General features: G+C 60.3%; 43 protein-coding genes (1 of these 43 running past the window's edge). 27 read left to right on the top strand and 16 right to left on the bottom strand.

All coding sequences use genetic code 11. From position 1 onward, the window contains the following. Positions 1 to 107: 107 nt before the first annotated feature. The 6 genes from prsT (at position 108) to VIZ63_RS21755 (ending at position 8,869) form a co-directional block, all read left to right on the top strand. Positions 108 to 2,897: an XrtA/PEP-CTERM system TPR-repeat protein PrsT gene (gene prsT / locus VIZ63_RS21730; protein ID WP_331611903.1), complete on the top strand. Its 2,790-nt coding sequence runs from the start codon at positions 108 to 110 to the stop codon at positions 2,895 to 2,897. A gap of 166 nt (positions 2,898 to 3,063) precedes the next feature. After that, positions 3,064 to 3,684, top strand: a complete 621-nt coding sequence (locus tag VIZ63_RS21735) for an XrtA/PEP-CTERM system exopolysaccharide export protein (RefSeq protein WP_331611904.1) — start codon at positions 3,064 to 3,066, stop codon at positions 3,682 to 3,684. 9 nt (positions 3,685 to 3,693) lie between these two features. Beyond that, entirely contained in the window at positions 3,694 to 5,298 is a 1,605-nt protein-coding gene (locus tag VIZ63_RS21740) for an XrtA system polysaccharide chain length determinant (protein WP_331611905.1), read from the top strand. Between the two features lie 8 nt (positions 5,299 to 5,306). Then, positions 5,307 to 6,248, top strand: a complete 942-nt coding sequence (locus VIZ63_RS21745) for an XrtA-associated tyrosine autokinase (protein WP_331611906.1) — start codon at positions 5,307 to 5,309, stop codon at positions 6,246 to 6,248. Between the two features lie 44 nt (positions 6,249 to 6,292). Then, positions 6,293 to 7,633: an outer membrane beta-barrel protein gene (locus VIZ63_RS21750; protein ID WP_331611908.1), complete on the top strand. Its 1,341-nt coding sequence runs from the start codon at positions 6,293 to 6,295 to the stop codon at positions 7,631 to 7,633. A gap of 69 nt (positions 7,634 to 7,702) precedes the next feature. Then, positions 7,703 to 8,869 carry a glycosyltransferase family 2 protein gene (locus VIZ63_RS21755; RefSeq protein ID WP_331611909.1) on the top strand — a complete coding sequence of 389 codons (1,167 nt, stop codon included), beginning with the start codon at positions 7,703 to 7,705 and terminating at the stop codon, positions 8,867 to 8,869. A 15-nt stretch (positions 8,870 to 8,884) separates the two neighbouring features. Here VIZ63_RS21755 and VIZ63_RS21760 read toward each other — a convergent pair whose 3' ends face one another. Both VIZ63_RS21760 and VIZ63_RS21765 read right to left on the bottom strand, forming a co-directional pair. Beyond that, positions 8,885 to 10,756 carry a glycosyltransferase gene (locus VIZ63_RS21760; protein ID WP_331611910.1) on the bottom strand — a complete coding sequence of 624 codons (1,872 nt, stop codon included), beginning with the start codon at positions 10,754 to 10,756 and terminating at the stop codon, positions 8,885 to 8,887. A gap of 108 nt (positions 10,757 to 10,864) precedes the next feature. After that, positions 10,865 to 12,310: an O-antigen ligase family protein gene (locus VIZ63_RS21765; protein WP_331611911.1), complete on the bottom strand. Its 1,446-nt coding sequence runs from the start codon at positions 12,308 to 12,310 to the stop codon at positions 10,865 to 10,867. Positions 12,311 to 12,834: 524 nt separating this feature from the next. Between VIZ63_RS21765 and VIZ63_RS21770 the strand changes: the two genes are divergently transcribed. Next, entirely contained in the window at positions 12,835 to 14,040 is a 1,206-nt protein-coding gene (locus VIZ63_RS21770; protein WP_331611912.1) for a glycosyltransferase, read from the top strand. Here VIZ63_RS21770 and VIZ63_RS21775 read toward each other — a convergent pair. After that, positions 13,990 to 15,150, bottom strand: coding sequence for a glycosyltransferase (locus VIZ63_RS21775; protein WP_331611913.1), 1,161 nt, complete (start codon positions 15,148 to 15,150; stop codon positions 13,990 to 13,992). The two genes, VIZ63_RS21770 and VIZ63_RS21775, sit on opposite strands and share 51 nt — an antisense overlap. Before the next feature lie 245 nt (positions 15,151 to 15,395). On the opposite strand from VIZ63_RS21775, the gene VIZ63_RS21780 reads away from it, so the two are divergent. Next, entirely contained in the window at positions 15,396 to 16,043 is a 648-nt protein-coding gene (locus VIZ63_RS21780; protein WP_331611914.1) for a PEP-CTERM sorting domain-containing protein, read from the top strand. A 131-nt stretch (positions 16,044 to 16,174) separates the two neighbouring features. Here VIZ63_RS21780 and VIZ63_RS21785 read toward each other — a convergent pair whose 3' ends face one another. Then, on the bottom strand, positions 16,175 to 17,113 hold the full coding sequence (locus tag VIZ63_RS21785) for a hypothetical protein (RefSeq protein ID WP_414703827.1): 939 nt from the start codon (positions 17,111 to 17,113) through the stop codon (positions 16,175 to 16,177). On the opposite strand from VIZ63_RS21785, the gene VIZ63_RS21790 reads away from it, so the two are divergent. The 3 genes from VIZ63_RS21790 (at position 17,025) to VIZ63_RS21800 (ending at position 20,953) form a co-directional block, all read left to right on the top strand. Beyond that, positions 17,025 to 17,258, top strand: a complete 234-nt coding sequence (locus tag VIZ63_RS21790; RefSeq protein WP_331611916.1) for a hypothetical protein — start codon at positions 17,025 to 17,027, stop codon at positions 17,256 to 17,258. The two genes, VIZ63_RS21785 and VIZ63_RS21790, sit on opposite strands and share 89 nt — an antisense overlap. 588 nt (positions 17,259 to 17,846) lie before the next feature. Next, positions 17,847 to 19,175, top strand: coding sequence for a hypothetical protein (locus VIZ63_RS21795; protein WP_331611917.1), 1,329 nt, complete (start codon positions 17,847 to 17,849; stop codon positions 19,173 to 19,175). Then, the gene (locus VIZ63_RS21800; RefSeq protein WP_331611918.1) at positions 19,172 to 20,953 is read left to right on the top strand and encodes a GNAT family N-acetyltransferase; all 1,782 of its coding nucleotides are present in this window, start codon (positions 19,172 to 19,174) and stop codon (positions 20,951 to 20,953) included. Before VIZ63_RS21795 ends, VIZ63_RS21800 begins: the two co-directional genes overlap by 4 nt. On the opposite strand, the gene VIZ63_RS21805 is transcribed toward VIZ63_RS21800, so the two are convergent. Both VIZ63_RS21805 and asnB read right to left on the bottom strand, forming a co-directional pair. After that, a complete protein-coding gene (locus VIZ63_RS21805; protein ID WP_331611920.1) occupies positions 20,943 to 21,893 on the bottom strand; it encodes a glycosyltransferase family 2 protein in 951 nt (316 codons plus the stop codon). The two genes, VIZ63_RS21800 and VIZ63_RS21805, sit on opposite strands and share 11 nt — an antisense overlap. Positions 21,894 to 21,905: 12 nt before the next feature. After that, complete coding sequence (asnB, locus tag VIZ63_RS21810) at positions 21,906 to 23,825, bottom strand: asparagine synthase (glutamine-hydrolyzing) (RefSeq protein ID WP_331611921.1); 1,920 nt, start codon at positions 23,823 to 23,825, stop codon at positions 21,906 to 21,908. A 393-nt stretch (positions 23,826 to 24,218) separates the two neighbouring features. Between asnB and VIZ63_RS21815 the strand changes: the two genes are divergently transcribed. From VIZ63_RS21815 to VIZ63_RS21825, 3 genes are all read left to right on the top strand, one after another. Further along, positions 24,219 to 25,148, top strand: coding sequence for a hypothetical protein (locus tag VIZ63_RS21815; RefSeq protein ID WP_331611922.1), 930 nt, complete (start codon positions 24,219 to 24,221; stop codon positions 25,146 to 25,148). A gap of 247 nt (positions 25,149 to 25,395) precedes the next feature. After that, a complete protein-coding gene (locus VIZ63_RS21820) occupies positions 25,396 to 26,388 on the top strand; it encodes a glycosyltransferase family 2 protein (RefSeq protein ID WP_331611923.1) in 993 nt (330 codons plus the stop codon). Between the two features lie 26 nt (positions 26,389 to 26,414). Beyond that, positions 26,415 to 27,326, top strand: a complete 912-nt coding sequence (locus tag VIZ63_RS21825) for a glycosyltransferase family 2 protein (RefSeq protein WP_331611924.1) — start codon at positions 26,415 to 26,417, stop codon at positions 27,324 to 27,326. 52 nt (positions 27,327 to 27,378) lie between these two features. Here VIZ63_RS21825 and VIZ63_RS21830 read toward each other — a convergent pair whose 3' ends face one another. The 5 genes from VIZ63_RS21830 to VIZ63_RS21850 form a co-directional block, all read right to left on the bottom strand. After that, positions 27,379 to 28,911 (bottom strand): lipopolysaccharide biosynthesis protein, encoded by a 1,533-nt coding sequence (locus tag VIZ63_RS21830; protein WP_331611925.1) that lies wholly within the window; start codon positions 28,909 to 28,911, stop codon positions 27,379 to 27,381. A gap of 10 nt (positions 28,912 to 28,921) precedes the next feature. Further along, entirely contained in the window at positions 28,922 to 29,899 is a 978-nt protein-coding gene (locus VIZ63_RS21835; RefSeq protein WP_331611926.1) for a glycosyltransferase family 2 protein, read from the bottom strand. Positions 29,900 to 29,922: 23 nt separating this feature from the next. After that, positions 29,923 to 31,308, bottom strand: coding sequence for a polysaccharide pyruvyl transferase family protein (locus VIZ63_RS21840; RefSeq protein ID WP_331611927.1), 1,386 nt, complete (start codon positions 31,306 to 31,308; stop codon positions 29,923 to 29,925). A gap of 4 nt (positions 31,309 to 31,312) precedes the next feature. Continuing rightward, on the bottom strand, positions 31,313 to 32,488 hold the full coding sequence (locus VIZ63_RS21845; protein WP_414703828.1) for a methyltransferase domain-containing protein: 1,176 nt from the start codon (positions 32,486 to 32,488) through the stop codon (positions 31,313 to 31,315). A gap of 357 nt (positions 32,489 to 32,845) precedes the next feature. Further along, positions 32,846 to 33,904, bottom strand: coding sequence for a hypothetical protein (locus tag VIZ63_RS21850; protein ID WP_331611929.1), 1,059 nt, complete (start codon positions 33,902 to 33,904; stop codon positions 32,846 to 32,848). Positions 33,905 to 34,820: 916 nt separating this feature from the next. On the opposite strand from VIZ63_RS21850, the gene VIZ63_RS21855 reads away from it, so the two are divergent. The 8 genes from VIZ63_RS21855 to VIZ63_RS21890 all read left to right on the top strand — a co-directional run bounded on the left by VIZ63_RS21855 (position 34,821) and on the right by VIZ63_RS21890 (position 43,306). Further along, positions 34,821 to 36,215 (top strand): DUF4038 domain-containing protein, encoded by a 1,395-nt coding sequence (locus VIZ63_RS21855; protein WP_331611930.1) that lies wholly within the window; start codon positions 34,821 to 34,823, stop codon positions 36,213 to 36,215. A gap of 135 nt (positions 36,216 to 36,350) precedes the next feature. Further along, complete coding sequence (locus VIZ63_RS21860; RefSeq protein ID WP_331611931.1) at positions 36,351 to 37,382, top strand: SDR family oxidoreductase; 1,032 nt, start codon at positions 36,351 to 36,353, stop codon at positions 37,380 to 37,382. A gap of 1 nt (position 37,383) precedes the next feature. After that, positions 37,384 to 37,968: a dTDP-4-dehydrorhamnose 3,5-epimerase gene (gene rfbC, locus VIZ63_RS21865; RefSeq protein WP_331611932.1), complete on the top strand. Its 585-nt coding sequence runs from the start codon at positions 37,384 to 37,386 to the stop codon at positions 37,966 to 37,968. After that, entirely contained in the window at positions 37,965 to 39,341 is a 1,377-nt protein-coding gene (locus VIZ63_RS21870; protein ID WP_331611933.1) for a DUF4910 domain-containing protein, read from the top strand. Before rfbC ends, VIZ63_RS21870 begins: the two co-directional genes overlap by 4 nt. Continuing rightward, positions 39,338 to 40,132, top strand: coding sequence for a sugar phosphate nucleotidyltransferase (locus tag VIZ63_RS21875; RefSeq protein ID WP_331611934.1), 795 nt, complete (start codon positions 39,338 to 39,340; stop codon positions 40,130 to 40,132). Before VIZ63_RS21870 ends, VIZ63_RS21875 begins: the two co-directional genes overlap by 4 nt. A 15-nt stretch (positions 40,133 to 40,147) precedes the next feature. After that, entirely contained in the window at positions 40,148 to 40,810 is a 663-nt protein-coding gene (locus VIZ63_RS21880) for a PIG-L deacetylase family protein (RefSeq protein WP_331611935.1), read from the top strand. Beyond that, positions 40,779 to 42,143: a glutamate-1-semialdehyde 2,1-aminomutase gene (locus tag VIZ63_RS21885; RefSeq protein WP_331611936.1), complete on the top strand. Its 1,365-nt coding sequence runs from the start codon at positions 40,779 to 40,781 to the stop codon at positions 42,141 to 42,143. The genes VIZ63_RS21880 and VIZ63_RS21885 overlap by 32 nt, the downstream gene beginning before the upstream one ends. A gap of 314 nt (positions 42,144 to 42,457) precedes the next feature. Then, on the top strand, positions 42,458 to 43,306 hold the full coding sequence (locus VIZ63_RS21890) for an XrtA system polysaccharide deacetylase (RefSeq protein WP_331611937.1): 849 nt from the start codon (positions 42,458 to 42,460) through the stop codon (positions 43,304 to 43,306). A 73-nt stretch (positions 43,307 to 43,379) separates the two neighbouring features. Here the strand turns inward: VIZ63_RS21890 and VIZ63_RS21895 are convergent, their stop codons facing one another. The 4 genes from VIZ63_RS21895 to galE form a co-directional block, all read right to left on the bottom strand. Further along, a complete protein-coding gene (locus VIZ63_RS21895) occupies positions 43,380 to 44,717 on the bottom strand; it encodes a sigma 54-interacting transcriptional regulator (RefSeq protein WP_331611938.1) in 1,338 nt (445 codons plus the stop codon). Then, positions 44,686 to 45,378, bottom strand: coding sequence for a hypothetical protein (locus VIZ63_RS21900; protein WP_331611939.1), 693 nt, complete (start codon positions 45,376 to 45,378; stop codon positions 44,686 to 44,688). The genes VIZ63_RS21895 and VIZ63_RS21900 overlap by 32 nt, the downstream gene beginning before the upstream one ends. A gap of 44 nt (positions 45,379 to 45,422) precedes the next feature. Continuing rightward, positions 45,423 to 46,877 (bottom strand): ATP-binding protein, encoded by a 1,455-nt coding sequence (locus tag VIZ63_RS21905; protein WP_331611940.1) that lies wholly within the window; start codon positions 46,875 to 46,877, stop codon positions 45,423 to 45,425. A gap of 141 nt (positions 46,878 to 47,018) precedes the next feature. Then, complete coding sequence (galE, locus tag VIZ63_RS21910; RefSeq protein WP_331611941.1) at positions 47,019 to 48,020, bottom strand: UDP-glucose 4-epimerase GalE; 1,002 nt, start codon at positions 48,018 to 48,020, stop codon at positions 47,019 to 47,021. 143 nt (positions 48,021 to 48,163) lie between these two features. On the opposite strand from galE, the gene VIZ63_RS21915 reads away from it, so the two are divergent. Beyond that, positions 48,164 to 49,150 carry a serine/threonine protein kinase gene (locus VIZ63_RS21915; protein ID WP_331611942.1) on the top strand — a complete coding sequence of 329 codons (987 nt, stop codon included), beginning with the start codon at positions 48,164 to 48,166 and terminating at the stop codon, positions 49,148 to 49,150. Positions 49,151 to 49,348: 198 nt separating this feature from the next. Here the strand turns inward: VIZ63_RS21915 and VIZ63_RS21920 are convergent, their stop codons facing one another. Beyond that, the gene (locus VIZ63_RS21920) at positions 49,349 to 49,606 is read right to left on the bottom strand and encodes a hypothetical protein (RefSeq protein ID WP_331611943.1); all 258 of its coding nucleotides are present in this window, start codon (positions 49,604 to 49,606) and stop codon (positions 49,349 to 49,351) included. Positions 49,607 to 49,637: 31 nt separating this feature from the next. On the opposite strand from VIZ63_RS21920, the gene VIZ63_RS21925 reads away from it, so the two are divergent. From VIZ63_RS21925 to VIZ63_RS21940, 4 genes are all read left to right on the top strand, one after another. Next, positions 49,638 to 51,416 (top strand): hypothetical protein, encoded by a 1,779-nt coding sequence (locus VIZ63_RS21925; RefSeq protein WP_331611945.1) that lies wholly within the window; start codon positions 49,638 to 49,640, stop codon positions 51,414 to 51,416. 2 nt (positions 51,417 to 51,418) lie between these two features. Beyond that, complete coding sequence (locus tag VIZ63_RS21930) at positions 51,419 to 52,051, top strand: hypothetical protein (protein WP_331611946.1); 633 nt, start codon at positions 51,419 to 51,421, stop codon at positions 52,049 to 52,051. 166 nt (positions 52,052 to 52,217) lie between these two features. After that, positions 52,218 to 54,050 carry a translational GTPase TypA gene (typA, locus tag VIZ63_RS21935; RefSeq protein ID WP_331611947.1) on the top strand — a complete coding sequence of 611 codons (1,833 nt, stop codon included), beginning with the start codon at positions 52,218 to 52,220 and terminating at the stop codon, positions 54,048 to 54,050. Positions 54,051 to 54,399: 349 nt separating this feature from the next. Next, positions 54,400 to 57,671, top strand: partial view of an EAL domain-containing protein gene (locus tag VIZ63_RS21940; RefSeq protein WP_331611948.1) — the 5' portion only. The gene runs 289 nt beyond the window's last position; 3,272 of the gene's 3,561 nt are visible here — the first part of the coding sequence; the start codon lies at positions 54,400 to 54,402; the stop codon falls past the right edge of the window.

The raw sequence follows: 57,671 nt of genomic DNA on the forward strand, positions 1-57,671 counted from the left end.
GTGCGATGCGCCTCCGACTGTGCCTCGGAGTCGGTGGATGCAACTGATTTGCTGGATGAGATCGACGCGACGATTGCAGCGTCCTACAACGAAGTGAGAGTCCATCCATGAATTCAGCATGCAAGCGTTTCTGCTGGGGAGTGCTGGCTCTGCTGAGTCTGGCCGCGGTTTCCGGGTGCGACAGGTTCCTGAGCGCCGATGCACGCGTCGAAAGAGCGAGCACCAAGATCACCGCCCATGACTATCGCGGCGCGATGATCGACCTCAAAAACGCCCTTCAGGATGAGCCTCAGCACGCCACCGCCCGCCTCAAGCTCGCCGAAGTCGAATTGCAGCTTGGCGATGCGGTGAGCGCGGACAAGGACCTGCGGCGGGCGATCGAGCTCGGCGTGTCTTCGGAGGCGACAGGCGAACTGGTGGCCAGGACGCAGCTCGCTTTGGGCAATGCGCGGGATTTACTGGTTCAGATCGATTCGGGAGAACTCGTGCTGCCTGAGTCGGCGCGGGCGCTGTATCGCGGCCAGTCACTGGCGCTGTTGCAGCAGTTCGAGGCTGCGCAGCAATCGTTTGAGCTCGTGCCGCCGGACGATACGCACTGGACGGTCGCGCGGATCGGTATCGCCGAGGCGCTGACCGGGCAGGGTAAAAGCGATGCGGCACTGGCGTTGCTCGACGATGTACTCACCGCACGGCCGGACACTCCGCTCGCATGGTTGACGCGGGGTGCGATCCGCGCGAAACGCGGCGAATTCGAGTCTGCAGAAAAGGACCTGCAGCACGCGCGGCAGATCGACGCCCAACGTTTTACGGCAGTTCAGTCGATGAGCCTGCTGGCTGGCATTGCCGAAGTGCAACTGTCGCGCGGAGCACCCGATGCTGCGAAGCAAACGCATGGGGAGCTTGTAAAGCTCGCCCCGGACTCATTGATCACGCGGACTTTGGCTGCGCGCATTGCGCTGGCCACTCAGGATTACACGACCGCGATCGCTGAGTTGCAGCGTGCGCTGGCCGCCGCGCCGAACTACGTGCCCAACCGACTCTTGCTGGGTGCTGCTTTCCTCGCGCAGGGCAACCTGCGTCAGGCGGAGCAACAGCTTGCGCAGGCGCTGCAGCGCGCCCCCGAAAACGTCGAAGCGCGCAAGCTGCTGGCGCAGACGCGGTTGCGGCTCGGACGACCGGACGAGGCGATGCAGGTGTTGTTGCCGGCCCAGGAAGCAGGCACGGAGGATGCTCAACTCGATGCGCTCATGGGTCTGGCGCATCTGCAGCAGGGACAGGAAGCCAGCGGCATTGCGTACCTGGAGCGCGCGGTTGCCGCACAGCCCGGCAATACGAATCTCAAGCTCGATCTGGCCGTGGCCTATCTGCGTGCTGGCGAAGCGGACAAGGCGCTGGCGCTGACGTCGGCGATTGATCGCTCGACGGCCGATGCGCGTCAGATCGGAGTACTGATTGCAGCGCTGGCGGCAGCCAGGGATATACAGCATGCGCGCGGCGAAGTTGATCGGCTTGTTGCTGCGCGTCCGCGTGATCCCCAGGTACTGAATCTCGCCGCGACATTCTTTGCCCGCCAGGGTGAATTCGATCTTGCCCGTGCGAGTTCGCAGAGGGCGATCGATGCGGCGCCGCGCGACGCCTCATTGCTGCTCGTGCGGGCTCGTATTGAAAGTGCTGCAGGCCAGAGCGACGCTGCACAGGCATGGCTGGAGAAGGCCATAGATCTCGACCCCAGGAACGGGCCGGCACATCTCGCGCTTGCAGAAATTGCCGTGCGGCAAGGAGACATCGCGGCCGCGATCGCGGCACTGGAGGATCTGCGCAAAAGCGATCCGACCTCCGTGGACGCGCGCCTGCGCCTGGCGGGTTTGTACCTGGGACAACGCGACGCAAAGGCCGCGCAACCGCTGGTGGATGAACTCGCTGCTCTGGGCAAGGATCGGCCAGAAGTACTGAATGCCCTCGGCCTGCTCTACCTGGATGCCGGCCGATACGGTGAAGCCCTGTCGCAGTTCCAGGCTGCTGCGACAGAGGATGCGGTCGTTCCCGGGTATTGGCTCAATGTGGCGCGCGCACAGATTTCGCTCGGCAACAATGCCACCGCCCGGGAGGCGCTCGAACGAGCACTGACCGCGCAACCGGGTTGGCTTCCGGCCATGGGCGCGCTCGCTATGCTGGATGTGAAGGATGGTCGGGGCGCAGTGGCCCTCGACCGGGTGGAGCGACTCAAGTCGGAGCGTCCCCAGGATGCGACGGTGTTGACGCTGGAAGGGGAGATCCATATGGCACTGCGGGACTACCCGAAGGCGGCCGCGGCCTACGACCGGGCCCATGGCGTCAAGCCAAGTAGCACGCTTGCCATCAAGATACACAAGGCGCGGCAGCTGGGTCGCTTGCCCAATCCGCAGCAGCCGCTCGAGAGCTGGATTGCTGCGAATCCCGCCGACAACACGGCACGACTGGTGCTCGCCGAAGGTTGGCAGCAGGCCGGCGATCGGCGCCGTGCGATCGCCCAGTACGAAGCGATCGATCGCAATGGCGGCGCCAACGCGATCGTCCTCAACAACCTGGCCTGGCTCTATCACGAGTTGAACGATGGGCGCGCCGAGCAGATTGGCAAGCGCGCGCACGAAGCTGCACCCGACGTTCCCGCCGTCGCGGACACTTACGGTTGGATTCTCGTGCAGGCCGGCAAGGCGGATCAGGCGCTGGCGATGCTCAAGAGCGCCGCCGATGCCGGCGATGACCCGTCCATTGATTACCACTATGCGGTGGCACTGATCCGGTCTGGATCGCAGTCGGAAGGACGACAGCGGCTGAACGATCTCCTGAACCGTTCGTCCAATTTCGCGGAGGCGAGCGACGCCCGCAAAATCCTGCAGGCGTTGCCGGCAGGATAATGATCGGCCAAGCGGGCGTCTGGATGCTGCGAACAGTGGTTAATGCGAACCGATTCACATGCTTGGCGCCCGGTGTTCGACGGTATCTGATAGGCTTTCGGCACCTTTGGCGCACCTGCAGTGCGGCTGTTCAACGCACACCAACCCGCAAGTCGGCAATCATCTGATGAAGCGCATTCCGTTCCTGTTGGCGAGCCTTCTGGCGTGTATGGCATCGGTCGCGGCCGACGTCCCGCCGCCGCCTGTTGCCGAAAGTCCGGCCGTTGTCGCGGCTGACGGCGTATCGGCGGATTACATCATTGGCCCCGGCGACACCGTGCAGGTCTTCGTCTGGCGCAACCCCGAATTGACGACCACCATTCCGGTCCGCCCGGACGGCAAGATCTCCACGCCGCTGGTCGAGGACATGACCGCAGTGGGCAAGACGCCCTCGCAGCTTGCGCGGGACATCGAAAAAGTTCTCGCGCAGTACGTCCGCTCGCCGCAGGTCAACGTCATCATCACACAGGCCGTCAGCACCTTCAGCCAGGTGCGGGTCATCGGTCAGGTCACGAGTCCGCAGGCGCTCGCGTATCGCGAGGGTATGACGGTTCTCGACGCTATCCTGGCGGTCGGTGGTCTCGGTCCCTTTGCTTCTGGTAATCGCGCGAAGGTCGTTCGTACAGAGAACGGCAAGCCGCGAGAGATCAAGGTCAAGCTGGACAATGTCGTCAACAAGGGCGACCTCGCGACCAACGTCGCGCTGAAACCCGGTGACGTGCTCGTTGTTCCACAAACCGCCTTCTGAGCGCGTCTTATGAGTCAGGTCGTCGATCAAGTCGTAGATGAGTTGCGGGGTGCGTGGCGCTTTCGTTGGCTCGCCATGGCGGCGGCCTGGCTGGTCTGTCTGGGCGGGTGGGTATTCGTGTTCGCAATGCCCGACCTGTATGAGGCGACGGCCAGGGTTTACGTTGACACCCGCTCTGTGTTGGGACCGCTGTTGGACAAGATCACTGTCAGGCAGGATGTCGATTCGCAACTGACCCTCGTGCGCCAGGCATTGCTTGGACGCCCGCAGCTAGAAAGGGTGGCGCGAGAGACAGATCTTGATCTGCGAGCCGAAACCCCTGAGGCGCGCGCGACGTTGATTGAGCAGCTCCGCAGCCGCATCACGATTCAGGGTGGTTCCAGCAACAGCCGCGAAGGCAGCGGCGGTCTGTACGTCATTTCCTATCAGGACCAGAATCGCGAGAAGAGCATCGCGGTGGTCGACAAGCTGCTGAACAGTTTTGTCGAAGAGACTTTGGGTGGTAATCGCCAGGGGTCCGAGACGGCGCAGCGCTTCCTGATGAAGCAGATCGAAGAATACGAAACACGCCTGTCCGAAGCGGAGAGCCGCCTCGCGGACTTCAAGAAGAGGAACGTCGGATTGATGCCCGGTGAACAGACCGGCGACTATTTCTCGCGCCTGCAGAATGAGATCGACGCGGCGAAGAAGGCCGAGTCGTCGCTGGGTGTGGCCCTCAGTCGGCGTGAAGAATTGCAGCGGCAGTTGCGTGGCGAAATACCTTTCCTTGCGACGGGATCGTCATCTTCCGGCGGTTCCAAGGGTGCTGCTGGCGGCAGCAATGACACGTCCACCCGGATCCAGGAAACCCAGGCCCGACTGGACGAATTGCTGCTGCGATTCACTGACAAACATCCGGATGTGGCCGCTACGCGCGAGACGCTCGAGCAACTCAAGGAGCGTCGAAATGCCGAGGTCGAGGCGTTGCGACGGGGTGATCCGTCCGCAATGGCGACCGCAGGCGCAGCATCGAATCCGGTCTATCAGAGCATCCAACTGGCGCTCAATCAGGTGGAAGTCGAGATCGCTGCATTGCGCGGTGAGCTCGGCGAACACAATCGCAAAGTGGGTCAGCTGCGCGGGATGGTCGACACCGTACCGCAGGTCGAGGCCGAGTTCGCGCGCCTCAACCGCGACTATGAAGTCACCCGCGAAGGGTATCGCGAACTCGTCGATCGCCTGCAGAAGGCACGCTTGTCCGAGCGTGCGGATGAAACTGGCGTCGTCAAATTCGAAGTCGTCGATCCGCCGTCGGCCGCATTTAATCCCGTCGCTCCCAACCGGGTGAAACTGCTGGCCGTCGTGCTCGTTGCGGGGCTCGGTCTCGGCGGCGGTCTTGCCTATCTGATGCACCAGTTGCGTCCGGTATTCAACAATGTCCGCTCGCTGGCGGATATCACGGGATTGCCGGTGCTGGGAGCCGTGAGCATGACGTTCGTAGACAGGAAGCGGGCGGAAAGTCGGCTGCGCAGGCTCGCGTTCGGCGGCGCGGGAACGGCGCTCGTCCTCGTGTTCCTTGGTATGGTGCTGTTCCATAGCACCGGGGCGCGGCTCATGCAGCGGATCATGGGCTGAGGAATGACATGAGCCTCGTCGAACTCGCTATCAAGAAAATGCAGGCCGCTGCTCGTGCGGGCGCCCATGCGTCCGCGCTTATCGTCGACCCAGGCCCTAAATCGCAGCTGCCGAATGAAACATGGCGACTGGGGCCTGGTGTAGTAGGTGAGATGGTCCCCACCGGCGTGAGGGGATCTCTCGGCACGGCAGAGCAGCAGCACCGTACTGACAAGATGCTACTGGTCGACCGCCGCGCGCTGCGAGCGGCAGGGCTCATACCGCCGGAGAATCAGGAGCGCGCGCTGGCTGACCAATACCGCCATATCAAGCGCCCGCTGATTGCTGCGGCAACCGGCCGGGGCGGGCAGATGCTGGAGCGTGGTCAGCTGATCATGATGGCAAGCGCCATGCCCGGCGAAGGCAAAACGTTTACATCGATGAATCTTGCCCTGAGCATGGCGATGGAGAAAGACATCTCGGTGCTGCTCGTGGATGCTGACGTTCCCAAGCCCCATATCAGCCGCACATTCGGCGTGGACGCAGAGCCTGGACTTCTGGACGTGCTGCGCGACCCCAGTATCGGCGTAGAGTCCGTCGTCATTCCCACGGACGTACCCAACCTCAGCATCCTGCCCGCGGGCATCCGCTCGGAGACGGCCACTGAGTTGTTGGCCAGCCACCGGATGGAGGAGACGGTCAATCATCTTGCTGCCAGTGATCCGAGGCGCGTGGTGTTGATCGATTCTCCGCCGCTGCTGCTGACCAGCGAGGCCCGGGCGCTGGCGCATTGGGTTGGTCAGATCGTCCTCGTCATTCGTGCGGGATTCACTCCCCAGCAGGCAGTGATGGATGCGATTGCCTTTCTCGGCGATAACAAGTCGATTGGACTCGTCCTCAACCAGAGCAACACCGCAACGCCCGGCTACTATTACGGCTACGGCGACGCGAATATCGCACCGAGCGGATGACGCCGTCCTGGCCGCGGCTAACAGATCAGACCATGGAGAACACGATGTCGTGCGAACTTCGCAATCTGCGCCTGCGCGCTGCAATTGCGTCAACCATGGCGCTTGCAGGCGCCGTGGCAGCTGCGCAGGCCGCACCAGCCGCCACCCAATCCCCTGCCAGAAATGGTGAACTCAGCATCGCTGTGACTGGCGGAGCCAGCTGGTCGGATAACGTAGGGCGTACGCCGAGCGATGAGGAAAGCGGCACGATCGGCCGGGCTGGAGTAGAGCTCGGTTATCAACACCAAAGCCGTCGCATCGACACGAGCGTCGACTTGAATGCCGGGTACGATTACTACTTCGACGATATCTTCGACAACGACGTGGTGGGCGGCGTCGATGCGACGCTGAATCTGGGTATCGTGCCGGAGAGATTTCTCTGGTTCTTCCAGGAGAACTTCGGTCAGATCACCTCCGATCCATTCGCAGCCAGCACACCGGACAATCGTGAGAACGTCAACTATTTCACGACCGGCCCGGATCTCCTTTTCAATTTCGGCAGTGCCACCACCGCTCGGTTGTCCGGCCGGTACTCGGACGCCCAATACGAGGTGGCAGACACCGATGGCCAGCAGTACGGCGGCGCGTTATCGCTCGCGCGCAGACTCTCTGGAACGGCGACTCTGTCACTCAATGTCGAGGGCACACGCTTCGAGTTCGATGATCAGGCACTGAACACGGACTATGACCGTTACCTGGGCTACCTGCGGTACGAGGTGCAGGGAGCGCGGACCGGCCTCGCGGTAGACGCCGGCTATACCACCCTCGACATCGATGGCGAAACGTCCGGCGGATTGCTGGGGCGCGTGACATTGTCCCGGCGTATATCGCCTGCCTCGACGCTCGACTTCAGCATCGGCCAGCAGTTTTCCGATGCCGGCGATCTGTTTCGGGATGGTCAGAATACCGGCGGCGTGAGCCTCGACAGCGCGAGTATCGTGGGAACCGGCGATCCGTTCGAAAGCCGGACCGCATCCATCGGCTACAATTTCAACCGCAACCGAACCGGGTTCGGATTCGACGCGTCGTACGGCAAGGAGACTTATGAGACGTCGTCAGAGTTCGATCGCACGCTTACGACCTATGGCGCTTACTACACCCGCCAGCTGTCGCGAGCCGTGGATATACGCATATTCGCGCAACTCGAGCATGAGAAGTTCGAGACAACGGACTTCGATGACGACGAGTTGCACGCCGGCGCTTACCTGAACTGGGCGCTGGGTCGCACCCTGGCATTGCGTCTGCAGTACGAACGTTTCGACCGCGACAGTTTCGATGCGGGGACTGATTACACCGAGAACCAGGCGTCGCTATTCCTCATCTGGTCACCGCTGAATCGTTCATGACGCCGGGACCCTTACGCAATGCGATGACCGTCGCCGTGGAGGACTACTTCCACGTCGCGGCGCTTTCCGGTGAATAGACAGACCATGCTCGAATGGATCTTCTGGATTCTGTTGCTGTTGGGCGTCTATCCCTACGTCCTCTATCCAATCGTCGTGAAGCTGCTGGGCGGTGTCCTGCAGCGCCGCATCGCTGCGTCGGATGACCATCTTCCGCGGGTAACGGTCATTACGGCTGCCTTCAACGAGGCAGCGCACATCGAAGCAACGGTCCAGAACAAACTGCAGCAGGATTATCCAGCCGAGCTGCTGGACGTCATCGTGGTCTCGGACGAATCCGTGGACAGTACCGACGAGATCGTCGCAGGCATCGCCGCTGAAAGCCCCAGAGTGCGCCTGTTGCGTCAGGTGCCGCGGCAGGGCAAGACATCCGGCCTGAACCTGGCGATGCCCGAAGCACGCGGTGACATCGTCGTGTTTGCCGACGCCAATTCGATCTACCGCCCCGACACGATCCGCCGGCTGGTGCGTAACTTTGCTGATCCGCAAGTCGGCTACGTCACCGGCAAGATGGTCTATGTGAACCCGGATGGTTCGCTGGTCGGCGACGGCTGCAGTGCCTTCATGCGGTACGAGAACGCATTGCGCGCTGCCGAGACCCGGGTTGGAAGCGTCATTGGCGTCGATGGTGGAGTGGATGCCGTGCGTCGCACGCTGTACCGCCCCATGCGTGCCGACCAGCTGCCGGACTTTGTGCTGCCGCTGACGGTCGTGGAGCAGGGGCATCGCGTCGTGTTCGAGCCCGAAGCGAATCTCACCGAAGACACACTGACGACCGAAGGATCCGAGTACCGCATGCGTGTGCGCGTCGCGCTGCGCGCACTCTGGGCACTGTGGGACAAGCGCGGCCTGCTCAATCCGTTCCGCTATGGTCTGTTCGCCTGGCAGCTGTGGTCGCACAAAGTGTTGCGCTATCTGAGCTTCCTGCCCCTCGCCGCAGCGATGGCGATCAACTGGACGCTGCTCGATGCAGGCCCCGTGTATGTGGCCGCCATCGCAGGCCAGATCGTCTTCGCAATCTTCGTTGCCGCGGCACTCATCGGACCACGAGTCATCGGCCAGTCGTCGCTGGGTCGCTATTGTTTCTACTTCGCCCTGCTCAACTGGGCCTCTGCAGTAGCATTCACGCGCTTTCTGCGCGGCCAGAAGCAGGTGCTATGGCAGCCACGGGTGGGATGAATACTCGCGGTGTGATTACGGTCTGAGAATGCCGAAGCCATCTATAAGGCTGCGAAAAGCCTGCGGCGAGCAAGCGGCGGAAAAGCGACCCAGTTCAAAGCGGGTTGCTCGCGGCGTACCGGGCGGCTGCGATAGCACGGCTTGCTCGTAACCGACCTGGTGCACAGCGGCGACTACATCCGCGGATGCATCCCGTCGTGTCCCATGGGGATACGCGAAACTGCGGATCGGCATACCAAGCTTCGACTCGAGCAGCCGTTTGCTCTTCAGAAGCTCCGTCCTGAGTTCGTCAGGCGGTATCAAGGATAGGCTCGCGTGAGATTGGGAATGATCGCCGATCTCGAAACCGGCGTTGCTCAACTCACGGAGCTGTTCCCAGGTCATGGCCCCGTAGGGCCGCATGTCGTTGTCGGTGAGAGCGACGCCCAACGAACGTGAGAGATCCTCGAGCGCTGTGGATCGGGCCGACTCGGTAGCATAGATGAGCTGATCGGCCAGCCGATGCCACATCGCTTCGCGCTCAATCTTGTTCGTCAGATTCACCCGCTGTCCCTCCCATACTCCGCCCAGGTCGAATGTCCCGGACGGACTGCGGTCGAGCAGTGCGCGGATCCGGTCAGGCCAGAGGTGCAACCTTCCGTCAATGAAGCCGGTGGTAACGAAAACCGTCGCCCGGAGATCGAGTTCGCGTAGCACTGGATAGGCGATACGAAAGAAGTCCTCGTAGCCGTCATCGACCGTTACAACCGCGAGCGGGCGACGACTTCCGGTCCGCCGCGAATCGAAGAGCTCGGACAGCGTGAGCACGTCGCAGCGCGCTTTCAGGATGAGCATCTGACTTCTGAATTCATCTGCGCTCATGGTCCGCTCGGCGGCCTTGCGACCGAAACGGTGGTACATGAGTATCCGCGGTTCGCTGCGCGTGAGCAGTCGGACGGCGGGAGAGAGTGCTCTCTTGAGCAGGTAACGGCTCTCGCCGCGGCGCTCGAACTCAGTGACCTTGCCTCGCGTGCGCAGTGAGTTGATCAGCGTTCGACCGGCAGTTTTCCATGAATATGACGCCCATGGATCAAGGGTGATCCCGCGTGCAGCATCCTGAACAGCGGCCATGGGATGCTCATGCATGCGCGCGCGGGCCCTGTTCGAGTAGGTGTTCGCGTACGCGCGGCGACGAATTCGCGAAGAAACTGTATCGGGATGCCGGCGCAGAAAGTTGTCCATGATGCGGAACGCATTGGAGTATCTGCCGCGCCAGTTCCTGGACATCTGGCCCGACCAGATGCGATAGGCGTACGTCGACTGCGGTACGTAGTCGAAGTGATAACGGGCGCTTATGCGCAGCCACAAGTCCCAGTCGATCCCCATCGCGAGCGATTCATCGAAGCCACCCACTTCTTCCAGGCAGCGGCGTCGGACTACCGCCGTGCCGAAAGGGACGAAGTTGCGCAGGAACAGTTCGTGCGTCACCGGTCCGGAGAATTTCTCGGCGATTTCGCCGCCCAGAGAATTTCCGTGCTCGTCGATCGTGTCGGCTGGGCTGTAGACGACCCCCGTGAGCGAAGATTGTTCGAACTTGGGCAGCTGCAGTTCCAGCTTGTTCGGGTACCAGTAGTCGTCGCCGTCGCAAAATCCGATGAATTCGCCGCGCGCCCTACTCACGCCATGATTCTTGGCAGACGTCTGCCCTGCATTGGGTTGCCAGATGTAGGTCAAACGAGGGTCTGACACCCGCGCCACCAGATCGCGGGTGCCGTCGGTCGATCCATCGTCGACGACGAGCAACTCGAGATCCGAGATGGTCTGCCCCAGGACTGAGTCGATCGCTTCCTTGAGATAGTTGCCTGAGTTATAGGTCGCAATGACGACGCTGACGGTGGGAATGGGCATGCAGTGGGCTCAGATGCTTGCTACCCGCCCTGACGAAGGCGGGTCGCGCATGATAACTACAGGACCTGATGGAAACTGCCCGCAGATCACAGTTTTCCCGGGAAGAAGTTAACGCTGCCCATACCGCGGTCTGTGAAAAAGGGGACGTGGAGCGGGGCTCGTCGTACCCGTCTCCTGTGCAACGGCCGTGAGTTCGTCGCAGCGTTGTTCGGCCACGATTCTCATGTTGTGCAGAGCCATTGCCATGCCGGCGGCGGCCCACCAATAGATCTCAAGGAAGTCGTGCCCGAACATGCCGAGTGCGAGCCGCACGAGAACAAAGACCAGTAGGGCGTTGGCCGTGGCCAGCAGCAGGTGCACGTCGCGCAGTTCTGTATCGAACCTGCTGTCAGAATCCGCCGGCCCGGGGCGCGGATGCTTCTCCAAACGTTCAACTACGTTCATCAGCGCTCTGCGCGTGCGAGCGAGTTTGCGCAGTACGACGACAACCAGAGCAATAAAACACAGGAAGCCTTGTATGCCGGTCTCAGAAAGCAATTGCGTATACAGATTGTGAGTGTACTGAGCGTTCCGGTCCCTCTCGGCCTGATAAATGGGAAAGCAGTCCATGCCAATGCCGAGGGGGTTTTCCAGGAACGCGTTGAATGAGTCGGCAAGCAGCGCTTTGCGAGTGATCGATGAGGCACCCTCAGCCTCCTGGCCGGTAAATGACGACATGAAGCGCCCCTTGTACTCCTGTGGCAGAAGTGTGACGGTCACGATCGCCGCGACCATGAGCAGGAAAATCAGCCTCGCTCTCTTTTGATTCGTAAACATTACGATGAGGATCGATGCGGCGATAAACGTCATATAACCGGTGCGCGATGCGGTGAAGATGACGATGTTGATCGCGAAGACAAGCTGTACTGCGACCAGCAATTTGATCCACTTGCGCTGAATCGTTGGATACAGGTACCAGATCCACGGTACGGTGCTCACGGTTTTTCCAGACAGGGAATTGGGGTCGCCGAACATCGTGCCGGCGGTCCCATGCAGACGAGGAACGCCCTGGTTTTCCCAGACCATGTTGCCGGTGATCTTGCCCAGGAATGCTTCCTGACCGACTTTCATGAACGCGAGAAGCAGGGTGAAGAGATGGATTCGCAGCGTGTAAGGTGAGACCACGAACTGTGAAATGAGAACTCCAATGAGGGCGAGTTTTACCGCTCGGTTGAAGAATGCATTCCAGGCGACGTTGAAATTGATCGCTAGTGGCAGACTCAATGTCAGCACCACAAGAAGAATCACGATGCAGCGCGTGATATCCGAGTTGTCCTCGACCTTGCCGCGTCGCGGCTGCAGTGGTGCTCGTTTGGCGGACTGCAATCGCATGATGGCCATTGCAGCGGCGATGGCTGCGAGCAGGAACTCGAAGCGGATCGCCCCTAGTGCTGGAACGCGCAGGCCTACTTCCAGCCACCAGACGAAAATCAGCAGATTGAAGACAACAATCTGTGGAAGGCCGAGTGTCGGATAAGGGGAAGGGGAGCCCGGAGTGCTCGTCGCCGTAATCAAGGCTGCTGTGTCCCGTGGAACCGCTGTCGAGTCTCTTGACGCATCGTCATATGGTACAGGCTGAAATTGATCCGGTAATGTTCGATCTGTGACTGCTTTACCACTCGGTTCGGAACGCCAGGGCTAGAATTCGCACTCAAGGGGTAGCTGCCGGCTATACATGCCCCGTAGGACGTTTGGATTCAGCACCTGGTTCGAACTAGAACATAAGGCGCGTTGAAATCGCAGGTCCCGGTGGGCAGACTTGCCGCGCTTATTCCGCTTGGTAGGACGCATCTTTCACAGGATTGAGATCGTCCGATGCAGCGGATCAGTGACCACCCCGCTTTCGATGCTGCCAACGCTTACCTACACCATCAGCCAGATCACCGACGTGACGTCAGCGCCATGCCTGCCAAGAGCGAGAAGCTGGTTATCCATGCCATGTACAGCATGGATCCGCCGGAGGTAATCGCGCAAATGTTCGGGAAGTGGCCGCAGGGGTATGCGCACGGCGTGCGCGCGCGTCGCAAGAGCGAGTCCTTATGAGTGCAGCGGGCCTGGCGCCGGCGCGGCGTCGAATAATGCACTTCATCGAATCCGCGGGTATCTACGGTGCCGAGAGTGTCATTCTCAATCTCTCGCGTGAGATGCAATCTGACGGCACGTTCGAGCCCGTGATCGGTTGCATCGTTCAGCGCGCGGGCGAGCGCGTCGATCTGGCGAATGTCGGTGCTACTTTCGGCATTGAATCGCATGGAATCAAGATCGCGAACAGCCGCGTGCTTCTCGACTTGCCTGCAGCCGCAAAGCAGATACGTGCTTTGGGTATCGATGCCATCCACTGTCATGGCTACAAGCCTGCAGTTTTCGCCTACCTAATCAGCCGGATGACCGGCGTGAAGATCGTTGCGACTTGCCATTTATGGTTCGTGGACACGTACGCACCATGGAAGATGCGTTTCATGATCGCGATCGAGAAATTTCTGTACAGGCGCTACCCGGCCGTAGTTGCGGTGTCCGAGCACATTCAACGGACCCTCATTGAAAACGGCGTTCGAAGAGAGCGGACTCGGGTGATCAGGAACGGGATTGTCCTGGCCGACTACAAGGCATCGGAATCCGGCGATGCCCAAAGCGGACCTGTTTGCATTCTGAATGTTGCCAGGCTGACCCAACAGAAAGCTCAGACGGATCTCATCGCGGCCGCGGCTCTCGTTTCTGCACGGCTCGACAATGTGAAAGTTTTGATCGTAGGCGAAGGCGAGTTGCGACCCGATCTGGAACAGCAGATCGTAGCGTCAGGACTGTCTGATCGTGTCGACCTGCTCGGGTTTCGGGATGACGTGGGGACCCTGCTGGCGGAGTCGGATATCTTTGTTCTTCCTTCTCTCGACGAGGGCATGCCGATCAGCCTGTTGGAAGCGGTGGCCTGTATGGTGCCGGTGATCGTGACTGCTGTCGGTGATATTCCAAAACTCATCACCGACGGCGAGAGCGGCATCGTCGTCAATGCTCAGGACCCCGCAATGTTGGCCGAGGCTATCTGGAGGCTCGCCACGGACGCTCGTTTGCGCCGACGACTTGCGGAGAATGCCTGGCATCGATTGCAGCACACCTTTTCTAGCAAACACATGTTTGATGCATACGCCGAGGTCTATGCCGTGCTGCTTGGCGAGCCCGACAGGCAGGGCGATCGATCAACCCTCGCGCTCAGTTTGAGTGCTGGTCGGCGATCCGACGCGGACTAGAGCGCGATAGTAAGCCTCGATTTCGTCCATGGATTTTTCCCACGAGAAAAGGCCCGTAGCCTTCTCGCGCGATGCGGCGCCGAGTCTTGCGCGCAGTTCCCTGTCCTCGACGAGCGTTTGCAATGCGCCTGCAAGTGCATCCACGTCGTTAGCGGGCACGGTCATGCCGTTATCGCTGCTTACCAGCTCGCCATTGCCGCCCACCGCGGTGGCGACTACGGGCAGCCCATAAGACATGTATTCCAGGATGGCGTTGGACAATCCCTCGCGATCGGAACAAAGCACGCCGATGTCGATATGCTGCAAGTACGCTCCCACGTTCTTGACGGCACCTTCGAAGTGAACTCGGTCGCCGACGCCGCTATCGCGTGCGAGTGTTTCAAGATCTGTCCGCTGTGATCCCTCTCCGAGCAGCAGTAGTCGTGTCTGCGTGGCTGAGTTCAACCTCGCAAAAGAACGAATGAGCAGGTCGTGGCGTTTGACCGGCGTCAGACTGGCGACGATCCCTATCCAGATGGCATCAGGGTGGGCCGAGAGGACCCCAGGCGCGATAGCCGCGGTACTCGTATCGGGAAACGCGACGCCATTGTAGTGGACCTTGATCTTCTCAAGAGGGGTGCGTTCGCGACGGGAAACGTGTTCCCGGACTTGCTGGCTGTTGGCGACGATGCCTGCAAATTGTCGGTTGACGTATGGCAGTGCCCGGCGGAACAGGTCGTGATACCAGGGCTGATTCTCCCGCCCCAAGCCGACGTCTCTGCGGCTGGAAAGCAATACAGGTCCCGGACGTGCAAAAGCGGCAGTCAGCCACGCCACGAAGATCGAGTCCTCAAAAAATGTCTGCACGATGTCGATGTTTTGCTGCGACAACATGCGGGCCAGTCGGCCGATCACGCCCGGAAAATTGCTTTTGAGGAAACCCCGATAACCGAGCACAGTGCACGGACAGGGCAAAGCGTTCTGCGTCATCCACGGCGATTCCCACAGACAAATGAGCTGTGGCTCGAACGCCTTGCGATCGAGGCGACGAATCATCTCGAGCAACTGCTTCTGGGTGCCTGCGGTGTCGGTACTGATCGTGTCGATGAGGAACGCGATTTTCAGTGTCATGCTTTAAGCCGGGGTCTGATGCCGGGATCGAGTGGCGAAGTATGCCATGCGGCACTGCGACTATCGCCTCGTCTGTCATTTCACTACTGTCAGTTTGTTTGCTACGTCGCCGCTCTTTACATTGTTGCTTCTGTCGTATGGCACCGGCTCGGATGTAAGCTTCCAAGTGTTTGTTATGTCAGTGCGCGGCGTGGCTGGCCTGGCATGTGCACTGGTTGGTTGCGTTGAACGACAGGGAGACTTCCATGATCAGATCAGGATTGTTCGTTGCACTGCTGGGTATTGCATCAGTGACTCAGGCCGCAATGATTCGTTTCGATGTCGAGTTCGGGGTGAATACCTCGCCCGGCTCGCCCACGAATTGGACCGGATCAGGCGCTGTTCCATTGACGATTACTGGATCGTGGACGATGGACAGCGCGACCTTCGGGGTCGCGAACTACGCATTGGGGCAGCTGGCGCCGACGTCAGCGCAAACGCTGACACGCTATTCGGTCGACGGCATCGGCGTCGGTGGCCTGAGTTTTTTTGCCGACGGAGCGTTGCTGTGGGCTGAGGAGTATGCCTTGGGCGAGCTGCGCGGCGACCAGACGTCAATGTTCTCCTATGACTCTGCGCTCGGAATAGCGCAGGGGTCGCGGCAGTTGTCGTTCCTGGATGCTCGCAGCGGTCCCGCGGTCGACGCAGCATTCTTTCAGGGCCTTACCGACCCAGTGTCAGTCCTGCTCATGAACTTCACATCGATGAGTTTTGCGATTCTAGCCGGGGATTGGGGCCGGTTGGCTCTCGCTCCGGCAAGTGTTTCTGTTACAGCGGTGCCAGAGCCAGGCACGTGGGCCCTGCTTGGGTTGGGCCTGGTAGGGCTGCTGGCCGGTTACAAGCGCCGGGCCTGATTCGTTTTTTGCCGGCGAGTTCTTTGTAGCTTGCGGGCTCTCCGCTTCCTGCATGAGGTCCACCATCAAAATGAAGAAGGCGGCCATGAGGCCGCCTTCTTTTTCCCTCGAAGGGCACTTGGTCAGGATGATCAGTTCGCAGAGACATTACTCGGCGCCGCAGGCGTTTTGGACGCACCCGCGCCGATCGTCACGGGGATGCCGCTGCTGTTGACGCTGCCGCTGGAGTCCACCACGTAGATATACGCAGTAGAGCCGGTGCTGAACCCTCCGGCGTTCACGTTTAACGTGATCGAATTGGCCGACCAACTAGTAGGTATTTGAACCTCGCGTACCGTGGATGTGGCGTAGGTGCTCGCATTGCCAATTTCCACACGCGCCCAATTCGAGTCGATGTACACGTTGTCCAGGTAAATGTCGGCGCCACTGTTGGAGCCGCACTCCGATACGCCGTCCATTGCCCAATAGTGGCCGATGCGGATCTGGTTCCAGTGCGAAGAGCCAGTGCGCGTCACAACACCCGTGTGATTGCTGACGAGTTTTCCGTTGACGTACTGCATCACCACGCCGTCAGCAGCACCAGCCGAAGACGAGGCTTTCAGGGCTACCTGGTAATGCTGCCACTGACCATTGCTGAAACTGCCGCCTTCCCACCAGAAGCCGCCGCCACTACCGCCGTTCTCGACACTCAAGCCGGTGCCGTTACACATGACCACGGCATTCGCCTGCATGGTGTCATTCGCACCATATATGCGCCAGGGCTTCCAGTTGCGCGACATGTTGTCCTTCTGCTGCACTCTCACCCACCAGTCCATATAGACGACAGGGAAGTTGCCGTTCTGATTGACGGATAGGTTGTAGGCGCCGCCGGCAGTTGAGAGCTTGACGGATTTGGATCCGCCGCGAGCCTGGGCGGTCGAATACACGGGAATATCGTAGCCTGCCCCATCCTGCCACTGACCGACCACGGCTTTCGCGGTCATGAGCTTCGATCCGCTGTTGCCTGATTCGAAGTTATCGAAGACCAACGGCGCCGCCGTGGACTTCGTGCCGAAGCCGCTGCCCGTTATCGTAACGGAGCTACCGTTCGAGAAGGTGCCCGATGCCTGCGAGACCGAGGGCGCCGCATATGCGTGCGATGCCAGGACAGACGCGACAGCAAGTGCGCACAAGGACTGTAGATGCAGTTTCATTGACCAAACCCTCGATGACTAAATGGAGGCCGATTCCGTGGAAGATGCGGGTGGCGCTCTTTATATCGCCAGAGGCTTTGCAATGCCCCCGGACACTCCCTGAAAACGTACCCCGACATACGCAGAAACATGTGAATCCGACGGGCCAATACTGTCGATACTCCGGCTCATAGGGAAGTCGTCGTTATGCACCGACAGAATCCTACCGGATCGTCGCCTGCATGCGACGAATCCACCGGTCGCGCTGCCGCTTTTACCCACGCCTTATGTAGTCCTCCGACGGCGAATCGTCGCGAGATACAATTGTTGGGCATTCCCGGACAGTATCTTGTGACGCAGTTCACAGCGAGCGTGATACTGCATCACTCTGCTCACGGGGGTCTTTATCTGAATGCCCGGTTCCTTCCGCCGTTGCTCAGCTCATGATTCCGCACGCCCGTCTCATCCCAATTATCGCGATGTCGAAGTGGGGTGGCGGTGGCTTTCCCGGCTGCGGCCACTTTGAGTCTGCAACTTTGATGCGTTACAGAGCTACGCATTTGCAGTCGGGATAAAATGCGCGCCGTGACGGATATGCTGACGAACGGGAACCATCGGGACAGTGAAAACCATGTGGCAAGCGGTATGCGAGTACGTGACATACCCGATTTGGGATCTCTGGGACGGGACCGGACGGTTGCGCGAACTGCAGTCGCTTCGTCGCTCGCAGTACTGGGGGGCTGAGAAGTTGCGGCAGCTGCAGTTGGAGCGCCTGCGTTCCATCACGGGCTATGCGTACCAGCACTGCCGTTTTTACCGCGAGCGCTGGACGAGTCCGCCCCAGCTCCATCGCCCGGAGGATATGGCAAAGATCCCGATCGTTTCAAAAGCCGATGTCAGCGCCCATGTCGCGGATCTTGTTTCATCGGAATTTGCTACTGACAGGTTAGTTGGTGCCAAGACCGGCGGATCGACCGGGGTGGCGCTTCGTGTGTATTTCGACGAGGCATGCCAGAAGGCGCGCAACGCTGCTGCCATGCGCACGGACGGATGGGCGGGTTGGCGGCCAGGTTCGATGGTTGCGGGGTTGTGGGGATCGCCTCCCGTACCGCGCACGCCCAAGGAGAAGATCCGCAACACGTTCCACGATCGCCTGATCTATCTCGACACGATGCGTCTCGACGACCAATCAATGTCCGAGTTCGCAGAAACGATGCGCAGACTGAAGCCTGAAATGTTGTTCGGCCATGCACATTCGCTGTTCATTTTTGCCCAGTTCCTTCAGCAGCGCGACATGCAGGTCCCTGCGGTCGACGGCATCATCTCGACGTCTATGATGCTCATCGATAGCGAGCGCAAGGTCATTGAAGCCGCGTTCGGCGCATCTGTCACGAATCGGTACGGGTGCGAGGAAGTGGGTCTGATAGCGAGCGAATGCGAGGTGCATGGCGGCATGCATCTGAACTCCGAGCACGTCTTCGTCGAGTTCGTGCGTGAGGACGGAATGCCCGCACTGCCCGGCGAGGAAGGCCGGATCGTGGTGACGGACCTGATGAATCGCGGCATGCCGCTTATCCGTTATGCCGTGGGAGACATGGGGGTGCCATCGCAGCGCCAGTGTGAATGTGGTCGAGGGTTGCCGCTCATGGAGCGACTCAGCGGGCGCACGGCTGATTTTCTCAAGCGCCGCGACGGCTCGCGGGTGGCGGGTATATCGCTTGTGGAGAAGACCCTGACCGCTATCTCCGGCATAGGCCAGCTACAGATCGTTCAGGAGAAACTCGATGAGTTCGTTCTGAATGTCGTACCGTCACCGCAATACACCACGGAAACCGGGGAGGAGCTTGAGGCCGTTCTACGAAAGGAATTCGGGGACGATGTGCGTGTCCGCCTGAATCGCATGGAACGCCTGGTGCAGGAGCGGAACAGCAAGTATCGCTTCTCCATCTGCAAGGTATGACCCGGTTCGCCGGCGTCGACCAGGTATCCGGCCGCTTGGAAATTTCCGAGATCGATTCCCTGGAATCGATCGATGCGTTCGAATGGGATGAATTGCTGCGGCAGTCGCCGGATGCCACGGTGTTTCAGCGGCGCGAATGGCTGCAGACATTCGCCCGAGTGTTCCGGTCCTCGGGAAGCGAAATCAGGATCTTGACCGCGCGTCAGGGAACTCGGCTTGTAGGTCTGGCTCCGTTGATGCGAGCGCAGGCAGGCGATCGCACTCGCGACGGTGACTGGTTGATTCTTGGCGACGACTATTCCGACTATCAAACTTTCCTCTCCTGGCAGGGAAGTGCGCGTGTAGTAGATGCGCTCCTGGATGCCATCGAGCGAATGCTGCCGCATGGTGAGTCGATGGCGCTTCACGATGTTCCGCAGTTTTCGGTCCTGGGGCTGTGTCTGGTGGATCGCGCGTCGCGCGACAATCGATTGATACCCGGTAATGTCACCGCATGTCCGACGCTGCGGATACGCTGCAACGCGGCAGGCGTCGATCGTGTGCTCGCTAAACCAGGTCCAGAGCGAAGCGAGCGCAGCCTGAGGCGCACCGGCGACGTGGTGTTCGAGACCTCACAGAACGCTGCGCAAATCCTGGCGTATCTGCCCGGTCTGTATGCCCAGCACATTACGCGTTGGGAGCAGACCTCAAGCCCCAGTCTGTTTCATTCTGCTGCGAATCGACGGTTCTACGAAGGGCTCACCGCGGCATTGGCGCCGGCTGGCGGCATTCACTACTCGCTTCTTCGCTTGGATGGCGTCGTAGTTGCGCAGCATTATGGCCTGCTCTCGGGAGAGAGTCTGCTTTGGTACAAGCCGGCTTTCGACGTTACGCAAAAAAAGCATTCACCCGGCGAGGTGCTGCTCCGGCGGTTGGTTCAGCATGCGCGCGACACGGGACGACACGAGGTTGATTTCACGCGAGGTGATGAGCGGTTCAAGTCGCGTTTTGCCTCTCTTGTGCGATTCAATCGCCACTTTCACTGGCACAGGCGCCGCGGCGCACACGTGATGGCAAGAGTGCGGCGGATGGGGCGCTTCCTCAGAGCCAGAGTGCACCGCGAGGCACCTGCTGACATGAGTTCGCTCGGAGGCGTCTCCGATTCGGCGCGCAGAAGTCTTGTCATGCTGCTCAATGCGAGTCCGGGAACCGTGGCCGCATGGTCGTCAGTCAGGCGGCAAGGTGTGGATGTTCGCGCGGCTGACGTGGCGGATCTGGCGATGATTCAGCACGCAAGAGGCTCAGTGCTGATGGTTGCATGCGATCAGTCGGCTGCCAACGACTTGGATAGTCTGCGTGGGGACCATCCGGCGCGCGAGGCGGCGTTGCTGCCACAACGAGGGTGTCAGGATGAAGATCAAGCGCAGGATTCCCACTGCCAGACCGAAGCAGGTCGAGAGCCCGCAGCCGGGTTGCTGTCATGCGTGTGCGCTCAAGGCAGTCTGATCCAGTATTTCGTGTCGATGCCGGGGGCATCGGACTGTGATGCTCTGTTTGTATCGTGCATGGTGCGGCTCGCCCAGCGCGAACTGAGCCGTCGATGCTGGCATGGGGGTGCGACTGTGCGCTTCGCCCGGGGCAGTAGCGGGGACTTGGTCGTGGAAGAAGTGATGCCCGTCCTGTCTGCAGTCGAGGCGGCGGTCGAATCCGGTGTCGATTTGCCGCTGGTGCTCTGGAGGGTCGCGAGCGGCATGCGCGTTGATGCCCAGTCGCCTGCCAACGCGTGGATCAGATCCTGATGCCACGCTGGAACAGGCGCTTGCGCAGGAGGTAGGCAAGGCTCGGGCGGTCTGCATCGATTTCGGCGATGCGCTTCATCGTTGCCCGGCTCAGCTTTCTGCGTTCACGCATTGCCTTGTTCCATCCGCAAAGACCATCGCGCACGCCGCGGAGCCACCACAGGAAGAAGCCGTCACGGATCGAGTAGATGAACATGGCGCCGAGCTGACGGATCAACAATTTGCATCCGAAAGCGAAGGGCGTATTGCGAGCGACCAGCCACAGCGTGTTGCGCGTGTCGAAGTAATAATTTCGCCAGGATGTTCGTGCCAGGGGCGAGTATGCGTGGATCACGGAAATCGCCGGGTTGTAAACGACATCGTACCCGAGCTCCATGATCCGGAATGCGAGGTCGGGTCCCTCGTGGCTGATGAAGAAGCTCTCTGGATAGTAGCCTGCGGCAGCGGCCACCTGATTGCGAAATGCAACCGCACCTTCGGTGATCTCGTACGTCGCGAACGTAGCGTCCGCAAAACGCTCGACAGGTTTGTGGTGTACCCAGTTCGTGATATTACCGGTGACTGCTTCGATCACCTTGAAACAGATCCCGGCGATCACGGGGTCCTGAAACATCGGCCCGAGCTTCCAGAGCGCCTCGTCGGTGAGCCCGGTGACATCGTCGTCCAGGCATACGACGATCTCGCCAGCGGCTCTGGACATGCCGATGTTCCGTCCACCGGTACCGATGTTGCCCGGTGAGCGTATGAAGGTGACGCTGGGGTAGGTCGCTGCCAGCGACGCAGCTGGTACTTCGGAACAGTTGTCGACGACGATGATCTCGAGGCCGGGATAGCGCAGCTGGCTGAGTTCGCCCAGTAGTAGCGTGAGCGATTCGATCCTGTTGTAGGTGAGCACCACGACTGAAATCGCCGGGGCGGCCGGACTTTCGATGGACTGCATTCGGCTGCTCGGTTATGCGGCTGCGGAGTTCGTAGCGCGGGCGGAGGTCGACTGCGCCGTTTGCCACAGCATGAAGCTCAGGATGGAGAACAGTACCTTGCTGTGCTTCTTCTTGAGGGACACATGCTCATCGCGCAGGCGTCGAATCTCCTCGTAACGGAACACACCTGAGCTCTCCACGGCGGCCTTATTCACCACGCTATCGAAGAACGGCAGCAGCGGACCGCGCAGCCAGCGGCCCATCGGCGCCTCGAATCCCTGCTTTTTGTGATAGATCATGTCGCGTGGCAGCCAGCGTTCTGCGAGCTTCTTCAGCAGATACTTCTGTGTGTTGCCGCGAATCTTGAGATTCGCAGGGATACCTGCCACCAGTTCGACGAGGCGATGATCGAGATAGGGTACGCGCAGTTCGAGCGAGTGCCACATGCTGAGCCTGTCGGACAGCGTGAGGATATCGTCGACCATGTATGTCTGCAGATCCGTGCGCAACGCGCGCTCCAGGATCGAATCGACGGACCCTTCCGTGAACGGACGAATGATGACGTTGTCTGTGGTCGCGCGGTCCACCCGTCGAGCCGCGTCCGGAGTGTAGAGTTGCTGACGCGACTGCCAGGACAGCGTTGCCAGCGAGTCCTGGTAGCGCTGATGCGCGGGAGCTCCTCCAGCGCGAACGAACCGCTTGAGATGATCGATGGCGTCGCTGGAATTGCTCGATTCCGGGAGGCGTTCCACGATCGGACGGATGAGATTGTCGCGCAGCCAGCGTGGGATGCGGGCGTAGCGCTCGCCGAGCATCAGGCCGAGATGACGCCGATATCCGGCGAAGAGTTCATCGCCTCCCAGGCCGGTCATCGCTACCTTTACGTTGCGTCCGGCGATCTGCGAGACGTAGTAGGAGGGCACCACCGAGTCGTCGGCAAACGGTTGGTCGAAAGCGTTGACGATCTCCCAGACTATTTCCTCCAGATTTGGAGTTACATCGATCTCGTGATAGTTGAGCTTGTAGCGCTGGGCAAGTGCGCGAGCGTACTTGCGTTCATCGATAAAGGAGGAGCCAGCATCTTTGAAGCCGACCGTAAATGTCTCAACGGGGCGATCCATCATTTCGGCCATCAACGCGACCATGATGCCGCTGTCGACCCCACCGGACAGGAAGGCACCGACCGGTACGTCGGCGACCAGATGACTTCTGACCGCCGATCTCAGTGCCTGTTCGCAATCGTCGAGCCACTGTGCCTCGCTGCGTGCCGGGGAAGGTACTTGGGGAACGCTCCAGTAACGAGCATGGCGCATCTCGCCGTTCTGGGAGATGGTGACGGTTGTACCTGGCTCGAGCTGGCCAATTTCCGCGTAGATCGTGCGGGGGCACGGGACGTTGGTGTAGGTCAGGTATTCATCCAGGCCCTGCCAGTCCAGCGTCGACCCGACCAGTCCGGTCGCGAGCAGCGCTTTGATCTCCGACCCGAACAGGATGCCGGAGGGCGTGCGCGCGATATACAGCGGCTTGATGCCAAGGCGGTCCCGGGCGAGCAGCAGAGTGTGCTTGCGGAGGTCCCACACCGCGAACGCGAACATGCCGTGAAGATGGCGGGGGAGCTCGGCGCCGTACTCTTCGTACAGATGCACGATGACCTCGGTGTCGCTGTGAGTCTCGAACCGGTGGCCCTTGTCGATCAACTGCTGACGCAGCTCCCGATAATTGTAAATCTCGCCATTGAAGACCACGCAGACAGATCGGTCCTCATTGAAGATTGGTTGCTGCCCGCCTTCCAGGTCGATGATTGCAAGACGACGCATTGCCAGGCCGACTGTGCCGTCGAAGTAATGCCCCGCGCCATCGGGCCCGCGACGGATGATGCTGTCACTCATGGCCAGCAGATTGCGCTCGTGGAGGCGCCCGCTAGTAGACACAAAACCGCAGATTCCGCACATCGTTAAAGTTGCTCGTGGCGCGCAAGATCAACGGGCATTATCGCAGGGAATATGGCCCCAGACTCGTAGATTTGGTCACAGCCCGCCTCCCTGCCGATCGCGTTTGAACTGTCGGATACCGCACTGTTGGGCTATTGGTCAGATGACCGGTTGTCGATGCCATAGGCATCAATCCGGACCTGCGTCACGAAACAGCCGCCGTGCATTGTTGCGTGTGTCTCGTGCCCGGACTTGCAGGCAGCAGTCAGGTACCGGACGCGCTAAACTTGGATTTGAAATCGACGAAATCATCCGACATACGGGCCATTGTTCGGCCCGCGGACACTCACTCCGCGTCTGTCATGGAAATTTCCGATAAAGGTCAGAATGAAGAGCCGACGGCCCAGAGATCCAATGCGCACGCTCAACGATACGGTCTTTCACATCTACAATCGCCTGCTGCAGAAGAACTCCAATCTGGTGTTCTCCCGCGTGCTGTCGACGCCGCCGATGCGTACCACACCCGACGCCGATACGGTTCTGTATTCCCTGCTTGGGAATCGCGACCGCAGGGCGTACATCCTTGCGGCCAAATCGCTGCTGCGCTTCTGCAACAACTTTCGCGTCGTCGTGCAGAACGACGGCTCGATCGATGAGGAAGGCTGCCGGGAGATTGCGCATCACATCAAGGGGGTTGAAATACTGAGCGTTCAGGAGAGCGACGCCCTGATCAAGTCTGCCGCGAACCCGGAGATTTTTGAGTTTCTGCCCGACCTGTTCGCTCCGACGTTGCCGATCAATCACAAGATTCTCAAGTTCAAGCTCCTCAATATTCTTTATCGCTACCGTCACAAGCGCGTGGTGATGATCGATTCCGACATCATCTGCTGCCGATCTCCATCGTTCATTCTGGACTGGATGAAGCGGACGGAACCCTCCTATTTTTATGGCGGCGGTGGTAGCCAGCAGGCCCAGGACTTTCACCGCCTCGGTTTCGATTTCTCGCGCGTGGACATCGCCAACTTCAACTCAGGAGTCATGGGCGTATACAACGACGTCGAGGAGGGTGAGCTGATCCGCATACTCGAGCGGATAAAGCGCGAGTGTCCGTCGCTGATGAGCGGGTGGGAGATCGAGCAGTCGCTCTGGGCAGTGCTGCTCGGAGCAAGACCCAATGCAACCAATCTGGACGCACTTCAGAACGGTTACATTACGAGTGGCTGGAAGACCTATCAGCGGATGAAGGAAAAGGCGATCTTCGTTCACTTCGTGGGTGCTATCAGGTTTCGCAACCTACGATACTTGCGCCTTGCTAGCGATACCTACGGCGAATTGCGGTCATAGAGGGCTTGAGGCCGTCGTGGGCGGGCCGTCCGGCTCGACGGTGTACGTACGCAGAGAATGATCGCGCTGATGCTCATGCGCCACGGCTGGTAGGAACCGTATCGTGCCTGGTGAGGTCCGTGATCACATTTGCGATGTAGTTTGCGGAGTGCAAGGGGCTGGGCTATCTATGCTCCTCGACTGATCAGTTCGGTTTGGCGGGACGCTAGCGGGCAGTCCGGCAGTTCGTTGTATAGGCTAGGCATCAGTGAAGCATCCAACCAACGCATGTGTGCGCTCTCAATCCCTATCATCCGAGCGTGACACTTCGGCGGCGCTGGTCACGGTTGTCATACCAGCCTACAACGTGCAATCGTTGATCGAGGCGACGCTTGACAGTATTTCGCGCCAGATTTATCCGGCGGTCGAAATCATAGTCGTCGATGATGGCTCCACCGATGCTACTGCGCGAGTGGTCCAGGATTACGGTCGCGGCGTCATCCTGCTGCAGCAGCCGAACAGTGGTGGCTGCTCCGGGCCGAGGAATACAGGGCTGCGTCATGCCAGCGGCGAGTTTGTAACATTTTTTGACGCGGATGATCTGATGCGGCCGGAGAAGATCGCCAGCCAAGTCGCATGTTTTCAATCAATCCCCGCTATCGTCGCTTCGTTGACGGACTATCGAAATTTTACTGGCCAGACGCCCGCTCTTCAGACACATTTCCAGACCTGTCCGCTGCTGCTGCGCGAACTGGACCGACACGGACCGGCATCGCCGGTGATCTTGCCGGGGGCGGTGGCGAGGGAAATTCTGCTGGAGGAAAATTTCAATATCTCGAATTCGCCGATGTACCGTACGAATGTGTTGCGCGGACTGGGCGCTTTCGATGAAGAGTTGAAGGCCAGTGAAGACTACGAATTGATATACAGAGTGGCGGGCGCCGGGCCCATCGGTTTTCTTCGGGACGTGGGCTTCGATCGGCGTATGCACGACTCGAATATGAGCAATCGCACGGCTCATATTCTGAAGTACAAAATCCTGAGTCGCGCCAAACTCGCATCCGCCGAGACGGATGACGTCAGGCGAAAGAAGCTGCTGCGAAGTGTAGGTGACTATCACCTGAGTCTGGCGGATTACCAGACCGGCTCGCGCGACCGGGAGTGTCTGGCGCACCTTACGCAGGCGTGGAAACTGGGTGCCGCTTCATTCGGTCAGGCATTGCGTATCTTGACGAAATGGACTCTGGGTCTTGAGCACTAACGGTTGGGTCTCCGAGAAATGGAGCTATGACTGAAGCAGTTCCTGCGGTGTCCGTTTTGATGCCAGCGTTCAACGCCCAGGAGACGCTGCAGGAGTCCGTTGCTTCGGTGCTGGAGCAGACATTCGTTGACCTTGAGCTCATCATCGTCGATGACGGTTCGACGGATGCGACCGGGGACTTGGCTCAGCAACTGGCTAAGGCCGATCGACGGGTTCGCGTGATTCAGCAAAAAAATGCTGGGGTCAGTTCCGCGCGCAACCGGGGGCTGGCAGAAGCGAAAGGCCGGTACATCGCATTGTTGGATGCGGATGATCTTTGGGTCCCCGACAAACTGGAATGTCAGTGGCCTATGGCTGGTGAGCGTACCGTCGTTATCGGTGGAGTCCGCCGGTTTGTTTGCGAAGGCGGCAACCGTACGTGGGGTGGCGAAACACTACCGCCCGAATTCGGCAGAGAGGAAGCTCAGTGGATGGTGATTTCACTGCTGCGATCGACCAGCATGGTATTGATCAACACAATGCTGGCACCGCGTGAGTGGGTCGAACGCGCTGGCGGCTGGAATCCGGGCTTGCGGCTTGCAGAAGACTGGGATCTTTGGCTGCGACTGTCACGGTTGTGCCGATTCGTAGGCATCGCCCGACCTTTGCAGTTATACCGCAAGCACTCTCGCAGTACGACCGCTGGACATACTGCGCGGTTTGCTGCCCAGCAGCAGTTGGCTGTTCTGGATGCTTTTGCCGGGATGATCCACGCCGCCGACATCAATTCGGCCAAGGTGGCGCGGTTGCTTGAAAACAGCCAATCACTGCGGCAAAGCGGCGATAGAGTTTACGCCGCCACGACACTTCTGCGTGCCGCGAGTTACACGAGTGCATGGCGTCAGGCGTCCTTCTACCGCGAAATACTGCGCGTCTCCAACGTGTTTACCAGGGGGTAGTTACGTAGCGCTATGCGGGCGACTGGTAGCCGCGTCTCCCTGACTAGCTCGCTCAGCTGCTTTGACGCGGCTGCATGCCCAGCGATGCCATTATGGCACTCAGGATTCTGCGCTTTTCCTCTTTCGAGAACGCACACAGGAACATCAGAGGAAAGTACACCGCGCTCGCGGTCAGGCCTTCAATCGCAAAAGCGAGGTAGCTGATTGGCTGCTCGCTGCTGTGATAGGCCGCGGCGAGCACGGTCATGATCAGCACGCCTATGGCCGCCGGCCGTGCGAAAGCCATGACAATTTTGCTCAGAGGGATGCCGGTGATCCTGGCCGTCATCGGCACGAACACCAGGACCCGGAAAATAATCAGTGGGATCGCCGTGCCGAGAGCGACGCCAATCAATCCATATGTTTGACCCAGGATCAGGCTGAGCCCCACATTGATTGCTCCTTCGATCATCAGAATGATCGAGAGGTATTTGTGTTTGGCGGCCGCGTACAGCAGCGAGTCGAGCGGTGCCACAGAAAACTCAAAGGATTTAGCCGCTATCAGAATGATGGCCACGGTGGCAGATGTATCGTATCCAGGGCCCATCCAGCGAGTCAGGAAGTTGTGGACGAAGGTGATCAGGGCGCCAGCGGCGAAGACCACAAGGACCACGTTGATTCGCAATAGGATGGAGACGGCTGCATGCGTGTCCTGTGCTCGTCCCTGCGTCAGCATCCGCGTGAGGACCGGCGTCACCGTGTTCGTGGCGCGGTAGAGCAGTTGCAATGTGTAGTCGACGAGTCGCGAGCCGACGCTATAGCGCGTGATCTGTTCGGCGCCGCGCACATGCCCGACTACCAACGGGTCAATGCCAGATCTCGCCTGATCGGCAAGCTGTGCAACGAACGACCATGTGCTGTATCCAAAGAGACTGCGGGCAGTCTGCCGATTCACGAATGATCGGTTGAACGTCAAGTCTGCGAAAAGTGAGCGGGCAATTCGCAAGTGGAGATAGTTGCTCAGAACCGCGGAGGCCGCCCCTATCCACGCGAGAGCCACAATGCCGTAGCCACCACGAATCAGTACAACCGTGGCCCCGGTCTGAAAGGCGAGGGTCAGCACCTGGGCGATGGCCAGGAGATCGTAGCGTGCGCGCGCTTGAATGATTCCGCTTAAGGCATTGAAAGGGAAGTGCAACGCGAGCGTCAGTCCGGTGATCAACACCGCTTGACGAACCGGTGCGATGTCGCCAGCGCGCTCGATGAACAACTGCGCCGCAAACGCCATTCCCACGGCGCACACGGCCACGACAGCGGCGATGGCGAGGTAGATCCATAGAGCAGTGTTGATGACATGGTTAGCGCGTTGGGAGTCGTTCGTTGCCAGAGCGCCTGCTACATTGCGCGTGACGGCGCTCGCCAATCCGACATCCAGCAGGTAGTAGTTGGCGGTAAGGGTACCTATCGCCACCCACAGGCCGTACGAGTGCATGCCCAAATGCGAGATCAGGAAGGGCAGCATCCAGAATGCGACGGCTATGGACAGAACCGTATGAACAACGCGCGCTGCCCCGCTACGAATAAGAGTCTTGCCAGTCGTGCTCACGGTAGGCCTGTCAATCCCGACGAATCAATGCAGGCAGGGTGCTTGCAGGATTGCCAAATGTTTTCAGGCCATGCTTGGCCGTCTTTGTCCAGATTCGCCAGGGGTTGAGATGTACCCCCGCGAGCGCAAGGCTTTGCTGATAGAAGCTCAGGAGTTTCTGGTAGCTAGGTGTCAGTCTTGCCTCGCCCAAGACACGGTAGAGCGCGTTCTCCGCGACTTGCTGGAGTTCGCTGAACTGCGCCTTCGTCAGGATGCCCTTGCCGTAGCGGTGTAGCAGATAGACCCTGTGCATGACTGTCGGGCGGTAGGACCTGATTCGTGCCCAGAGAGAATCGTTGTCGCGGCGGTTGAACGACAGAATCTGGTAGATGAAGCCGAATGAATGCTCTCGGAAGATTTCGAAGCATGCGTCCACGTCTTCGCATGGACTATCTTCAATAAAGAAAGGATCCCGCCGCCGGACCTCCGAGGAACGATACAGCACACAGGTGGGCGAGCCGAGAAATCCTTCTGGGTTCTTCAGATACAGATAGACAGCTTCCTTACCGTCAAAGATGCCGCTCTTGCGGAAGGGGGTACTTACGTGGCCCAACTGCTCCCCATACAGAGAGTAGGCACCCACGACCGCTACCTTGGGGTCGGATTCCGCGCACGCCACCATCTTTTCCAGACAATCTGGAAGGATCCAGTCATCAGCCTGGACCATCTTGCAGTACTTGCTGTCATCGGATAGCTGGCGCAGTGCGCGATTGTAATTGGGTACTTGGCCAACGAACTCCGTCGCCTTGATGAAGCGTATGCGAGGGTCGCGGTCGGCATACTGCTGAGCAATCTCACCTGAGCGATCGGTGCTGCAGTTGTCGAGCAGCACGTATTCCCAGTTCTGGTAGGTCTGTGCCAGCACCGACTCAATACATTCGGCGAGGTATTCCTCAGAGTTGTAGAACGGCGTCACTACGGTGACGAGAGGCGTGGCAATCGTGGTCATGGATGTTGATCGGCGGGAAGGGGTCATGCCGGCTCGGCACAGGAATCATCCATGGGTATATGCGCAAGCGTGAGCAAATTGTCGATATCTGCTGATGCAGCTGACTTTCGCTGATTGCATTCGTTGCGCAGATGCTCTGCCACGTCGTTGGGATGAGTAGCGAGGTCGGCTACGAGTTTGGTGAGTCCGGAGTGGGTAAAGTCCTCAACCGAGCAGCAATACTCCAGCTGGTGAATGGACTCCATGTGTGCTCGGACTTTTCGACTGTACGACACGGCGATCGTCGGGGTGCTGGCCAGGTGCGCGAGTATTACGCCATGGAGCCTGGAGGCAATGACGATATCCAATTGACGCATGAATTCCAGATGCTCATCGACAGACAACATCGGAACCAGCTGGACGGGGGCGGGTTGGCTTGATGATGCGCTGCCCGTCTGCTTCAGTATTTCGTTCGCGACACGTCTATCGGGCTCATCAGTACAGAACAGTCGGACCTGGTGGCCCCGAGCCACACATGTGCGGACGAACTCGATGAGCTCTGCCTGGTAACGGTCGAACAGAGCAGGATTGGCAGTTGGCCAGCTTCCCTCGCGAGCAAAGGCAATCGGGCTCACGCCGATCGTTAACGCTGCCGGGGTGGGTGATGGCCAGGAACGCTTCCAACCGGACGCCATCAGGAACGCCAGATCTGCCGTCATCCGGGATTCCGACGTCGGGCTGATCTTTCGTGTCAACAATAGGCTGCCTTCATCTCTAACAGTGACTGACGCAGCGTTGCGCAGCACAGTTCGTACCAAAGATAGCGAACGGTTTGAATCCAGCTCGCAAACGCCGACGCCAGCAACAAAGAATTGTCGGTTGAACAGCCTGGCGAGCTTGCTCCACTTCGCCAAGCTGTACGGATGGCCCCACGGTCCGCCGAACTCCTCGTCGAATTGCCCCCCGCCGGCAACTATCAGCGAGGTGCTGGCGCGAACGGTGCCGATCGCCTGTCTCAGATGAGTGAGTTCGTGGCGAGAGACGTGCAGAGCGCGTCGTGCGGCGCGAGCTAGATTCCAGGCGGACCGAAGCACCGACGAGCGCTTGATCGTGGCTTTGATCCGTGCCCCAACCGAGACAGCCCGCGGGGATTCACTCTGCTCGAGTGCACTCTGTCCAGACCCGGCAGCGCCGCCGTTGGCGGGGGGTGAGTAATAGAACGCGCGCGGCGTCAATGTGAGGTTCACGCTCGGCCAGCCATGAATGCTGGAGAAGCGCCGGGGATCCAGTGTGACGCCGACGATTGCAGCCTCCGGGACTCGCTGTTGCAGATGACGGATGAGTCCTTCGAGGATCGTTGCATCTCCGAGATTGGACCCCGTATACGGGCTTATCAGGCCGAATTGTATTCGGTGACCAGTGCTACCCATTGGCTTACGGCAGCACGCGGACCGACGGAATTGGCAGTACGAACTGGCCGCCCCATTCGCGGATATAACTGCATTGGGCGATGATTTCCTCTGCCAGATTCCACGGCAGGAGTAACAGGTAATCCGGTCGGGCGGTTTTGATTGCTTCCGGATCCAGGATGGGGATATGTGTCCCTGGCGTGTACTTGCCTTTCTTATGCGGATTGCGATCGACTGTGAAGTCGATGAAGTCAGTCCGAATACCGCAGTAATTGAGCAGCGTGTTGCCCTTGCCCGGTGCGCCGTATCCGACTACGGTTTTTCCGGCGCGCTTGGCCTCGATCAGGAACTCCAGAATCTTGCGCTTGGTCTCTTTCACCTGTTCGCCAAATCCCAGGTACGTATGCACCTTGTCGAAGCCTTCAGCCAGTTCGCCGGAACGCAAGTCCGTCACGCGATCTGATACCGGTTTTGTTGTGTCACTGGTGTGCCGTCCGTAGATGCGCAGCGAGCCGCCATGGGTCGGCAACTCCTCGACGTCAAACAGAGTCAGGCCATGTGCAGCGAAAACCTTCTCCACGGTAAAGAACGAGAGGTAGCTGAAGTGTTCGTGGTAGATCGTGTCGAACTGGTTGAGCTTCATCAGCTGGTAGAGGTGCGGAAATTCCATTGTGATGACGCCTTGCGGCGCCAGCAGGAGCTTCATGCCGGCGACGAAGTCGTTGAGATCCGGAACATGCGCCAGAACGTTGTTGCCAAGCAGCAGGTCCGCGGGCCCGAACTCGGCGGCTACCTCACGTGCGGTTTGCTGGCCAAAGAATTTCACCACGCTCTGAATGCCTTTTTCGGCGGCTGCCTGGGCCACGTTGGCCGCAGGCTCAATGCCCAATACCGGTACGTTGCGCGCTTTGAAATGCTGCAGCAGATAGCCGTCGTTGCTGGCGATTTCCATGACGCGGTTGCCGCTGCCGAGGCCGAAGCGATCGATCATCAGTTCGGCATAGCGTTTGGCATGAGCGACCCAACTGTCCGAATAGGATGAGAAGTACGCGTACTCCGCGCTGAAGATTTCACCCGGCGCCACGAATTCCTCCAGCTGCACCAGGAAACACGACTCACACACATAGGCGTGCAGGGGATAGAACGGCTCCATCGAGTTGAGCTGCTCCGGGGTGATATGCGTCTGACACAGCGGCGACATGCCCAGGTCGACGAAGGTCGTGCTCAACTGCGCGGAACAGAAACGACAGGGGCGTTTCTGTTGACTCTCTTGCGCTTCTTTGGCCTCAGTGGTTGTCGTGGTTGGGGCGGCGGACATGGGATCTCCAGAGGATCAGATCAGGATTGCAATGGTTGCATTCCCGGTATGGCCGTTGATGGTACCGGATTCACAATTGAAGAAGGCCTGACGGGATTGCAGCGCAGGCAGTGTGGGTGGCTGGCTACTGCTCTGAAAATCGCACGGATAGTGCCAGAGCGGAACAGGCTGAGGCGCAATTTGCGCCTCAGCCGGCGCGGATGAATTCCGCGCCGGCTGAAGAGGATGGTCAGGAAGTTGTTAAGGCAGGGCTTGTGGCGTGCAGTTCTTGAGCGACACGCTGAAGCCAGGGGAGTAGTCGTACGTTTCGATCATCGCGCCGTTTTCCGGCGACGTCAGGCTGATTGTGTGAGTCTCGCCTGGGCCCAACCATGTCTCGCGCCATACGTTGGTGCCGCGCTCCCATTCGATGATGAGGACGATGCCCGATTCCGCGGTCACTTCGCATCCGTTTGCCCAGGTTCCCATATAGGGGTACAGCAGCTCCCCGGAGCCCGAGTACACTGTTCTGGACTGATCGCCTGAGCGATTGTTGCTGGAGTAAGCGGCCCACGATGGCCATGAGACCACGGCCGCAACCCAATCGTCGTCGGTGCAGCCCGTCAGGTCGCAGCGCCAGAATGCCGGCACCGAGTGCACGATGTCACGCGGCTCGCCCGGAGGCGGCGGGTCCGGCAGGGCGATCTGGTAGGTGAACGCAGCGCCACTCTGAACGCTTAGAACTTCGTTCGCTGCCAAGCCTGAGACCTCGTAGTAGTCCCCGGTGCTGATAGTCGTCAGCAGATAGTGGCTGCTCCCGTTGGGCTGACCTGCATAAACACTGGCCGTGCCGCTGTTAACCCAGATCATGGCGCCATTGGCAAGGCTGGCTGGCAGATAAACCGGTGCAGAGGCCGAGTAGCCCAGACGCTGGTTGAGAGCGGCGGCCGATTCCGGCCAGACGAGGGCATGATTGGTATCCGTGGGGCCCCACGGGCACGGTGTGCTGGTGCAGCTCCAGGTCACGAGCTGGGATACGGGGCCAACAGGGCCAGGATCGTTGGGGTCCGTTGGATCTGTCGGGTCGGTCGGATCTGTCGGATCTGTCGGATCCGTTGGTCCTCCCGGTCCCGTTTCCCCAGGCTCCGGAAGAGTGATCTGGTAGGTAAAGTCGGCGCCTGACTGGACACTTACGACTTCCCCTGCCGCGAGGCCGGCAATCTCGTAGGTGCCACCGGCGCTGATCGTAGCGAGGGCGTAGTGAGCACTCCCCTCGGGAAGGCCGGCATATGCGGTTGCCGTTCCGCTCAGCACTTTCACCGTCGCGCCGTTTGCAGCGCTGCTAGGCAGGTACACCGCCTTGGATGCGCTGTAACCGAGGCGATTTGCAGTAGCTGCAGCTGACTCCGGCCATACGAGGGCGTGGCCAATATCCGTCGGGCCCCATGGGCAAGGGCTGCCCGTGCATGACCAAGTCACAAACTGTGAGGTCGAGCCGACGGGGTCGGTGGGATTCCCTGGCTCTGACGGGTCTTCCGGTTGCTCCGGCACTGACCATGCGATCTCGAAGGTAAAGGCGGATCCGCTCTGCACGCTGATCACTTCCCCAGTCGCTATGGTGGGCACCACATAGGAGCCGCCAGCAGTAATCGTGGTGAGTGAGTAGTGAGAGTTCGCTCCCGGAGTGCCGGCATAGACGGTTGCTGTGCCACTCGACACGTTAATGGTCGTGCCAGTGGCTACGTTGCTGGGCAGATAGACGCCCTTGGAAACGCTGTATCCAAGGCGCTGGCTGATCGTCTCAACGGTATCAGGCCATACGAGCGCGTGCGCGACGTCCGTGGGGCCCCAAGGGCAAGGTGTCCCGGTGCAGGACCACGTTACGAACTCCGACGTACCCGATTCGGCGTGACTCGGAGAGACGACGAGCCAAGACGCCCCAAAGAGCAGGGGGATCAGATACGACGTTCTAGGGTTCAATCGTTTTTTCATGGCTTCTTTAAACAAGTCCGACTAGCGATCATCAAATTTCGTTCAAACTGTACGAGCATTAAGCAAATTGCATGCCTTACCGCTCAAAGGCGCGATTTCCCGCGTTTTTCTCGCTGCGCCAGACGCTTCGTGTAAAGAAAGCCGACGCATTGATGGCTGGTGTCGCGAGGCAAGCAACGCAGGAGCCCGGCAGATGCAGAGGTGTGCTGGTGCGGATCATCGCAGTAAATCCAACGAGGCCAGAATGGATACTTGCAGCGCAAAGCGCTTGGTAGTCGCTGCTGCGTGTGGGGCGCTTGTCGCCGCTGTCGCGATCGCCGGAATCATCGCGCATCAGCGTCGTTCTTTCGTGGGGAGGGATCACGATTTGGTCCTCAGCTCATCGCGTGTGCCAACAGCGTTTCCTCTGAGCGTCAGCCCGGGGCAGCGCTACTTGAGAGATGCCCAGGGGAAGCCCTTTCTTCTGCATGGGGATACAGCATGGTCGCTGCTTGCAGATCTGAGTCGCGAGGAAGTCGACGTCTATCTCGCGGATCGACGCGCCCGGGGATTCAACACAATCGTAGTGAATTTGTTGGAGCACCGCTTTGCGCGCAAGGCTCCGGCCAATGTGTATGGCGACCAACCGTTTTCCCAGCCTGGCCGCTTCGATCTTCCAAATGAGGCTTATTTTGCCCAGGCGGATTGGGTGCTGTCGCGCGCACGAGATCTGGGCTTTCTCGTTCTTCTGACACCCGCCTATACCGGTTGGCATGGAGAGGAGGAGGGGTGGTGGAAAGAAATGGTCGCAGCAGGAGGCGAAGCGCTGTATGCGTACGGGAAATTTCTAGGTGCCCGCTATCAGCACTTCGATAACATCGTGTGGCTTGATGGGGGCGACTACGATCCCCCTGACAAGGATCTTGTTCGGCAGATCATTCGGGGAATAAAAGAAGTTGCACCCGGGCAGCTGCACTCCGTCCATCCGGCACCGGAGACGGCTGCCGCTGACTTCTGGAGCTCAGAGCCATGGCTCGACCTGATTCCCGTCTACACCTATCGGTCCGTCTGCCAGGGTGTCCGGCGCGCATTGACCGACAAGCAAATGCGCCCGGTCTTTCTGCTCGAAAGCACTTACGAGAATGAGCATGGCGGTAGCGGCGCGGTCGTGCGCTCGCAAGCGTACGAGGCGCTGCTGTGTGGTGCTGCCGGAACGATCTACGGGAACAATCCGATCTGGCACTTCAATCATCCGGGTATTTACAAGGCTCAGGGGAACTGGTGGAAGAACCTAGGCAGTCCAGGCGCCCAGAGCATGACTCATCTGTACAACCTCTTCAGCGGACTGTCGTGGTGGGAGTTGCATCCCGATGAACAAGGTGTATTGGTGCACGGGAAGGATGCAGGCGCCGTCGCTGCAAGTACTCGTGATGGCGCACTGACTGTCATTTACGTGTCGGGGCGGCGTAGCGTCGAACTAGATCTGAGTGGCCTCTTGGATCTCGCCGTGGATGCGTCGTGGTTCGATCCTGCAAGCGGCGCGGAAGTGGACGTCGCAGGCTCACCTCTCGCTCGAAAGAAACAGGTACTGCGCACGCCCGGATCCAATGCCGGCGGTGACGACGATTGGGTGCTCGTGCTCGGAAACCCAACCGATTGATACAGGTGTCGACTTTGACGACACACGGTCACAAGTTAGCGACCGTCTCCAACTTGGACAAACGTGCAATGGGTCCATATTCCGCCTAAATGGGCGGGTATAATTCCGGCCGGATTTGGATTCGAGGAATCTGGCATGAAAGTTTTTGTGACGGGCGTCAACGGCTACATCGGCGCCGTCCTCGCTCCTTACCTAATGGAGCGAGGGTTGTCGGTTCTTGGGCTGGATGCTGGCTACTATCGCGACGGCTGGCTTTACAGCGACAACCGCCACCTGGCGTTCAGCCCGCAGACCATCAACAAGGATCTGCGCAACATCACCGAACAGGACCTGGAGGGCTGCGACGCCGTCGCTCACCTGGCAGAGCTGTCGAATGATCCGCTCGGTCAGAACAATCCGCAGGTGACGCACGCGATCAATCACAAAGGCTCAGTGGCCCTTGCGGAGAAGGCACGCGCAGTTGGCATCAAGCGCTTCGTCTATACCTCTTCGTGCAGCGTGTATGGCGCCGGCACCGGCGAGTTTCTGGACGAAACGGCGAAAGTGAATCCGCAGACCGCATATGCGGAGTGCAAGGTTCTCGTCGAGCGCGACGTGGGGCAGATGACGGGCGCCGACTTCTGTCCGGTGTTCCTGCGCAACGCGACGGCCTACGGCCCTTCACCCCGCATGCGCTTCGATATCGTGATCAACGATCTCTCGGCACTCGCCTGGACGACCAAGCGCATCGCGATGATCAGTGATGGCAGCCCGTGGCGTCCGGTGGTGCACGTGGAAGACATCTGCGAAGCCATTTATCGGTCGCTCGTTGCTCCGGAAGACGCTGTGCGCGGCAAGGTGTTCAACGTCGGCCAGAATTCCGACAACTATCGGGTGCGCGAACTCGCGCAGATCGTCGCGGCTGAATTCCCCGGCTGCGAAATTTCAGTTGGCCCACCGAGTGCCGACAATCGCAGCTACCGCGTCAGTTTCGATCGCATCAGCACTGAGTTGCCGGGTTTCAAGTGTCGCTATACGGCCAAGGATGGCGCGCGCCAATTGCATGAGATCTTCGAGCGGATCCAGATGTCCGACGACACCTATAAATTCCGCGCGTTCACCCGCCTGAAGCAGCTCAACTACCTGCAGTCGACGAACCAGATCGACGGCGATTTCTACTGGCGGTGAAATGCGGTTCGAGAAGCTCACGATCGCCGGTGCAATGCTGGTGCACATAGATCCGCGGCCGGACGATCGGGGTTTCTTCGCGCGAACTTTCTGCACTCAGGAATTTGCCGCACAGGGTTTACCCACCGCGGCAGTTCAATCGAGCATTTCATACAACGTGAAGCGCGGCACCGTGCGCGGCATGCATTTTCAATGGCCGCCGTCGCAGGAGGGCAAGCTGGTGCGTTGCCTGCGAGGAAGCCTGTTCGACGTGCTGCTGGACCTGCGTCCGGATTCGCCGAGTTATCTGCGGCACCAGGGCGTGCGTCTCGATGAGGACAATCGCGCCGCCGTCTTCATTCCAGCGGGTATCGCCCATGGTTTTCAGACCCTGGCCGATAGCACGGAAGTGCTCTACCAGATGACCGACTTCTATGCGCCAGAACTGCAGACGGGTTTTCGCTGGAACGATCCACAGTTCGGCATCGCCTGGCCGCTCGAGGACATCGTGATTTCGGATCGCGACGCGCACTGTCCGGATTTCAACCGATCGGCGTATGAATCGGAGTACGCGCGGCGTGCGGCGCAACCGCGAGACCGGGTATGAGTATCCCGGCAGGCACTGGCGCAGAGCTGCACGCCTTTGCGACGCGGCTCTACCCGATCTGCCGCAGCATTACGGGCAATGGCGTACGCGAGACGCTGCGATTGATCGGCGAGCGCATTCCCCTGGAAATGCAGGAGGTCCGCTCCGGCAGCAAAGTCTTCGATTGGGAAGTGCCACTCGAATGGAATATCGACGAGGCCTATGTGCGCGACGGCGACGGGCGCAAGGTCGTGGATTTCGGCGCCCACAATCTGCATCTCGTCAGTTATTCCGAGCCGGTGGCGCAACAGATGACGCTTGCCGACTTGCGCCCCAACCTGCACGTCCATCGGCACAATCCTGACTGGATTCCGTATCGCACCAGTTACTATCGGCGCAGCTGGGGTTTCTGCCTGCGTGGCCGCGACAGCGATCGACTGCGTGAAGGAAAGTATGACGTCCGGATCGCGAGCAGCCTGCAGCCGGGATCGCTGACTTACGGCGAATTTGTTCTGCCCGGCCGCAGCCGCGAAGAAGTGCTGTTGTTCACCCATATCTGCCATCCGTCGCTGGCCAATGACAACGCCAGCGGCATGGCGATTGCGACCTGGCTGGGCGCCTGGCTTGGATCCCAGCCGCGGCGTTACAGTTATCGCATCGTGTTCGCTCCCGGCACGATTGGTTCGCTTTGCTGGCTCAAGCGCAATGAGAAGCGGCTGAGCAGGGTGCGGCATGGTCTGGTGCTGGGTCTGCTGGGTGATAGTGCGCCCTTGACGTACAAGCGTAGTCGCCGCGGCGATGCCGAGATCGACCGGATCGCGCAATACGCGCTCGCGACACTGGATCCGCAGGCGCGCAGTATTCCCTTCGAGCCTTACGGCTACGACGAAAGGCAGCTTTGTTCGCCAGGATTCAATCTGCCGGTGGGCCGGCTGACGCGGTCGGTCAACGACGGCTACGCGCAGTACCACAGTTCAGCGGACGATCTGGCCTTGATCAGCCACCAGCAGCTCGAGGCAAGTTTCCACGCTTGCCAGCGTATCTGCGAGATCATCGAGGCCGACCGCCGCTACATCAACCTGAGTCCCTGGGGTGAGCCGCGACTGGGTAAGCGGGGTCTATACGGAGCGGTGGGCGGCAACAGCCCGGCGATGCGCGAGCACGCCATGCTCTGGCTGCTCAATCAGTCGGACGGCGCGAGTTCGGTGCTGGATATCGCGCAGCGCTCGGACCGGCCTTTCGATATGTTATCGCAGGCGGCAACGGAGCTGGAGAAAGCCGGTCTGTTCCGCGAAGTGCGCAACGCTGCCAGCGGGACGACTGAGTTTCGGAAAGTGGTTTCACGCGCAAAGCCTCGCAAGAGCAAGGCGAAGCAACGGAGAAAAAGACAATGAAGGTCGTATTGTTCTGCGGCGGATTGGGAACGCGATTGCGCGAGCATTCCGACACCATTCCAAAGCCGCTGGTGAACATCGGCTACCGGCCGATCATATGGCACCTCATGCGGTACTACGCGCACTACGGCCACAAGGATTTCATTCTGTGTCTTGGGTATCGCGGTGATCTGATCCGCGACTACTTCGTGAACTACCAGGAGACGATGACCAACGACTTTACGCTGCATGTAAAGGAGCGACGCGTCGAACTGCATTCGACCGACCTCGACGACTGGCGCATCACATTCGTCGACACGGGGTTGCACAGCAACATCGGGCAACGCCTCCTGCGCGTGAAGTCCTACCTGCAGGGCGAAGACACGTTCCTTGCCAACTACGCCGATGGGCTGTCGGATCTGCCGCTCGACAAGGTGATCGAGCAGTCCAGGGCCAGGAATGCCGTCGCCACTTTCGCTTCCGTCAGGAGCGGTCAGAGCTTCCATGCTGTGCAGAGCGACGGCGACGGCGTCGTGACCCGCATGGGCGCGATGCCGGAACAGCAGTTGTGGATCAACGGCGGATACTTCGTCCTGCGCAAGGAGATCTTCGATCACATCGAGGAGGGCGATGAATTGGTGGAGAAGCCATTCGCCCGGCTGATCGAGAAGCGAAAACTTTCCGCGTTTCAGTGGGATGGTTTCTGGCAGTGCATGGACACATTCAAGGACAAGATCAGTTTCGACCGCATGGAAGCCAGGGGCCGGTGCCCGTGGATGGTGTGGCAGCGCCATCCGGCCGCGGCGCGGTAACGGAAGGATTGCCGCGTGTTGTCACTGATTCCCAATCTGAGCGGTTCTCGCACATTGCGAGTCTTGTGCATCGGTGCGCATTGCGACGATGTCGAGATAGGCTGCGGCGGTACGGTGCGCTCGCTGCAAAAGCGCGGGCATGACGTCATCATCGACTGGGCGCTGCTCAGCGGCGACGAGTTGAGAATGGCGGAATCGCGCAAGGCGATGGCGATGCTGGTGAAGCCGAAAGCGCGCGGCGAACTGGTCTTCGGCGACTTCATCGATGGGCGTTTCCCCGCCGAGTATCTGCGCATCAAGGAATTCTTCGAGTCGCTGAAGCGTTTGCCGCGTCCTGACATCATTTTCTGTCACGAGCGCGACGACCGGCACCAGGATCACCGCATCGTCAACGAAATGGTCTGGAACACTTTCCGTGACCATATCGTGCTGGAGTACGAGATACCGAAATGGGACGGCGGCTTGAGTCAGCCGAATGTCTACGTGCCGGTCAGCGTCAAGGATGCCGAGACGAAGGTGAAAGCGCTGCTGCAAGCGCATCGCAGCCAGGTGCAGCGCGACTGGTTCACGGCTGAGACGTTCATGGCGTTGCTGCGCTTGCGCGGCATTGAATGCCGCTCCGAGAGCGGCCTGGCGGAGGCTTTTCATGGCCGGAAAATACGGTTCTCTGGATTCTGAAACGTCGCCCCGCAAGCTCGGTGGCGATCGTTTCGACAATGGACGCGCACTGAGCGCGAAGGCGCACCATCTCATCCCGGGCGGTGCGCATACCTATGCGAAAGGAGACGATCAGTTTCCCGAGCAGGCTCCCGGCTTCATCCAGCGCGGCAAGGGTTGCCATGTGTGGGACCTCGACGGCAACGAGTTCATCGAGTACGGCATGGGATTGCGGGCGGTCACGCTGGGCCACGCGTTTCGACCGGTGATCGACGCTGCGGCAGAGCAGATGCAGTTCGGTGCCAATTTCACGCGTCCTGCGCCGATCGAAGTGGAATGCGCAGAGCGGTTCCTGGAATTGATACCGACCGCCGACATGGTCAAGTTCGGCAAGCACGGCTCAGATGCACTGGACGCCGCCGTGCGGTTGTCGCGCGCGCACACCGGGCGTGACTTCATCGGCATCTGCAGCGATCACCCATTTTTCTCCGTCTCGGACTGGTTCATTGGCGCGACGCCGATGCCGGGAGGAATCCCGCAGTGGGTGCGTTCGCATACCGTTGGCTTTCACTACAACGATCTGAAGAGTGTTGCCGGGATGTTCGACCAGCACCCTGGGCAGATTGCCTGTGTGATTCTGGAAGCTGCGCGACTCGAAGAGCCGCAGGAAGGTTTCCTGCAATCGCTGAAGGACCTGTGCCATCGCAATGGGGCGCTCCTGGTGTTCGACGAGATGATCACGGGTTTCCGCTGGCACAAGTCGGGTGCGCAGCACGTTTACGGAGTGACGCCGGACCTCTCCAGCTTCGGCAAGGCGATTGCGAACGGATTCTCGCTGTCGGCTCTGGCGGGTAAGCGTGAAGTCATGCGACTGGGTGGCTATGACCACGATCGCGAGCGTGTTTTCTTGCTCTCGACCACGCATGGTGCCGAGACGCACGCATTGGCGGCTGGCATTGCGACCATGACGACCTATCGCGACGAGGACGTCGTGGGCCACTTGTATCGTCAAGGCAGGAAATTGCGCGAGGGAGTGAGTGCCGCTGCACGCGAGGCGGGCGTCGAGCGTCAGGTGCAGTGCCTGGGGCGGGATTGCGCCGTGCTGTTCACTACCAAGGATGGTGAAGGCAAGCCCAGCCAGGAGTTTCGTGCACTGTTCCTGCAAGAGATGATTCGGCGCGGCGTGCTGGCGCCATCGTTTGTCGTGAGCTATTCGCACACGGATGCCGATATTCAGCACACGATCGAGGCTGCGGCCGAAGCGCTGCGCGTTTATCGCAAGGCGCTCGATGGCAATGTGCACGACTATCTCAAGGGTCGGCCAGTGAAGCCTGTGTTCAGGCCCTATGGCTGATTGGCGTCGGCTGCGCTTACAGCCGATGCTGTGCGTGTAAAAGAAGGTCTGGCAAGGTACTGAAACAGCTTGTCTTTCTAAATCCGGTACGCCGCGTGCTCGCGTTCCCTGCCGTGCCGTTGTGGACGTTGGACCGACGGCCATTCGTTATGGCAATTGGCTACACCAGCGAGGAAGATAGGTTTCCCATGAGTTCCGAGGTGACGTTTCCCATGACACGGACGGAGTTACACCGACGTATCGGTGAAGAGGCCAGGATGGCCGTCAACCCTCAACCGGTCGGTCAAGTGGACCGCCATCAGGCGACAGGTCCCTTGCGCAACGCATTTACGATCGATGTCGAGGACTACTTCCAGGTTTCGGCGCTGGCATCCGCGATCTCGCGGGACTCATGGAGCTCGCGCGAATCACGAGTCGGCGCCAGCACGGACCGCTTGCTGGCGATGCTTGAAGAGCGCGGCATTCACGGCACGTTCTTCGTGCTGGGGTGCGTTGCCGATCGAACACCGGAGATCGTGCGACGCATTGCCGCGGGTGGACATGAAATCGGCTGTCATGGCTATTCCCACCAACTGATCTACAAGCAGACGCCCGAGGTCTTCCGCGAAGAAACGATTCGCGCCAAGAAACTGCTGGAAGACCTGGTAGGACAGTCCGTGCTCGGTTACCGCGCCGCCAGTTTCTCCATCACGCCGCGGTCGCGCTGGGCGCTCGATACGTTGATCGAGGCCGGCTTTCAGTACGACTCATCGATCTTTCCGGTGCGTCACGATCGCTATGGAATGCCTGGCGCGTCGCGTGCTCCTGGCTTAGTCGATTCTCCGAGTCGTGGCCAGATCGCGGAATTTCCAATGTCGACTGCACTGATCGGGGGTATGCCGGTGCCGGTTTCAGGGGGGGGCTATTTCCGGCTGCTGCCTTACTGGTTCATTCGATCCGGGCTGCGCAGCATCAATGCGCGGGATGGATTGCCGTTCACGTTCTATTTGCCTCCGTGGGAGATCGATGCAGATCAGCCGCGGGTCAAAGTGGGGCTGGTTTCGCGCTTCAGGCATTACACGAATCTGAACAAGTGCGAGCGCCGACTGCGAAGGCTGCTGGGCGAGTTCGAGTTCACGACCATGCGGAATGTATTGCGCGAGCGCGGATTGCTCCCCGTCTGAAAAATTCACGCAAGGCAAACGAAAAGGCCCCGCGATGCGGGGCCTTTTCATTTCTGCTTCCGCAGTACGGACATCAACGTTGCTTGAAATCTTCCGGCGTCAGCTGATGCCGGGCGAGCAGCTTGTAGAAATCCGTGCGATTACGTTTCGCGAGGCGCGCGGCCTGGCTGACGTTGCCGCCGGTAATCTGCAGGATCTGTGACAGGTAGGTGCGGGTGAAATCGTCGCGCGCCTCGTCGAAAGAGGGCAGGCGGGTTGGGCCGCCGCCGAGGGCGGCCTGCACGAGTTCGGCGCTCATGATCGGGCTGGTGGCCAATGCCACGTTCTGACGGACCACGTTTTCCAGCTGGCGGACATTACCCGGCCAGTCGGCGCTGACCAGGACCTCGACTGCTTCCGGCGCGTAGATGTGGCGAGGCAGACTGGTTTCCTGCGCGACTTTTTCGAGGAAGTGCGAGACCAGCAGCGGGATGTCTTCGCGACGCTTGTTGAGCGAAGGCATTTCTATGTGGACGACGTTGAGGCGGTAATAAAGGTCTTCGCGGAAGTGGCCGCCCATGATGAGCTGCTTCAGATCGCGATGAGTTGCGGAAATGATCCGCACGTTGACGGTGATGGCGTCGGTGCTGCCGACCGGACGCACCTGATTTTCCTGCAGCACTCGCAGCAGCTTTACTTGCAGGCGCATCGGCATGTCGCCGATTTCGTCGAGCATCAGCGTGCCGCCGTCAGCGGCCTGGAACAGCCCACGGTGTTCGCGGATCGCGCCGGTGAAGGCCCCTTTGACGTGACCGAACAGTTCGCTCTCGAGCAGGTTCTCCGCCATCGCGCTGCAGTTGATCGCGACGAAGGGGCGGTTGCGGCGGGGGCTCGCCTTGTGGATTGCACGCGCGAGCAGCTCTTTGCCCGTTCCGCTGTCGCCCGTAATCATGACGCGCGCATCGGTGCCCGCAACCATATGGGCCTGAGCGAGGCGTTCTTCCATCACGGCGCTGCGAGTGACAATCTCGCTGCGCCAGTCTTCCGTCGTGTCCGCAAATCCGGAAACCTTGAGGGCCTTCTGCACCTGATCGAGCAATTCCTGCTTGTCTACCGGCTTGGTGAGGAAGGCGAACGCGCCGCTTTGCGTAGCCTGCACTGCATCGGGAATCGTGCCGTGTGCGGTGAGGATGATCACTCGCAGCCCGGGAGCACGCGTCTGGATTTCTTTCAGCAGGCCGATGCCATCCATCTGGTCCATGCGCAGATCAGTCAACACCAGATCGGGGCGTACGCGGGCGAGCGCAGCCAGTGCTGATGACGCGCTTTCAACGGCTTCGACGTCGTAGTTTTCCGCGCGCAGTCGGATCGTGAGCAGCCGCAGCAGCCCCGGATCGTCGTCAACGACTAGTAGACGGGCTTTGCGTTTCACTGTTTGCGAGGTCGCGATTGCCAGGGGGCGAGGTACTGCGTTCACTGAGATCTTTCTCGATTTCCTTGATGGCTTCCAGCTTCTGCTGGGTCTCGGCCAGGGCACGACGCAATCGAGCATTTTCTTCGAGTTGCGCCTGGACTCGTCTGTCCGAGTTTGCCTGTGAGCGGCCGCGATCGTCGAGTGTCGCTAGCAACCGACGATTCTCGGCTTCCAGCCTGAGTCTGGCATTGGTCTCGTAGATCAGCACCAATGCCAATGTACGCTCGGCGTGTGTCATTCGTTCCGGCGTTGCCAACAGCGTTTCAAGCAGCTTCTTGCCTTCGGCGGGTTTCGATGCCGGGTGATCCGGCGTTACGAGGGCGGACGCGTAGCGCAGGGTGCTCGCAGTTGTCGGTGCGCGCGTGTACTCGCGCTCGGCTTCATAAAACACGTCTGCCTGCCGCGCCGGGTCGGTGCTTGCGAGGCCATTCATGGTGTCGAGGTAGGGGCTGAGCGTGTCTTCGCTCGCCTGAGCAACGACGACAGGCGTCTGGGGTGCCGGGCGTAGCGCAGGAATCTCGCAGCCCGCTGCGAATGTGCAGGCGATGCCGATCGCGGCCCAGCGGCCGCCGCGGCTGATTGTCCCTGTCGAAAAAAAATTGCGACGACTGCTATTCATTATCCGTTGTCGACTTGTCCTGTCGCATTCGATGTCAGGTGTACTCACGCGGTCGTGCCTTCGAGCACGGGCGCCAATGGCAGGCGGACGCGGAAATGCGCGCCCGGGAATACCCCGTCGACGATTTCGATGGATCCGCCGTGCGCCTGCACGAACTCGTTGACGACCGAGAGTCCGATTCCGGTTCCTTTCAAATGTCCCGCTATCGGCGTCCGTCCCGAATAGAACGCCTGGAAGATCGCGCTGCGTTCGTCGACGGAAATCCCCGGTCCCGTATCGCCCACATCCAGTACGAGCAGATCAGCGTCCGCCTTCGCATGGATGTAGATGTTACCGCCGCGCGGGCTGTATTTGAGCGCATTCGACAGGAGATTATCCAGGATCAATTTGAGTTTGGCCCGATCCGCTCGCAGTTCGATGTCCTGGACTTTCAATTCCAGATGCAGACGTTGCGCCAGCAACGTGAGTTGGTGCGTTTCCAGCACCGACTTGACCAACGGTCGCAGACGGAATTCGCTGATCTCGAGCCCGGTATGCCGGGCCTGCCAGGCACTGAACGACAGCAGATTCTCGATGAGCTGCTGCAACTTGATGCCGTTGTCGCGCAGGATCGTCGCGACCTCGCGTTGGCTGCTGTCGAGTTCTCCGACCGCGCCATCCATCAACAGTTCAGTACCTTCGCGGATATTGGCCAACGGCGTCTTGAGTTCATGCGACATGTGACGCAGGAAGCGATTGCGTTCTTGCGCGATCTCCAGCAGGCGCATGCGCAGCCATTCGAGCTGCCGACCCAGGTCGGTCAAGTCCGTCGGGCCGCGCACGGCGATGGCTTTGGAGAAGGTTCCCTTGCCCAGCTGGCTGATGGCCTGGTCGATCTGCCGGATCGGGCGCATCAGCAGGAAGGTGAATATGGCCACCAGCAACGCAGTCAGCAGGATCAGTCCGGCTGACAGCCAGAACAGATAGCGTTCGGTTTCGGCGGTCGACGCCTGCATGCGTTGCAGGCCGGTTTCGATCTGTTCGCCCGTGGCATTGGAAAGCTCAAAGGTGGCCTGCCACATCGGCGGGATCGCATCGACGGCTTCGCGCACCGTTTCCGGCGCGGCGGGTGTCATGGACAGCAGGGCGCGGTCGATGCGACGCAGGCCGGCGCGCAGTTCCTGGATGTGCGTCTGTCGCACCGGGTCGTCGGCAACGCTTTCGATGCTGGTCAGCGTAACCAGCAGCCGTTCGCGGCTATCGCGGTACACCTGCAGGAGGGCAGGATCGTTCAACACCTGATACAGCTTGGCGCCGCGCTCCATCGACGCCAGCTGTTGATAAAGCTGTTGCGAGTAATGGGTTGCTTCGACGCCGCTGCGAACCAGGCTGGCGCTTTCTTCGGAGAGGTTGCGGACTTTGGCCGCGCCGATGACGACGGCGAGCAGCAGGGGTGCCGAAACCAGCGCAAAACCGGTCAGCATCAGGCTGTTCAGCGACTTGGGGCGGGGAAAGCGCATAGCCGGATTCTAGTCCGGGAAGGCGGCGAGCGGCGGGTGCTTATGGCCCGACAATGAAGAAATACCCGCCGATCAGCCGCTGCGTGGTTGGCCCTCGTCGAAATCATGCATGGCCCGATAGCCCGGGCCGATGCGTGGCAACTACTCGTTGTTCTTCTGTAGCTCAGGTTCCGCCAGCAAGCGTTTTTCCCAGGCGAGTTGCGACCGAACGATGATGGACAGGTCGTCGAACTGCGGTACCCAGCCCAGCACTTCACGGACGCGTTGGGCCTTGGCGACGAGACTGGGCGGATCGCCGGCACGACGTGGCATTTCGATGACCTTGATCGGCTGGCCGTGCTGACTGTTCACAGTCGAAATGACCTCACGCACGCTGTAGCCATGACCGTAGCCGCAATTCAGGGTGCGCGACGCGCCGCCGGCGCGCAGGTAGTCCAGCGCCCGCAAATGAGCGCTGGCGAGATCTTCGACATGGATGTAGTCGCGCACACCCGTGCCGTCGTTCGTTGGATAATCGGTGCCAAAGACCGACAGATGCGGACGTTTGCCGATCGCCGTCTCGCAGGCGACCTTCGTCAGCAGCGTGCCGTTGATGGTGGACTGTCCGATACGGCCGCCGGGATCGCTGCCTGCGACATTGAAGTAACGCAGGACGACGTATCGCAATGCGCATGCAGCAGCGAGATCGCGCAGCATCCATTCACTCATCAGTTTGGAGGAGCCGTACGGATTGATGGGCTGGGTCGGGCTGTCTTCGGAGGCCACACCGCCGTCCGGAATGCCATAGACGGCTGCCGTTGATGAGAAGACGAAGTGTTTGACGCCCACGGCCTCGCAGCACTGCAGAAGGCTGCGGGTCGAGCAGGTGTTATTGCCATAGTACTTGAGGGGATTCGACACGGACTCCGGCACGATGGTGTGCGCTGCGAAGTGCATGACGGTGTCGATCCCGTGCTCGCGCAGCAGGCGGGACACCAGTTCACGGTCGCCCGTGTCGCCAACAACCAACGATCCGCTCAGCACGGCCGAACGAAACCCCGTGGAAAGATTGTCGAGCACTACGACGCGTTCGCCGCGTTCGCCGAGCTGACGTACGACGTGGCTGCCGATATAGCCGGCGCCGCCGGTTACCAGAATGGTCATGGATGAACTGCCGTCCGAAAGGTTGGAGACACGAAGTAATACCAGACTAAGGTGGCTATGATGAGCGCTGCAGATCAATGACTTGTTGAACGATCTCTCAATCCTGCGACTCCAGTCGCTGCCGACTGACACCGATACCGCCGATGCCGCGCCCCGATCCACATCCCTACGACCGATTGACACCGGACGCCATCATTGCCGCAGTCGAGTCGCTCGGGCATATCTCCGACCGGCGCATTCTCGCTCTCAACAGCTATGAAAATCGCGTCTACCAGGTCGGCATCGAGGACGGCTCGCCCATCATCGTGAAGTTCTACCGCCCCGGGCGCTGGACCACCGAGGCGATCCACGAAGAGCACGGTTTTGCGCTCGAACTGGCCGCTGCCGAAATTCCGGTCGTGCCGCCGCAGGTGCGTGACGGCAAAACGCTCTTCACGTACGAAAGTTTCCGCTTCGCGCTATTCGAGCGGCGGGGTGGTCGCTGGCCCGAGCTGGGCTCGCGCACCGAACGCGAATGGATGGGGCGTTTTCTTGGCCGCATGCACATGGTCGCTCGCCGCCAGCGCTTTCGTCACCGCGGCCGGATCAATATCCAGACGCTCGGCATCGATTCGCGCAACTATCTGCTCGATCAGAACTGGATTCCGCCGCATCTGGAGTCTGCCTACGATTCATTGACCAACGATCTGCTCGATCACATCGAGAACGCCTTCGAGGACGCTCGCGGCATGGCCGAAATACGCCTGCACGGCGATTGTCATCGCGGCAATGTGCTGTGGACGGACGAGGGTCCGCATTTCGTCGATCTCGACGACTGCATCACCGGCCCCGCCATCCAGGACCTATGGATGCTGATCGCAGGCAACCGCGCCGAGATGAGCGAGCAGCTGGCGCAACTGCTGGAGGGGTATGCGCACTTCGCCAATTTCGATACCCGCGAACTGGTGCTGGTCGAGAGCCTGCGTACCCTGCGGATGATTCATTATTCCGCCTGGCTTGCCCGCCGCTGGACCGATCCCGCCTTTCCGCAGGCCTTCCCCTGGTTCCAGGAGCCGCGCTACTGGGAAACCCACGTGCTGCAGCTGCGTGAGCAGCTGGATGCAATTGCGGAGGGACCGTTGGCGCTGTAGTGGAGAGTCGGTCGATTCCAACCCGGCGGTGGCTTGTGCTAGCGTCCCGGCCGAACCTTGAACAGTTCATGGATGCACTCAGAACATCATGACCGAGTTTCGCGCTGCGCATCATTCCCTGGCCCTTGCGGCGCTTCTTGGCCTGGCTGGTTGCGGTGGCGGTGGTGGCGGCGGCGATAACAATCCTCCACCTGCCGCTCAGCCGACGGTCACTTTCACTGCCAATCCAACGTCGATCAATCCGGGCCAGTCATCGACCCTGTCCTGGTCGAGCACCAATACGACGGCTTGCACGGCTTCGGATGGCTGGTCGGGAAGCAGGGCGCCTTCAGGATCGGAGCAGGTCGCGCCGACAACCACGACGACTTTCACGGTGACGTGCAGCGGCAGCGGTGGGGCTATTTCGCAATCGGCCATCGTCACGGTAGTCAATTCGCCGCCTACCGTGACGCTCACCGCAACTCCGACCGTCGTGACAGCCGGAGGCATGTCCACCCTGAACTGGTCGAGTACCAATGCGACGACCTGCGCCGCATCCACGGGCTGGTCCGGAACGAAGTCCGTGACTGGAACGGAACAAGTGGGGCCACTGTCGGCAACGACCACCTATACGCTCGAATGCACGGGCACGGGCGGCACCACTTCGCGATCGGCGACGGTCACCGTGAGTACGGCTGGCAATGTCATTGTGAGTGGTCGAATCGAATTCCAGCGACCGCCGTTCAATGCGATCAATCAAGGCCTGAACCTGGATGCGCCGGTCGTTTCACCAGCACGCCAGGTCGTTGTCGAGGCGATCAACCCTACGACGCGCGCACGTGTAGGCGCCGCAACGGTGACTGATACCAGCGGAGACTATTCAATCGAGGTTCCACAGAATACGAGCATGCTGATCAGCGCTCGCGCGGAAATGGTTAGCGGTACTTCGGCGCCGACGTGGAATTTCAAGGTTCTGAACAATACGAATAACCGCTTGTATGTGCTGGACGGCTCCGCATTCGATAGCGGCACGGCCAACAGCACGCGCGATCTGCTGGCGCCTACGGGTTGGAACGGAACGACCTACAATACGACACGGGCTGCTGCGCCTTTCGCGATTCTCGATTCGGTCTACCGTACGAAAGAGCTCATTCTCAGTGCGGCGCCTGGCACCACGTTCCCTGCGCTCAATCTCTATTGGAGTCCGACCAACCGCACAGCAGATGGCTGCACCACCGATGGCAATATTGGCACGACGTTCTACACGTCGGGTGCATCCGCGCTGGATTCCGATAACTGCACGCCTGCAGTCGAGTTGCCTGCCGGGATCTACATTCTCGGCGACTATGCGGGCGGCAACGGCGACACGGATGAATTCGACCAGCACGTGATCGCGCACGAGTTCGGTCACTATGTCGAAGACCGATTCGCCAGATCCGACTCCATCGGCGGCACTCACGGGCCCGATGACCGGCTCGACCTGCGCGTGGCATTCGGTGAGGGCTGGGGCAATGCATTTTCCGCGATGACTTTGAACGATCCGGTCTATCGTGATTCGAGCAGAGGTATCACCTTCGATACCGGGTTCAATCTCGAATCCGACAGCACGACTGCCGAAGGCTGGTTTTCCGAAGCATCGATCGGCGAGATTCTGTGGGATCTGTTCGATTCCGTGAACGACGGGGCCGACATGATTTCGCTCGGCTTCACACCGCTCTACAGCGTGATGACCGGCGCGCAGCGAACCACGGATGCGATGACCAGCATCTATTCCTTCGCCTCGGGTCTGCGGGCGACTTCCGGTGCAACGCAACGGGCAGGTATCAACGGCTTGCTGGCCGGCGAGTCGATTTCGTCCGCAGCCGATGCTTTCGGCAGCGGGGAATCAAATGACGGCGGCAACGCCATGGCGCTGCCCATTTACACGGACATTGCGCGCAATCAGCCGCTGAACGTCTGCAGCAACGGTGCTGAGGATGGCAGTAACGAGCTGGGGTCCCGTCGGTTCCTGCGACTGACGCTGCCGTCCGCCGCGGTGCTGAGCATCACGGTGCAGGGGGCGGTCGGCCCCGGGGCGCCGGTCAACAGCCAGCCGGCCAGCGATCCGGACATCTACATCTACAATCAGGGTCGGCTGATCGATGCCGGCGTAACGACGACCACTCAACCGGGCTCGTCGGAGATGATTCAGCAGCGATCGTACCCTGCCGGCGTGAACATCCTTGAGGTTCATGACTGGATCGGCGGCGCGCTGCCTCATTGCATGACAGTTTCGATAGCCGGATGACCATGATCGCGGCATCACAGCGAGAGATGAGCGGGGGCACGATGAATTACGCACGACTTGTTGGTTGCATCGCCGCTTTGGCGCTACTCAGCGCCTGCGGCTCGGATCCCGAGGCTCCCGTGGCGGCGGCGCCGGTAGCGGAAACCGCCCCCGTCGAAGCGACCCCTGCGCTCATGGCGGCCGATCCGACCGAAAAAATGGCCCGGGCCGTCGGCAACGGCAAACCGGGTGCAGCGGTCGACATCAAGTACGAATTCGTCTCGCGACCGGAACCGGGCAAGCCGGTGCAACTCGACGTGGCCCTGATTCCCAGTGCCGGCGTCGATTCCATGACAGCGAAGTTCAGCGGCATGGAGGGCATTACGCTGGCAGGCGACCTGGCGGTCGAGTACGCCAACGTGCAGGCCAGGGAGCCGTACAAACATTCGGTTTCGGTCCTGGCCGACACTGCCGGGGTCTTCTACATCACTGTTTCCGTTGACACAGTGATCAGCGGGGCGACCCTGGGCCGCACCTTCGCCATTCCCTTTGTGGCAGGCTCAGGGCAGATCATCCAGCAGAAGACCAGTGTGCCGGTGACGGATGCCACCGGTCAGCCGGTCGAGCCCATGGAGGCGCAGGAAACGACGCGCTAAGCGCGTCGCGATCGTCGGATGCCCCAAATGGAGGCTTGCGGGCCGGGCGTAAGGGCCCGCCGGAGGGCCGAAGCAGGGTTGACGCTTGCGGGACCGGCGTCGCCCCCCTGATGCTCAGCCGGTTCTTCCTATACCATGCGCGACCTTTTTCCCTTGCGCCGCGCCCATGTCCATTTCAACGCTCCGTAATATTGCGATCATTGCCCACGTCGACCATGGCAAGACCACGCTGGTCGACAAGCTCCTGCAGCAATCCGGCACGTTCGACGCGCGCAAGGCTCCATCCGAACGGGTGATGGACTCGGGGGCACTGGAGCGCGAGCGCGGTATCACCATTCTGGCCAAGAACACCGCCGTTCGCTGGCGCGACTATCGCATCAACATCGTCGACACCCCGGGACACGCGGACTTCGGCGGCGAAGTCGAGCGCGTACTGTCGATGGTCGACTGCGTGCTGCTGCTGGTCGATGCGGTCGATGGACCGATGCCGCAGACGCGCTTCGTGACTCAGAAAGCCTTCTCTCATGGCCTGCGTCCCATCGTCGTCATCAACAAGATCGACCGCGATGAAGCCCGTCCGAGCTGGGTGCTGGATCAGACCTTCGACCTGTTCGACAAACTCGGCGCCAACGAGCAGCAGCTCGATTTCCCGGTCGTGTACGCCTCTGCGCTGCGCGGCTTCGCCGGCAACGATCCGAAAGATCTCGCCGAGGACATGACACCGCTGTTCGAAGCGATCGTGAAGCATTGTCCGCCGCCGGAAGTCGACGAAGAGGGTCCGCTGCAGTTGCAGGTCAGCCAGCTCGACTATTCGAACTACGTCGGCGCCATCGGCATCGGACGCATCAAGCGCGGCAAGATCCGTCGCAACAGTCCTGTGGTCGTGGTGGATCGCGAAGGCAAGGTCCGCAACGAACGCATCATCCAGGTCATGGGCTTTCTCGGTCTCGATCGAGTCGAAGTGGATGAGGCCGGTGCGGGCGACATCGTGGCTTTCGCGGGTATCGAGCGTCCCGAGATCTCCGACACGATTTGCGATCCGTCCAAGCCCGAGGCATTGCCGACGCTGGTCGTCGATGAGCCAACCATCAACATGACGTTCGAGGTCAATACCTCGCCGTTCTGCGGCAAGGAAGGCAAGTACGTCACCAGCCGTCAGATCCGCGAGCGCCTCTCGCGCGAAATTCTGCACAACGTGGCGCTGCGCGTCGAAGACACAGAAAACCCGGACAAATTCCGGGTCTTTGGCCGCGGCGAACTGCACCTGGGCGTGTTGCTGGAAAACATGCGCCGCGAAGGCTACGAGCTGGCGGTCTCGCGACCGCGTGCAGTGATCAAGGAGATCGATGGGCAGGCCTGCGAGCCGTACGAAACACTCGCGGTCGATCTCGATGACACGTCACAGGGCGCAGTCATGCAGGCACTGGGCGAGCGTGGCGCGCAGCTCACCGGAATGCACGCCGACGGCAAGGGCCGCGTGCGTCTCGACTACACGATTCCGTCGCGTGGTCTGATCGGCTTCCAGACCGACTTCCGTACCCTGACGTCCGGCACCGGCATGATGCATCACATCTTCGATCACTTTGCGCCGGTCCTTGATCGGGAGATCGGGCAGCGTCAGAACGGCGTGCTGATTGCGAACTCACAGGGCAAGGCGCTGGCCTATGCACTGTTCAGCCTGCAGGAACGCGGCAAGCTGATGATCGGCCATGGCGATGAAGTGTACGAAGGTCAGGTCATCGGCATTCACAGCCGCGACAACGACCTGGTCGTGAATCCGCTGAAGGGCAAGAAGCTGACGAACATGCGTGCCTCCGGCAAGGACGAGAACGTCGTGCTGGTACCGCCTATCCGCTACACGCTGGAACAGGCGATGGAGTTCATCGGCGACGACGAACTGGTCGAGGTCACCCCGATGGCGATCCGCCTGCGCAAGCGCTTCCTGAAGGAACACGAGCGCAAGCGCACCGGCAAGTCGGCGGAAGAAGCCGACGAGTAAATCGCGCAGATTGCTTTAGAAAGAGAAACTACATACGGCCCCACATTGAAAAGGGGTCGTATGTGGTTGTCACGGTTGGATTTATTACCTTCCGTGCTGGCGCCGCCGTCCTCGTGGCCAGCGCTCTGAATCCTCAGAATGTCGCGATAACCCCCCGTCGCGATTGCAAAAAATGTCTTGCTTTCACATAAAACGCGAGCCAATTCACACTTGGGTCGCGCTGGCCGACCTACGATCTGCGACCTGACTGCGATAGCGTCCAGTGGCGGGCTGCGAGCCTGGCCGCCACACCTCTGGTCAGGATGCAGGCTGGCCGCTGCGTCAAACAAAAAGCCGGAAGAGCAAGACGATGCATCGACTGCTGGAAAAGCAGATCCGCGAAGCGACCCGACCGGATGGGGAAGTCGACTTCGGCAAGCTATTGTCGATCGTCGAAGCTGTCTACGCGCATGCCGATGAAGAGCGCCGCGGCATCGTGCGTTCGATGCAGCTCATGTCGGACGAAGCCACAGCGCTGACGCGCGAGCTTCGTGAGAGCACCTCCAGCCAGCTGCAATCCGTCCTCGATCACGTCAAGGACGTCATCATCACCGCTGACGAGGCCGGTCACGTCGCCTCGATCAATGCGACGGGACAGCGGGTCTTCGGGCATGGCGAAGCAGATGTGCTTGGCCGACCGCTCAGCTTCCTGCTGCCGCAGCTTGCAACCGAAGAGTCGTTGTCGGCGCAGCTCGATGCCCTGGCCGCGCGCCTGGATGACACGCAGGTCGATCTCGCCCAGCACGAAACCCTCGGCCTGCATTCCAGCGGCAGCTACTTCTCCGCTGAACTGGCTGTCAGCAAGACGCGGCTCAGTCGCAATCAGATGTTCGTCGTCTGTCTGCGCGACACCAGCGATCGCAAGGCGGCCGATGCGGCGTTGCGCGAGAGCGAGGCGCGCTATCGAACTCTGGTCGAGCACGCGCCCGAGATCATCGTGGTCGTCGATGCCGATCTGAATCGTCTGATCGACGTGAACGAGAACGCGATCCGCTTCTTCCGCATGGATCGCGAGGCGCTGCTGGCCATCGAGCCGGGCGCGTTGAGTCCGCAGTTCCAGCCCGACGGCTCGGAGTCCGCGAACTCGAGCCGGGCCAATCTCGAGCGCACGATCGCTGGCGAAGCGCCGGTCCTCGAATGGGTTTTCCGCGATGCGTTCGGCACCGACATTCCCTGCGAGGTGCGCTGGGTTTCGCTGCCGTCCTCCACTCGCAGACTGGTTCGCGGCAGCATCACCGACATCACCGAACGCAAGCGCAACGAACTGCTGGCGGCCGGTGAACGTCGGGTCTTCGAGCGGCTCGCGGCAAACGTCGATCTGCGAGTGACGCTGCAGGCGATCACCGACGTGGTGGAGCGGGTGGCACCCGACAGCCTCTGCGCCATCCGGCTGCTCGACGACGATCGTGTCCACCTGCGCTTGTGTACGGCGCCGAATCTGCCGGCCGTCTATGCGCAAGCGACGGACGAAGTGGAAGTCGCGGCACGCAATGGATCGTGTGCGGCGGCGGTGTACCTGCAGCGTCAGGTGATCGTCGCGGATATCGCTCGCGATGCACTGTGGGAAAACAGCCGCGACATCGCGATCGGCGCCGGCCTGCGAGCCTGCTGGTCGACGCTCATCTATGCATCGGATGGCCGTACGTTCGGCACGCTCGCCATGTATTTCCGTGCGCCTGCCAGTCCGATACGGCGCGATTTCGAGTTGATGTCGCGCATGACGCAGCTCGCGGGCATCGCCATCGAGCGGCGCATGTCCGAGACAGCGCTGCGTGCGAGCGAGGGTCGTTATCGGCGACTGTTCGACAACGTCATGGAGGGCGTCTACAGCTCGACGGTGGAAGGGCGTTTCGTCTCGGTGAATCCGGCGCTGGCGCAGATGGTCGGGCTGACGTCGCCCAGCGAACTGCTGTCGCTGCCGACCGAAACGATCTATCACGACCCGCTCGAGCGCGCCGTCATTCTTGCGGCGCTGGAGCACGACGGCGAAGTGCGCAATGCCGAGTTCCGCTTGCGTCGCGTCGACGGTTCGACCCTGACAGTGATCGAAAGCGCCCGCGCGGTGCGCGACGAGAATGGCCGGCTGACGGGCTACGAAGGCACGATCTTCGACATCAGCGAGCGCAAGCGGGCAGAGACCGCGATGTTCCAGGAAAAGGAAAAGGCGCAGGTCACGCTGCAATCCATCGGCGATGCCGTGATCACGACGGATGCGGAGGGACGCGTCGAGTACCTGAACCCCGTCGCCGAAGATCTGACCGGGTGGCAGCTGCACGAGGTCGGAGGCAAGCCGCTGGGTGAAGTCGTGGCCATTCTCAATGAGGCCACTCGTGAACGACTCGAGAACCCGGCGTCGCGGGCATTACGCGAAGACCGTGTCATCGCCGTGGCCGATCAGACCGTGCTGGTCAATCGTCGCGGCCAGGAGATTGCGATCCAGGATTCGGCGGCGCCGATTCGCGATCGCAGCGGACAGATCATCGGTGCGGTCATGGTGTTCCGCGACGTCAGCAAGGAACGGCGTTTGCGGCGCGCGCTGGCTTACCAGGCCAGCCATGATGCGTTGACCGGATTGATCAATCGCCGCGAGTTCGAGAACCGGCTCAACGAGGCGCTGCTGACCGCGCGTGCCGACAGCGACACCACGCACGTGCTGCTGTACGTGGATCTCGATCAGTTCAAGCTCGTGAACGACACCTGCGGACACCAGGCGGGCGATCGGTTGCTGAAGCAGATCACGGGTCTGCTGCAGACGCGTGTGCGGACGGGCGATACGATCGCGCGCCTTGGCGGCGACGAGTTCGGTGTGCTGCTGCAGGACTGCAACGGTGAACGCGCCGAGAAGATCGCCGATACGCTGCGTCAGGCCATCCGCGAGTATCGGTTCGAGTGGCTGGACGGAGCGATGAACGTCGGCGCCAGCATCGGCATCGTGGAAATCAACAGCACCAGCGAAAGCATTGCCAGCGTCATGAGCGCGGCCGACGTTGCGTGCTACGCCGCCAAGGATTCCGGCCGCAACCGGGTCCACACATATCAATCGAGTACGGCGCCCGAACGTCACCGCGAGATGCAGTGGGTCTCGAAGCTGACACGCGCCGTCGAAGAAAACCGGCTCGAACTGCACTACCAGCCCATCGTGCCGATCGGCTCGACCCGCGATCCGCGCGGGCATTACGAACTGCTGGTGCGTATGCGCGGCGAGAACGGCGCGCTGGTGATGCCGGCCGAGTTCATTCCGGCCGCCGAACGCTACAACGTCATGCCCATGATCGATCGCTGGGTCGTGCGCCAGGCGTTGGGAGCGCTCGCGCATTACCGCACCGACGGCGACCATCGCCACGCCTACACGATCTCGATCAATCTATCCGGCACGTCGCTCAATGACGATCGCTTCCTCGAATTCCTGATCGGAGAGTTGCAGGGGCACGACCTGAGCCCCGGCGCCGTGTGTTTCGAGATCACCGAGACTGCGGCGATCTCGAATCTGCCCAACGTCGTGCACTTCATGAAGGAATTTCGTGCGCGCGGCTGCCAGTTCTCGCTCGATGACTTCGGCAGCGGCCTGTCGTCATTCATGTA

This window comes from Povalibacter sp. (genome assembly GCF_036520495.1).
GTDB lineage: Bacteria > Pseudomonadota > Gammaproteobacteria > Steroidobacterales > Steroidobacteraceae > Steroidobacter.

What these genes read in the sequence shown, in the direction of transcription:
- VIZ63_RS21805 (WP_331611920.1), bottom strand. Translation starts at nt 21,893, where the DNA reads ATGCAGTCCATCGAAAGTCCGGCCGCCCCGGCGATTTCAGTCGTGGTG.
- VIZ63_RS21915 (WP_331611942.1), top strand. Translation starts at nt 48,164, where the DNA reads ATGCCGCGCCCCGATCCACATCCCTACGACCGATTGACACCGGACGCC.
- VIZ63_RS21905 (WP_331611940.1), bottom strand. Translation starts at nt 46,877, where the DNA reads ATGCGCTTTCCCCGCCCCAAGTCGCTGAACAGCCTGATGCTGACCGGT.
- rfbC (WP_331611932.1), top strand. Translation starts at nt 37,384, where the DNA reads ATGCGGTTCGAGAAGCTCACGATCGCCGGTGCAATGCTGGTGCACATA.
- VIZ63_RS21775 (WP_331611913.1), bottom strand. Translation starts at nt 15,150, where the DNA reads ATGACACTGAAAATCGCGTTCCTCATCGACACGATCAGTACCGACACC.
- VIZ63_RS21780 (WP_331611914.1), top strand. Translation starts at nt 15,396, where the DNA reads ATGATCAGATCAGGATTGTTCGTTGCACTGCTGGGTATTGCATCAGTG.
- VIZ63_RS21870 (WP_331611933.1), top strand. Translation starts at nt 37,965, where the DNA reads ATGAGTATCCCGGCAGGCACTGGCGCAGAGCTGCACGCCTTTGCGACG.
- VIZ63_RS21860 (WP_331611931.1), top strand. Translation starts at nt 36,351, where the DNA reads ATGAAAGTTTTTGTGACGGGCGTCAACGGCTACATCGGCGCCGTCCTC.
- VIZ63_RS21745 (WP_331611906.1), top strand. Translation starts at nt 5,307, where the DNA reads ATGAGCCTCGTCGAACTCGCTATCAAGAAAATGCAGGCCGCTGCTCGT.
- VIZ63_RS21855 (WP_331611930.1), top strand. Translation starts at nt 34,821, where the DNA reads ATGGATACTTGCAGCGCAAAGCGCTTGGTAGTCGCTGCTGCGTGTGGG.
- VIZ63_RS21875 (WP_331611934.1), top strand. Translation starts at nt 39,338, where the DNA reads ATGAAGGTCGTATTGTTCTGCGGCGGATTGGGAACGCGATTGCGCGAG.
- typA (WP_331611947.1), top strand. Translation starts at nt 52,218, where the DNA reads ATGTCCATTTCAACGCTCCGTAATATTGCGATCATTGCCCACGTCGAC.
- VIZ63_RS21740 (WP_331611905.1), top strand. Translation starts at nt 3,694, where the DNA reads ATGAGTCAGGTCGTCGATCAAGTCGTAGATGAGTTGCGGGGTGCGTGG.
- VIZ63_RS21795 (WP_331611917.1), top strand. Translation starts at nt 17,847, where the DNA reads ATGTGGCAAGCGGTATGCGAGTACGTGACATACCCGATTTGGGATCTC.
- VIZ63_RS21770 (WP_331611912.1), top strand. Translation starts at nt 12,835, where the DNA reads ATGAGTGCAGCGGGCCTGGCGCCGGCGCGGCGTCGAATAATGCACTTC.
- VIZ63_RS21815 (WP_331611922.1), top strand. Translation starts at nt 24,219, where the DNA reads ATGCGCACGCTCAACGATACGGTCTTTCACATCTACAATCGCCTGCTG.
- galE (WP_331611941.1), bottom strand. Translation starts at nt 48,020, where the DNA reads ATGACCATTCTGGTAACCGGCGGCGCCGGCTATATCGGCAGCCACGTC.
- VIZ63_RS21800 (WP_331611918.1), top strand. Translation starts at nt 19,172, where the DNA reads ATGACCCGGTTCGCCGGCGTCGACCAGGTATCCGGCCGCTTGGAAATT.
- VIZ63_RS21735 (WP_331611904.1), top strand. Translation starts at nt 3,064, where the DNA reads ATGAAGCGCATTCCGTTCCTGTTGGCGAGCCTTCTGGCGTGTATGGCA.
- VIZ63_RS21825 (WP_331611924.1), top strand. Translation starts at nt 26,415, where the DNA reads ATGACTGAAGCAGTTCCTGCGGTGTCCGTTTTGATGCCAGCGTTCAAC.
- VIZ63_RS21930 (WP_331611946.1), top strand. Translation starts at nt 51,419, where the DNA reads ATGATCGCGGCATCACAGCGAGAGATGAGCGGGGGCACGATGAATTAC.
- VIZ63_RS21900 (WP_331611939.1), bottom strand. Translation starts at nt 45,378, where the DNA reads ATGAATAGCAGTCGTCGCAATTTTTTTTCGACAGGGACAATCAGCCGC.
- VIZ63_RS21750 (WP_331611908.1), top strand. Translation starts at nt 6,293, where the DNA reads ATGTCGTGCGAACTTCGCAATCTGCGCCTGCGCGCTGCAATTGCGTCA.
- asnB (WP_331611921.1), bottom strand. Translation starts at nt 23,825, where the DNA reads ATGTGCGGAATCTGCGGTTTTGTGTCTACTAGCGGGCGCCTCCACGAG.
- VIZ63_RS21790 (WP_331611916.1), top strand. Translation starts at nt 17,025, where the DNA reads ATGAGCTTCGATCCGCTGTTGCCTGATTCGAAGTTATCGAAGACCAAC.
- VIZ63_RS21760 (WP_331611910.1), bottom strand. Translation starts at nt 10,756, where the DNA reads ATGCCCATTCCCACCGTCAGCGTCGTCATTGCGACCTATAACTCAGGC.
- VIZ63_RS21885 (WP_331611936.1), top strand. Translation starts at nt 40,779, where the DNA reads ATGGCCGGAAAATACGGTTCTCTGGATTCTGAAACGTCGCCCCGCAAG.
- VIZ63_RS21845 (WP_414703828.1), bottom strand. Translation starts at nt 32,488, where the DNA reads ATGTCGCCGCTGTGTCAGACGCATATCACCCCGGAGCAGCTCAACTCG.
- prsT (WP_331611903.1), top strand. Translation starts at nt 108, where the DNA reads ATGAATTCAGCATGCAAGCGTTTCTGCTGGGGAGTGCTGGCTCTGCTG.
- VIZ63_RS21835 (WP_331611926.1), bottom strand. Translation starts at nt 29,899, where the DNA reads ATGACCACGATTGCCACGCCTCTCGTCACCGTAGTGACGCCGTTCTAC.
- VIZ63_RS21840 (WP_331611927.1), bottom strand. Translation starts at nt 31,308, where the DNA reads ATGGGTAGCACTGGTCACCGAATACAATTCGGCCTGATAAGCCCGTAT.
- VIZ63_RS21925 (WP_331611945.1), top strand. Translation starts at nt 49,638, where the DNA reads ATGTCCACCCTGAACTGGTCGAGTACCAATGCGACGACCTGCGCCGCA.